This window comes from Desulfitibacter alkalitolerans DSM 16504 (assembly GCF_000620305.1).
Lineage (GTDB): Bacteria > Bacillota > DSM-16504 > Desulfitibacterales > Desulfitibacteraceae > Desulfitibacter > Desulfitibacter alkalitolerans.
Map to the genome: position 1 here is coordinate 1 of NZ_KK211101.1, position 57,671 is coordinate 57,671.

At 45.4% G+C, this 57,671-nt stretch carries 54 protein-coding genes and 3 pseudogenes; 53 read left to right on the forward strand and 4 right to left on the reverse strand.

Going from position 1 to position 57,671, the window contains the following annotated elements; genetic code table 11:
- The 38 genes and pseudogenes from K364_RS0111685 to mobP3 all read left to right on the forward strand — a co-directional run.
- Nucleotides 1-1,547 (forward strand): tyrosine-type recombinase/integrase (locus tag K364_RS0111685; protein ID WP_028308174.1); only part of this gene is annotated, 1,547 nt, incomplete at its 5' end.
- On the forward strand, nt 1,544-3,079 hold the full coding sequence (locus K364_RS23870; RefSeq protein ID WP_035267808.1) for a tyrosine-type recombinase/integrase: 1,536 nt from the start codon (nt 1,544-1,546) through the stop codon (nt 3,077-3,079). The genes K364_RS0111685 and K364_RS23870, both read left to right, overlap by 4 nt.
- Nucleotides 3,072-3,467, forward strand: a complete 396-nt coding sequence (locus K364_RS0111695; RefSeq protein WP_035267751.1) for a DUF6262 family protein — start codon at nt 3,072-3,074, stop codon at nt 3,465-3,467. The genes K364_RS23870 and K364_RS0111695 overlap by 8 nt, the downstream gene beginning before the upstream one ends.
- A 100-nt stretch (nt 3,468-3,567) precedes the next feature.
- On the forward strand, nt 3,568-3,705 hold the full coding sequence (locus tag K364_RS27925; protein WP_422857220.1) for a DUF6133 family protein: 138 nt from the start codon (nt 3,568-3,570) through the stop codon (nt 3,703-3,705).
- Nucleotides 3,695-4,138 carry a prepilin peptidase gene (locus K364_RS0111700; protein ID WP_028308175.1) on the forward strand — a complete coding sequence of 148 codons (444 nt, stop codon included), beginning with the start codon at nt 3,695-3,697 and terminating at the stop codon, nt 4,136-4,138. Before K364_RS27925 ends, K364_RS0111700 begins: the two co-directional genes overlap by 11 nt.
- Nucleotides 4,135-4,959, forward strand: coding sequence for a Flp pilus assembly protein CpaB (gene cpaB / locus K364_RS0111705; protein ID WP_028308176.1), 825 nt, complete (start codon nt 4,135-4,137; stop codon nt 4,957-4,959). Before K364_RS0111700 ends, cpaB begins: the two co-directional genes overlap by 4 nt.
- Complete coding sequence (locus tag K364_RS0111710) at nt 4,960-5,775, forward strand: AAA family ATPase (RefSeq protein WP_028308177.1); 816 nt, start codon at nt 4,960-4,962, stop codon at nt 5,773-5,775.
- Between the two features lie 92 nt (nt 5,776-5,867).
- Entirely contained in the window at nt 5,868-7,331 is a 1,464-nt protein-coding gene (locus tag K364_RS23875) for a type II/IV secretion system ATPase subunit (protein ID WP_242841707.1), read from the forward strand.
- Nucleotides 7,328-8,257 (forward strand): type II secretion system F family protein, encoded by a 930-nt coding sequence (locus K364_RS0111720; RefSeq protein WP_028308178.1) that lies wholly within the window; start codon nt 7,328-7,330, stop codon nt 8,255-8,257. Before K364_RS23875 ends, K364_RS0111720 begins: the two co-directional genes overlap by 4 nt.
- A gap of 92 nt (nt 8,258-8,349) precedes the next feature.
- Nucleotides 8,350-8,637, forward strand: a complete 288-nt coding sequence (locus tag K364_RS0111725) for a type II toxin-antitoxin system prevent-host-death family antitoxin (protein ID WP_035269190.1) — start codon at nt 8,350-8,352, stop codon at nt 8,635-8,637.
- The gene (locus tag K364_RS0111730; RefSeq protein ID WP_028308180.1) at nt 8,621-8,938 is read left to right on the forward strand and encodes a type II toxin-antitoxin system RelE/ParE family toxin; all 318 of its coding nucleotides are present in this window, start codon (nt 8,621-8,623) and stop codon (nt 8,936-8,938) included. The genes K364_RS0111725 and K364_RS0111730 overlap by 17 nt, the downstream gene beginning before the upstream one ends.
- 95 nt (nt 8,939-9,033) lie before the next feature.
- Entirely contained in the window at nt 9,034-9,906 is an 873-nt protein-coding gene (locus K364_RS0111735) for a hypothetical protein (RefSeq protein ID WP_028308181.1), read from the forward strand.
- A 59-nt stretch (nt 9,907-9,965) separates the two neighbouring features.
- The gene (locus K364_RS0111740) at nt 9,966-10,208 is read left to right on the forward strand and encodes a type II toxin-antitoxin system Phd/YefM family antitoxin (RefSeq protein WP_028308182.1); all 243 of its coding nucleotides are present in this window, start codon (nt 9,966-9,968) and stop codon (nt 10,206-10,208) included.
- Nucleotides 10,205-10,579 carry a type II toxin-antitoxin system death-on-curing family toxin gene (locus K364_RS0111745; RefSeq protein WP_028308183.1) on the forward strand — a complete coding sequence of 125 codons (375 nt, stop codon included), beginning with the start codon at nt 10,205-10,207 and terminating at the stop codon, nt 10,577-10,579. The genes K364_RS0111740 and K364_RS0111745 overlap by 4 nt, the downstream gene beginning before the upstream one ends.
- A 68-nt stretch (nt 10,580-10,647) precedes the next feature.
- Nucleotides 10,648-10,863 carry a hypothetical protein gene (locus tag K364_RS23880; protein WP_051534024.1) on the forward strand — a complete coding sequence of 72 codons (216 nt, stop codon included), beginning with the start codon at nt 10,648-10,650 and terminating at the stop codon, nt 10,861-10,863.
- Nucleotides 10,857-11,255, forward strand: coding sequence for a DUF4320 family protein (locus K364_RS0111755; RefSeq protein WP_028308184.1), 399 nt, complete (start codon nt 10,857-10,859; stop codon nt 11,253-11,255). The genes K364_RS23880 and K364_RS0111755 overlap by 7 nt, the downstream gene beginning before the upstream one ends.
- Nucleotides 11,252-11,797, forward strand: coding sequence for a hypothetical protein (locus tag K364_RS0111760; protein WP_028308185.1), 546 nt, complete (start codon nt 11,252-11,254; stop codon nt 11,795-11,797). The genes K364_RS0111755 and K364_RS0111760 overlap by 4 nt, the downstream gene beginning before the upstream one ends.
- 90 nt (nt 11,798-11,887) lie before the next feature.
- Nucleotides 11,888-12,445, forward strand: coding sequence for a DUF6550 family protein (locus tag K364_RS0111765; protein WP_028308186.1), 558 nt, complete (start codon nt 11,888-11,890; stop codon nt 12,443-12,445).
- A 75-nt stretch (nt 12,446-12,520) separates the two neighbouring features.
- Nucleotides 12,521-13,855, forward strand: a pseudogene (locus K364_RS23885) (DUF8193 domain-containing protein); the annotation flags it as partial.
- 540 nt (nt 13,856-14,395) lie between these two features.
- Entirely contained in the window at nt 14,396-16,177 is a 1,782-nt protein-coding gene (locus K364_RS0111775; protein ID WP_028308187.1) for a reverse transcriptase domain-containing protein, read from the forward strand.
- Nucleotides 16,178-16,274: 97 nt separating this feature from the next.
- A pseudogene (locus K364_RS27930) lies at nt 16,275-16,634 on the forward strand (DUF8195 domain-containing protein); the annotation flags it as partial.
- Nucleotides 16,635-16,727: 93 nt separating this feature from the next.
- Entirely contained in the window at nt 16,728-17,069 is a 342-nt protein-coding gene (locus tag K364_RS0111780; protein WP_028308188.1) for a DUF3852 domain-containing protein, read from the forward strand.
- A gap of 73 nt (nt 17,070-17,142) precedes the next feature.
- Complete coding sequence (locus tag K364_RS0111785; protein WP_028308189.1) at nt 17,143-18,003, forward strand: conjugal transfer protein TrbL family protein; 861 nt, start codon at nt 17,143-17,145, stop codon at nt 18,001-18,003.
- Nucleotides 18,000-18,569 carry a DUF7768 domain-containing protein gene (locus tag K364_RS0111790; RefSeq protein WP_028308190.1) on the forward strand — a complete coding sequence of 190 codons (570 nt, stop codon included), beginning with the start codon at nt 18,000-18,002 and terminating at the stop codon, nt 18,567-18,569. The genes K364_RS0111785 and K364_RS0111790 overlap by 4 nt, the downstream gene beginning before the upstream one ends.
- A gap of 13 nt (nt 18,570-18,582) precedes the next feature.
- Nucleotides 18,583-18,885, forward strand: a complete 303-nt coding sequence (locus tag K364_RS0111795) for a hypothetical protein (RefSeq protein ID WP_028308191.1) — start codon at nt 18,583-18,585, stop codon at nt 18,883-18,885.
- Nucleotides 18,882-19,472 carry a hypothetical protein gene (locus tag K364_RS0111800; protein ID WP_028308192.1) on the forward strand — a complete coding sequence of 197 codons (591 nt, stop codon included), beginning with the start codon at nt 18,882-18,884 and terminating at the stop codon, nt 19,470-19,472. Before K364_RS0111795 ends, K364_RS0111800 begins: the two co-directional genes overlap by 4 nt.
- Before the next feature lie 57 nt (nt 19,473-19,529).
- Nucleotides 19,530-20,300 carry a Fic family protein gene (locus K364_RS0111805; RefSeq protein ID WP_028308193.1) on the forward strand — a complete coding sequence of 257 codons (771 nt, stop codon included), beginning with the start codon at nt 19,530-19,532 and terminating at the stop codon, nt 20,298-20,300.
- Between the two features lie 81 nt (nt 20,301-20,381).
- Nucleotides 20,382-20,837, forward strand: coding sequence for a HEPN domain-containing protein (locus K364_RS0111810; protein WP_028308194.1), 456 nt, complete (start codon nt 20,382-20,384; stop codon nt 20,835-20,837).
- Between the two features lie 264 nt (nt 20,838-21,101).
- A complete protein-coding gene (locus K364_RS0111820; protein WP_028308195.1) occupies nt 21,102-22,934 on the forward strand; it encodes a VirB4 family type IV secretion system protein in 1,833 nt (610 codons plus the stop codon).
- Nucleotides 22,935-22,946: 12 nt separating this feature from the next.
- On the forward strand, nt 22,947-23,969 hold the full coding sequence (locus K364_RS0111825; RefSeq protein WP_028308196.1) for an amidoligase family protein: 1,023 nt from the start codon (nt 22,947-22,949) through the stop codon (nt 23,967-23,969).
- 15 nt (nt 23,970-23,984) lie between these two features.
- Nucleotides 23,985-24,479 carry a gamma-glutamylcyclotransferase family protein gene (locus K364_RS0111830; RefSeq protein WP_028308197.1) on the forward strand — a complete coding sequence of 165 codons (495 nt, stop codon included), beginning with the start codon at nt 23,985-23,987 and terminating at the stop codon, nt 24,477-24,479.
- A gap of 5 nt (nt 24,480-24,484) precedes the next feature.
- The gene (locus K364_RS0111835) at nt 24,485-25,576 is read left to right on the forward strand and encodes a M23 family metallopeptidase (RefSeq protein ID WP_028308198.1); all 1,092 of its coding nucleotides are present in this window, start codon (nt 24,485-24,487) and stop codon (nt 25,574-25,576) included.
- A gap of 154 nt (nt 25,577-25,730) precedes the next feature.
- A complete protein-coding gene (locus K364_RS0111840; RefSeq protein ID WP_028308199.1) occupies nt 25,731-26,528 on the forward strand; it encodes a Fic family protein in 798 nt (265 codons plus the stop codon).
- Between the two features lie 72 nt (nt 26,529-26,600).
- Nucleotides 26,601-26,978 carry a DUF6329 domain-containing protein gene (locus K364_RS23890; protein ID WP_035269195.1) on the forward strand — a complete coding sequence of 126 codons (378 nt, stop codon included), beginning with the start codon at nt 26,601-26,603 and terminating at the stop codon, nt 26,976-26,978.
- A gap of 13 nt (nt 26,979-26,991) precedes the next feature.
- Nucleotides 26,992-27,366, forward strand: a complete 375-nt coding sequence (locus tag K364_RS0111850) for a DUF6103 family protein (RefSeq protein WP_028308200.1) — start codon at nt 26,992-26,994, stop codon at nt 27,364-27,366.
- 21 nt (nt 27,367-27,387) lie between these two features.
- Nucleotides 27,388-27,639, forward strand: a complete 252-nt coding sequence (locus K364_RS0111855) for a DUF6103 family protein (protein WP_028308201.1) — start codon at nt 27,388-27,390, stop codon at nt 27,637-27,639.
- 411 nt (nt 27,640-28,050) lie between these two features.
- Entirely contained in the window at nt 28,051-28,458 is a 408-nt protein-coding gene (locus K364_RS0111865; RefSeq protein WP_028308203.1) for a hypothetical protein, read from the forward strand.
- Nucleotides 28,459-28,469: 11 nt separating this feature from the next.
- Nucleotides 28,470-30,245 (forward strand): MobP3 family relaxase, encoded by a 1,776-nt coding sequence (mobP3, locus tag K364_RS0111870; protein ID WP_028308204.1) that lies wholly within the window; start codon nt 28,470-28,472, stop codon nt 30,243-30,245.
- 171 nt (nt 30,246-30,416) lie between these two features.
- Here mobP3 and K364_RS0111875 read toward each other — a convergent pair whose 3' ends face one another.
- The gene (locus K364_RS0111875; RefSeq protein WP_028306738.1) at nt 30,417-31,664 is read right to left on the reverse strand and encodes an IS110 family RNA-guided transposase; all 1,248 of its coding nucleotides are present in this window, start codon (nt 31,662-31,664) and stop codon (nt 30,417-30,419) included.
- A 708-nt stretch (nt 31,665-32,372) separates the two neighbouring features.
- On the opposite strand from K364_RS0111875, the gene K364_RS0111885 reads away from it, so the two are divergent.
- The 15 genes and pseudogenes from K364_RS0111885 to K364_RS26265 all read left to right on the forward strand — a co-directional run bounded on the left by K364_RS0111885 (nt 32,373) and on the right by K364_RS26265 (nt 54,663).
- Entirely contained in the window at nt 32,373-33,854 is a 1,482-nt protein-coding gene (locus K364_RS0111885; RefSeq protein WP_028308205.1) for a toprim domain-containing protein, read from the forward strand.
- 92 nt (nt 33,855-33,946) lie between these two features.
- Nucleotides 33,947-35,785, forward strand: coding sequence for a VirD4-like conjugal transfer protein, CD1115 family (locus K364_RS0111890; protein WP_028308206.1), 1,839 nt, complete (start codon nt 33,947-33,949; stop codon nt 35,783-35,785).
- A gap of 10 nt (nt 35,786-35,795) precedes the next feature.
- A pseudogene (locus tag K364_RS0111895) lies at nt 35,796-35,975 on the forward strand (helix-turn-helix domain-containing protein); the annotation flags it as partial.
- Nucleotides 35,976-36,529: 554 nt separating this feature from the next.
- Nucleotides 36,530-36,757: a helix-turn-helix domain-containing protein gene (locus K364_RS0111905; protein WP_028308208.1), complete on the forward strand. Its 228-nt coding sequence runs from the start codon at nt 36,530-36,532 to the stop codon at nt 36,755-36,757.
- Nucleotides 36,758-36,794: 37 nt separating this feature from the next.
- Nucleotides 36,795-37,238 carry a BREX-3 system P-loop-containing protein BrxF gene (gene brxF, locus K364_RS0111910; protein ID WP_028308209.1) on the forward strand — a complete coding sequence of 148 codons (444 nt, stop codon included), beginning with the start codon at nt 36,795-36,797 and terminating at the stop codon, nt 37,236-37,238.
- A gap of 14 nt (nt 37,239-37,252) precedes the next feature.
- Nucleotides 37,253-40,942: a DUF6079 family protein gene (locus K364_RS0111915; protein ID WP_028308210.1), complete on the forward strand. Its 3,690-nt coding sequence runs from the start codon at nt 37,253-37,255 to the stop codon at nt 40,940-40,942.
- A 12-nt stretch (nt 40,943-40,954) separates the two neighbouring features.
- The gene (locus tag K364_RS0111920) at nt 40,955-43,489 is read left to right on the forward strand and encodes a DNA methyltransferase (protein WP_028308211.1); all 2,535 of its coding nucleotides are present in this window, start codon (nt 40,955-40,957) and stop codon (nt 43,487-43,489) included.
- Between the two features lie 3 nt (nt 43,490-43,492).
- On the forward strand, nt 43,493-46,285 hold the full coding sequence (locus K364_RS0111925) for a TrlF family AAA-like ATPase (RefSeq protein WP_028308212.1): 2,793 nt from the start codon (nt 43,493-43,495) through the stop codon (nt 46,283-46,285).
- A 50-nt stretch (nt 46,286-46,335) separates the two neighbouring features.
- A complete protein-coding gene (locus K364_RS0111930) occupies nt 46,336-49,002 on the forward strand; it encodes a DEAD/DEAH box helicase (protein WP_028308213.1) in 2,667 nt (888 codons plus the stop codon).
- Nucleotides 49,003-49,006: 4 nt separating this feature from the next.
- Complete coding sequence (locus K364_RS0111935; RefSeq protein ID WP_028308214.1) at nt 49,007-50,452, forward strand: PglZ domain-containing protein; 1,446 nt, start codon at nt 49,007-49,009, stop codon at nt 50,450-50,452.
- Nucleotides 50,453-51,157 carry a hypothetical protein gene (locus tag K364_RS27295; protein ID WP_242841698.1) on the forward strand — a complete coding sequence of 235 codons (705 nt, stop codon included), beginning with the start codon at nt 50,453-50,455 and terminating at the stop codon, nt 51,155-51,157.
- A gap of 216 nt (nt 51,158-51,373) precedes the next feature.
- Nucleotides 51,374-52,477, forward strand: coding sequence for a DUF4268 domain-containing protein (locus tag K364_RS0111950; protein WP_028308216.1), 1,104 nt, complete (start codon nt 51,374-51,376; stop codon nt 52,475-52,477).
- 32 nt (nt 52,478-52,509) lie between these two features.
- On the forward strand, nt 52,510-53,922 hold the full coding sequence (locus K364_RS23900; RefSeq protein ID WP_051534025.1) for a DUF6884 domain-containing protein: 1,413 nt from the start codon (nt 52,510-52,512) through the stop codon (nt 53,920-53,922).
- A gap of 34 nt (nt 53,923-53,956) precedes the next feature.
- Nucleotides 53,957-54,529, forward strand: a complete 573-nt coding sequence (locus K364_RS25665; RefSeq protein ID WP_051534026.1) for a hypothetical protein — start codon at nt 53,957-53,959, stop codon at nt 54,527-54,529.
- Nucleotides 54,530-54,534: 5 nt separating this feature from the next.
- Entirely contained in the window at nt 54,535-54,663 is a 129-nt protein-coding gene (locus tag K364_RS26265) for an IS1096 element passenger TnpR family protein (RefSeq protein WP_277995582.1), read from the forward strand.
- 86 nt (nt 54,664-54,749) lie between these two features.
- On the opposite strand, the gene K364_RS0111965 is transcribed toward K364_RS26265, so the two are convergent.
- The 3 genes from K364_RS0111965 to K364_RS27300 all read right to left on the reverse strand — a co-directional run bounded on the left by K364_RS0111965 (nt 54,750) and on the right by K364_RS27300 (nt 57,532).
- Complete coding sequence (locus K364_RS0111965) at nt 54,750-55,259, reverse strand: ImmA/IrrE family metallo-endopeptidase (protein WP_028308217.1); 510 nt, start codon at nt 55,257-55,259, stop codon at nt 54,750-54,752.
- A gap of 16 nt (nt 55,260-55,275) precedes the next feature.
- Nucleotides 55,276-55,725 (reverse strand): helix-turn-helix domain-containing protein, encoded by a 450-nt coding sequence (locus K364_RS0111970; RefSeq protein WP_028308218.1) that lies wholly within the window; start codon nt 55,723-55,725, stop codon nt 55,276-55,278.
- A gap of 313 nt (nt 55,726-56,038) precedes the next feature.
- Nucleotides 56,039-57,532: a hypothetical protein gene (locus K364_RS27300; protein ID WP_035269200.1), complete on the reverse strand. Its 1,494-nt coding sequence runs from the start codon at nt 57,530-57,532 to the stop codon at nt 56,039-56,041.
- Nucleotides 57,533-57,671 lie beyond the last annotated feature (139 nt).

Below are 57,671 nucleotides of genomic sequence, written 5' to 3' on the forward strand. Positions count from 1 at the left end.
TAACACTGGTCGCTGCCGAAGTTCGCCGCGAGTTTGAAATCCAGTGCCAAAAATTCATTGCTGAAAACCACCTGCAGCTTGATATGTCCAGTGACAAGTGGACGCTGTTCCACAGGCACGGGCCGTCCCTGCACCGGGAAACCATTGATTTTACAGGAATTCGTTCACCTTCCCTGCGGCTTGAAATCAAGTATTTCATGAAGCACAGATATTACAGCATCACCGCCGACAAAGACCGTGCCATTACTACCTTAGCGTACGCGACCAATCTGCTCACAGATAACAATCCAAGTATTCGTTTTTTCGCGGATGTGGATGATGTTGATGTCCGGTCGCTGTACATGAGCATGGAGCGCAGATATGGACAAACAGCCGGAGGAAAGTCGGTATCCAATATCATGAGGGTTTTCAGCATTTTGTCGGTACTCATGGAATATCTGATGAGCAATCATCGGGATGAAGCAATGCGCAGCCCCGTTCCACACGACAACCCCTTTTCCCGTTACCGGTTTCATAACGCAAAGGACTACAAGGTACGGACCGCCGCCATTCCGGAGGCTGTTGCGGAGCAGATCGATGCGCATCTGGATGAACTTGACCCGGTGCAGGCTCTGCTGTACCGGATTTTCTCTGCCACAGGCATGCGTATGAAGGAGGTGCTTTTTCTGGAGGCCGACTGTCTGGAACCGTCACAGTATGAGGGTGTTGTCCAACTTAAGTACAAGCAGTACAAAACCCTGACCGCCAGACGGAAGGCCGGTGTGCCGGATTATCACAGAGTGCTCATCCTGAAAGCATTGGCAGATGAAATCTCCGGACAGATTCACAAAACGAAAGAGTGGCGGAAGGAACTTGGCGTGCCGTATCTGTTTGTCAACAAGCGGCCGAATTTTCGGGCCAGCATGATCAGTATGAGCAATTATCTGCTGGTCATCAACAGGCTCATTGAAAAATATGACCTCCGTGATGAAAACGGCCGGCTATGGCATTTTACCAGCAAACAGCAGCGCAAAACACTGACGGTTACCCTGATTGAAAACGGAGCGTCCGTGGATGAGCTTGCTTACTGGCTCGGACATCTTAGCAGAAACACTGCCTCAAATTACTACGCCGAAGTCCGGAAAATGAAGCTGGCTGAGCTCAATACAAGCTTCTTCCGGGAAAAATTCGATCTTCTGCTATCGGATGAACAGCTTGCGGAGTACACAGAGGAAGAACGCAGGCTGTTGTATATGGATTTCCGACTGGAACAACGGCGGGTGGAGTTTGGATTCTGCCTGAAAAAGCTGGCCGATGGCGGCTGTACAAGCAGGAGCAGCCTGATCAACTGTGTAAACTGCAAAAATCTTTGTACAGGACCCAAGTATCTTCCGTACTGGCAGAGTCTCATGAACGGACAGCGCGAGGTTGTGAACAGCCTCCTCGCCGCTTATGCTGAGGCTGGTATTACGGACTATGAGGAATTCAGAGAATACAGACAGGCAACATTCCTTCTTAACTGCTATGAAAACATTGTAAACGCCATAGAAGGAGGTGCCTCGGTATGAATCTTCCGCAATACAAATACATCGAAAACTACGACGAGCAGCAAAAGAGCCGGTACTTTGCCCTTTTGCCGCAGCTTGGCAGCAATATTCACTTCGATGAGGACACATGGGTGTGTGACAAACGAATGCGAAGTGCGGCGGAGCCGAAGAATTACATGAACATCTACTTTTCTGCCGTTCCATCTGCTTACAAAGAAATGGTGAAATACTATTCACTCCTGCGGCTGCTGCATGGTGATACGGTCAGAACGATCCGGTCAAGGATAGCCCGTCTGGTTCCATTCTTGAAGTTCCTGGCCGCAGCCTGCTCGGCCCCCCTGCTTTCGGGCTGTGACATACGGACGGCTTCAAGGCTGAAAGAGCATCTGGATGCATCCAGCCTGGCGGACAGTACCATACGGGACATCTGGCGCGAGGCAGGTTCTCTGTTTCGCATGATGAACGGGTTTGACGGGGTACCCTGCAAAAATCCTTTTGCCTGCAATCCATATGCGCGAGCTGAAAAGCTGGACTCCAAATATATCCCGGATAAGGTGGCTGAAAAGCTGGACGGTATCTTCCGGCAAGAAGAAATAGATCTGCACATCCGGTGTATTTACTGGCTGCTGCGGCTCATTCCGTCCCGGATATCCGAAGTGCTGGCCATGGCAATCGACTGCGTAAAGCCGTACAACGGGAATTTCGTTCTCTTTATCCCAACATGGAAGCAGAACGGAGGCAACATGGAACCGATCCTGCGTTCTGTCCACATTGAGGATACGGGGATTGCCGGATATCTTCTGGATTTGCTTCGGGCACAACAGACAGTAGCCGAGAAATTGCAGGAGCATTTGCCTGAAAACAAACGCGGTTGTCTTTTTACCTATCGGAGGGTGCTTCATTACAAAAACGGCACGGCTTCTCAGCCGGGCAGGGTTCAAAGTGTCTGTCCTGCCGTTGTGGACTACCATTTCAAAAGAATTTGTGAGCAGTACGGCGTCCTGGATGAAAATGGGGAGGTCTACAACCTGACATCCCATCAATTCCGCCACAACGGAATTACCGACCGGCTGGAAGCAGGCTTCACGCTGGAACAGATTGCCGACATGACGGGCCACCACGGAAACGCCATGATATGGAACGCCTATTCCCATCTGGATTTAAAGCCTAAGACCATCCTGCAAAAGCAGCGGTATGTTTTGAATGAGCCAAAGCCGCCGGATAATCCATATATCCTGTTCGGCGGACGAATTCTCCATATGGAGGAAATGCTTGAAAAGCGGCTGCTTAAAAACCTCCGGGCCCATAAGGTTCCGGGAGGCATCTGCGGCGACGTTACCGGATGCAAAAGCGATATGTGGGATTGTCTTGAGTGCGGGCATTTTATCCCGGACAGAGATCAGCTTTCCTATTTCGAGGAACAAGCGTCCGCATGGCGCAGCAAAGCAGACCGTTTCTCGGATTTCCCGGCCATTCACGCCAATGCGTTGAGAAACGCGGATTTATTTGAGAGGATCGCAGCCAAACTGCTGGGAGGTGAGAAAGATGAATAGCAAAGTACCCAAGGAGCTTATTGCCCGGCAGGAGCACCAGCGCCAAACCACGGTCAATACTGTCCTGAGAGCAATTTCAGAGCTTCGGGCCGAAGGGCACAGGCTGACGATTAAGAATCTTATGGACTATACCGGATTGTCGCGGTCTGTTTTCGGCAAAAAGCATATCCGGGCTGTTTTGGTCAGTCAGGGAATTGTAGCCGCAGAAGCTTGCGGAGCAGAGCGCACGCCGCCTAAATCCACTGTTCAACAACGAATGAAGCAAAAGCTTGAGGAAAAGGAACAACAGATTCGTCGGCTAACCGAAGAAAATACCGCTTTGAAAAGTGAATGCGAACTGCTAAGGGGCAAGTTGTATCTCCTGATGCAGCGGCAGTCACTGGAGTAGAAAACCGATTCTATTTTCACTGAAATATTTAACACGATTAAACTATGAGGTTTGGTCGTGTTTTTTATTTAAAAATCAAAAATGAAAGAAGGAATTTATCTTGAAAAACAAGCATATTCAGTTTACCATTCTCGCACCACCGACAACCGCATACTTTAATCGTGTCAATCGACCGTGCAGAAAAGTTCTCCCGACCTTAAAGGAGCGCATCCAGGAGATGTTCAATTATGCAGGCTAATCTGCTGCTCTTTATGCAGGGCGGCATTTTTATTGCCCTGCTTTTGGCGGCATCTGTCATCGATATCAAAAAGAGGATTATCCCCGACACTATCTGCCTGTTTATTGCTTTCACCGGACTGATCTGCTTCGAGCCGGTGAAGCTGTTCGGCGTACTGGCAGCTCTGCCGCTCCTGCTTGCCGCGCTTGTTTGGGGTGGCCTTGGGGGCGGGGACATCAAGCTCATGGCGGCATCGGGTATTGTCCTCGGTTTCATAGGAAGCATTGCGGCCATGGTCATTGGACTTACCGCCATGCTTCTTTTTTATGTTTTCCATGCCATAGTCCAAAGACTGCGCGGGAGGGAATGCCTAAAAGCATACCCTCTTGCGCCTTTTCTATCTATCGGCTGTATCGCCATATATTTCATGAATACAGGAGGAATCACCCTATGAGCTTTCTAAAAAACAGAACCGTACTTGGTGTCATCTGCATTGTGCTGTCTCTTTTGATTTGCTTTGTGGTAGCGCCGCTTTTTAACTCCAGTATCTCCCAAAAAACGGACATTGTCCGTGTCATCAAAGATATCAAAGCCGGAGATCAGATCACCAGGGAGATGCTGAAGATTGTGGAGGTCGGCAGCTACAACCTGCCGAAAAACGTAGTCAAAGATGTGGATACGGCTATCGGGAAATATGCTGCGGCTGATATGGCTGCAGGCGACTACATCTTAAGCTCCAAGCTCACCGATGTGCCTGCGGCAGAAAATGCCTATCTTTACCACCTCGATGGTGAAAAGCAGGCCATCTCCGTGACGCTCAAAAGTTTCGCCACCGGTCTGTCCGGCAAGCTGGCTACTGGCGACATCGTATCAGTCATCGCTCCCGACTACAAAAAGCGAGGCACGACCGTCATCCCTGCAGAGCTTAAGTATGTGGAGGTTATCGCCGTTACGGCTAACACCGGCTACGATACTGACACCGGCGGACAGCGGGGGAATGAGGATGAAAAGCAGCTCCCAAGCACCGTCACCCTTCTGGCATCGCCGGAGCAATCAAAAATCCTTGCCGAGCTGGAGGCGGACGGCAAGCTGCACCTGTCCCTCGTGTACCGGGGCAGCAAGGAGAATGCCGCCAAGTTTATTGAGGCACAGGACAAGGTAATCGAGGAATTGTATCCCTCTGCCAAGGTGCAAACAGCAGAAGAAAAAACAGAGTCAACCGGGGCAGAGAATACCGGAAATATAAAACCCGACACGCCAAAGGAGGGAGAATAAATGCTTAATTTTATCAAAGGCAGCATTTTCTCCCGAAACACCGGTGTTAAGGCGCAGGCTGCGGAAGCGGAAAAGGATGTTCAGGTGCTGGCCGTATGGGGCAGCCCCTCCTCTGGCAAGACCACCGTCAGTGTCAAGCTGGCCAAGCATCTGGCAGACAAAAAGCGCAATGTAGTGCTGCTTTTATGTGACATGACCGCGCCCATGCTGCCCTGCATCTGTCCGCCCTCTGACCTTGAATGGGAACGGTCGCTGGGCAGTATTCTGGCTGCAACCCATGTGACGGATACCCTGATCAAACAGAACTGCATCACCCATAAGAAAATCAGCTATTTAACCCTAATCGGCATGCTCAAGGGAGAGAATGTGTTCACCTACCCGCCCTATAACGCGGAGCTTGCCACAGAATTGCTCGATCATCTGCGGGATATTGCGCCATACGTTATCATCGACTGCAGCAGCTATATCGCCAACGACATCCTCTCTGCTGTTGCCCTCATGGAAGCGGACTCGGTACTGCGTCTGGTCAATTGCGATCTCAAATCAATCAGCTACCTTTCATCCCAGCTCCCGCTCTTAAAAGACAACAAATGGGATGCGGATAAGCAGTACAAGGTTGCAAGCAATGTAAAGACCAATCAAGCCAGCGAACATATTGAACAGGTGCTGGGCAATGTGGTGTTCAAGATACCCCACTCCGATGAGCTGGAGAATCAAGCTCTTGCCGGGGATTTATTCCGGGACCTGGTGCTCAAGGACAGCCGGGGCTTCCGCAAGGAGATTGAAAAAATTGCAAAGGAGGTCTTTGGCATATGAAAAGCAAAAAACGTAAGCAAAGAACTCTAGAAAAGTTCCAGGTAAGAAGTGCAGAAGTGCTTGCGGTAGAATCGCCGCAAACTATCCGGCCTATGAATGCAGCCCATAACCATAGCCTGTTTTTTGCGCCAAATAACAACCCCAAGGATTTTGGCGCTGTTTTGCGCGAAGTGCAGGAGTATATCTCCAGCAAGTATTCTACTCTCATTCTCGATGGGGGAAAAGATGAGGTTAAAACACAGGTCAAGCGGTATATCAGCAAATATCTGATGGATTGCCGCATCGCCGTAAAGGGGATGACCGACCAGCAGCTCGTTGATGCCCTCTATACCGAAATGGCCGAGTTCTCATTTCTCACTAAATACATCTTCGGGGCAGGAATTGAGGAAATTGACATCAATGCCTGGAATGACATTGAGGTCCAGTACAGCAATGGCACTACAGTCAAGCTTGACGAACACTTTGACTCTCCCGAACACGCCATCAACGTAATCCGCCGTATGCTCCATGTGTCAGGCATGGTGCTGGACAATGCCAGTCCCGCTATTTTGGGACATTTGAGCAAAAATATCCGCATCGCCGTGCTGAAAACACCCCTCGTGGACGAGGATGTAGGTGTGGCGGCCTCCATCCGTATTGTGAATCCGCAAAACATGGAGAAAGCTGACTTTGTAAAGGGCGGCACAGCAACCGATGAGATGTTGGACTTCCTGGCGGAATGCCTTCGGTATGGCATTTCGGTGTGTGTGGCTGGCGCGACCAGCTCCGGCAAGACTACGGTGGCTGGCTGGCTGCTGACCACCATTCCGGACAACAAGCGTATCTTTACGATTGAAAACGGCTCCCGTGAGCTGGCACTGGTGCGAAAAAAGGACGGCAAGGTGGTCAACAGCGTTATCCATACCTTGACACGCTCCAGTGATAACGAGAAGCAGAACATTGATCAGGATATGCTCCTGGATATGGCGCTGCGCTTCAATCCGGAGGTCATCTGCGTGGGCGAGATGCGCTCTGCAGAAGCATACACCGCCCAGGAATCCGCCCGTACCGGCCACACGGTGCTGACCACCATCCACTCCAATTCCTGTGAAGCCACATGGCGCAGGATGGCCACGCTGTGCAAACGGAAATACGATATTGCGGACGATACCCTCATGTCCCTTGTGACCGAAGCGTTTCCGATTGTTGTGTTCACCAAGCAGCTGGAGAATAAGCAGCGCAAGATCATGGAAATCATGGAGTGTGAAATCCTGCCTGACGGCACACGCAACTTCCGCACCTTATACCGGTTCCACATCACGGAGAGCCGCATGGAAGGCGACCGTTTCATCATAAGCGGCAGCCATCGGATGGAGAATACCATCTCCAAGAGCCTGCAAAAGCGCTTCCTGGAAAACGGCATGCCGCAGGAGACACTGAAGAAAATTACGAAAGGGCAGGATGATCTGGCACAGAATCTTTCTGTTGCACCTGCTTCGTACACAGAGATATTGCACAACTGCAGCTCATCCTCCAGCGAATTAAATGAGAAAAAAGAGGAAGTGATTGGAAAATGACTTTTATTCAGCTCATCGCTTGCATCGGCATGATTGCCGGTGCTTTTATCTTGCTTGGAATCTCGCCTATAGCGTTCACGGACGGCCTGTTTGGCTTTTTGATCAAAAGACCCAAAAGCATCAAGGATGAAATCAACGAGGCCACCAAGCGCAAGCGCCCTTCCTTCCTCCGCAGGGAGATTATAGAAGCGCAGGAAATTCTCGCGCTGACCGGACGAAGCAGCCGCTTCTCCCTGATCTGTGCTTGTTCGCTCTTGTTGTTTGCTATAGGCGTAAGTATTGCCATTCTGCTGCAGAATGTGTTCCTCGTCCCTGTCCTTGCGCTGGGCCTGATGTTCCTGCCATTTTGGTATATCAAACTGACTGTCACCCACTACAAGAAGAATATTGCTGCAGAGTTGGAAACGGCGCTGTCCATCATCACCACGGCTTACCTGCGAAACGAGGACATTGTGACCGCCGTGGAGGAAAATATGCAATACTTAAACCCGCCGGTGCGCAATGTGTTTGCCGGGTTTCTAACACAGGTGAGGCTCATCAACCCCGATGTGGATGCGGCACTGAAAACTATGAAGACCAAGATTGACAACGAAGTGTTCCGCGAGTGGTGTGATGCCATTACCGCATGCCAGTATGACCGGAGTCTCAAGACAACGCTGACCCCCATTGTCAGCAAGCTCTCCGATATGCGGATCGTCAACGCGGAGTTGGAATATCTCGTGTTCGAGCCTCGCAAGGAATTCATCATCATGGCGCTCCTTGTTATCGGCAACATTCCCTTGATGTATTTCCTCAATAAGTCTTGGTATAACACGTTAATGCACACTTTTGTTGGGCAGTTTATCCTTGCCATCTGTGCGGCGGCAATTTTTATTTCCACCGCCTTTGTTATTAAGCTCACCAAGCCCATTGAGTACAGGAGGTAGCAAGGCATCATTAATTTACAAGGCCACTTTGATGTAGTATAATAAGAATACAATAAGGATAAAATAATGCTACGCAAAAAGGAGTGGTCAAGATGATTAATATAAAGCCATCAGCTGCAATTCGAAAAAACTACAACGAGATTTCCGAGCTGTGCAAGAAGTCCGGACAGCCTGTGTACCTGACCAAAAACGGTGAGGGTGATTTGGTGGTGATGGATATTGAAGCCTTTGCCAGACGCGAAAGCATGCTGCGCCTCAGAGAAAATCTGGTCGCAGCCGAGGAAAGCCGGTTAAGCGGCAAAAGCGGTTATTCCATTGACGAGGTATCTTCCATGATGAAAGCAGCCATCAAGGAGGTACTGGATGGACAGCGAGGGTAAAATATACAAAGTGATTATCTCCGATGAGGCGGCGCAGATGCTGGTATCTCACTCCCGCTTTCTGGCCCAGGTTAGTGAAAAAGCCGTACTAGATCTCGTAGCTGAGTTCAGCGCGAAAGCAAAATCTCTGGAGGAATTTCCGGAGCGAAACCCTTGGCTCTCCGATCCTTACATTCCTGCCGGTAAGTACAGAAAACTCCTTATGGGCAAACGGTATCTGCTCATTTACCAGATAAAGGGCGATACCGTTTATGTGGATTATGTGGTGGACTGCAGGCAGGATTACGGCTGGCTGTTGTAAGAAGCATATTAAAAACTATATCGGAAATTAGCGTAAGATCATATGCCGTCACAGAAATGTGGCGGCTTTTCTGCATTTTACGGAGGTGAAACCATTTGATATTCCTGTTATTTTTATTTGTAGTCCTGCTTGCGGTAGGGCTGTTTTTTATTCTCGCGGATGTGCTCAAGCTGCCGACCATGGGAGCAGCCAAGGCCATGCTCAGTGCCGGTAAGCAGGACAAAAAGGCTGCCAAAACCGTGGATGCGTATTTCATGTCCGGCGCTGTCAGGCTGTCAAGATTTATTCGCCTGGATGAGTACCGCAAAAGCCGCATGTCCAACGTCCTCAAAGCGGCGGGCATCAGTATGACACCGGAGGTTTACCTTGCGTATGCCTTCGTCAAAGCAGGAGCGATCCTCCTTGGCGTGATACCCTGCCTGTTCTTGTTCCCGCTGCTTTCCCCGGTGATGGTGCTGCTCGCCGTGCTGGTCTATTTCAAGGAAACCAGAAAAGCGGATGAGCAGCTGAAGGTCAAACGGGAGCAGATCGAAAGCGAGTTGCCAAGGTTCGTGGCGACCATCGAACAGTCGCTGAAAAGCAGCCGCGATGTGCTGTCCATTCTGGAGAATTTTAAGAAAAATGCAGGCGCTGCTTTTGCAAGTGAACTGGACATCGTAACTGCGGACATGCGATCATCCAGCTACGAGGCGGCGCTCACCCGATTCGAGGCAAGGCTCAATTCACCACAACTCTCTGATGTAGTGCGCGGACTCATTGGTGTATTGCGCGGCGATGACGGCGCAATCTATTTTCAGATGCTCGCCCACGATTTTAAGGTGCTGGAGCTGCAAAGACTCAAGGGTGAGGCGCAGAAGATACCGCCCAAAATCCGGATTTTCTCCTTCATTATGCTGATATGCTTCCTGTTTACCTATCTCGCCATCATCGGCTATGAGATCATCAAGTCCCTCGGCGGGATGTTTTGAAATGAAATAGGTTGAATTTATCCTATTTCTGTGTATAATAGAAGTAGGAGGTGTTATGAATGAATATCAACACAAACAGCCTTGTATCCATTACCGAGGCCAATCAGAATTTTTCCAAGGTGGCGCGCTTGGTTGATGAGAATGGTGTTGCGGTCATTTTGAAAAACAATGTGCCGCGTTATATTATCACAGAGTTCAGTGAATTTCAGGCTGAGGAAATGGCGGTTGACGAGGATGTGAAAAGTATAGCCCGCCGCCTGATCACAAAACACCGGGCGGCGTTTGAGGAACTGGCTAAATGAAAAGATTAAGCATCCCGCAAATCGTGATGATGCACAGTGCGTTGATCAAGGAAACCGGAGGATTGGACGGGATTCGTGACGAGAACCTGCTGGACTCGGCGGTCAACGCTCCATTTCAGACCTTTGGCGGTGAATATGTATATAAAACACTGGAGGCGAAGGCGGCGCGTTTGGGGTATTCTTTAGTAAAAAATCATCCCTTTGTTGATGGCAACAAGAGAATCGGAATGCTTGCCATGCTGGTTTTTCTGGAAATCAATGGCATCGAGCTAACATGTTCGGATCAGGATATTATCGAAACCGGCTTAAAGCTTGCCGCCGGCGAGATGGATGATAAGCAACTCTTGGAATGGATTCTACGGCATAATTAAAGAATGGGCATGGCGAAAAAGAGCGGATAACCTCCGTTCTTTTTTTTGCGCTGAAAGGAGGTCTTCTGATGAACGAACAGGATTTGAAACAAAAGCTGCTGCGCTTTCAAAACCCGCCGGAGGTGGTGAGGGACCAGTGGCTGAACGAGCAGGGCACTGCTTTGGACGAGGAAAGGGGGCATGTTCTCTGTACACTTGCCGACACAAGGGATGCCGAACAAGATTACGAGCTGGGCGAAGCCTTCCGGGAACCCGGACAGGACGAGGGGGTGCGGATGTGTTAGAAAAGCTGGGGAATAAACGCGGAGAAGGGTATATCGATGTAGCGGTACTGGTACTTTGCGCCATGCTTGTCATTGCTCTTGCCGTCAAGGTGTTTCCGGTCTACATCGCCAAGAGCCAACTTGACACCTTTGCCTCAGAACTTTGCAGAGAAGCAGAGATTGCAGGCAGGGTCGGCAGCGAAACCAGCATGCGGGCGCAGGTCCTGCGGGAAAAAACAGGACTTGATCCCGCCATTTCATGGTCAAAGACCGGCAAAATCCAGCTCAATGAAGAGTTCACGGTGACCGTTTCCATGCAGACCGACATCGGACTCTTTGGCGGTTTCGGCTCCTTTCCCATTACCTTGACCGCACAGGCGACAGGCAAAAGCGAGGTGTATTGGAAAAAATGACAAAATTATATGGTATACTAAAGGGAAAAAAAGGATCGTCATTCCCATTGGTTGTTGCCATCACCCTCGCGCTTGGCATCATCCTGTGCGGAATATCCGAATACCTGAGGCTCATGATCATCGCCTCCGGTGTTCGGGATGCGGTGCAGTCTGCCATCATTTCGACAGTTAACGACAACTATGATGATGTTTACCACGGCGTTCGGGAGGGCTATGCAGGAGGGTATAAGCCAAGCGGTTCCTCATGGGAGGGCAGCATTGACTACGGCGATATTTATGAGTATCTTGACAATACCCTTGGCTTGCAAAAAAACGGCGGCTATCATGTGAAATACGCAGGCGAAGCGGTGGAATTCAAGCTCTCCGGTTTATCCGTCGATATTACTAATGTGCCCCTTGCACCCTCCGACTCCGACAGTGCGCAGGGCCTTCTCGCCGATGCGGTGATCCGGCTGGAGGTTCCGGTGTCCTTTGGCGGCAAATCCCTACCGCCGATGCGGATGAACCTTAAGGTGCAGGCGAAATATATGCCTCTATTTTAACTGTTTCAGAGTTGTAATAGACTTTTGAAAACTCTTGTGGTAGGGTGGCTTGTAAGGAACTGTAAAAAATAGACAAGGAGGTAATCTCTTATGAAGAATATAACTGACAAGACAAAGAAATGGCTGACCATCGCCGGACTTGGCATTGTGTGCGTGGCGCTGGTTATTGCAATATCCTCTCAATTTAAGACGCAAACACCGGTGGATGATGTGATAGCTTCGCCGACTGCAGTTACAGATAATGAGAACAATCCAGCCATCGACACCGGTGATAAGGCAGAAGAAAAAGAAGTGGTCATCCAGGCCAACGAACCGGTTGCAGCGCCGACCGATGACACAGCGGCTAAGACCGATCAGCCGGTACAGAATCTTCAGCCGGAAGTGACCAAACCGGCAGCGCCGACAGAAAGCCAAAAGATCGACAAAACCCAAAAGCCCAACGGAGAAAAGGTTGACAATGTGAAAGCGGTAGACCATGACAGTGTAAAAAAACCAAATACCACGCAGTCCGGTGAGCCGCAGGGCGGTGAGAAAAAAGACGGCAAGGTTTATCTTCCCGGCTTCGGATGGGTAACTGAAACAGGAGGTTCGGGTACAACAGTAGACGGTGATGGTGATATCAATAAACAAGTTGGAAAAATGGATTAGCCCATCAAATTAGAATAAAGTACTCCAAGAAGCGCAGCAGAAATGTCGTGCTTCTTGCTGTTTAAGGAGGTCTTTATGAAACGAAACCTTAGTATTTTTTTTATGTTGGCCTTGCTGTTGACATTCCTGTCTCCTCTCGCCACCTATGCCGAGGGCGAAGGGAACATTGACCATGGAGGCGGCGGGATGGGCAGCGGTACCAGCGAAAACTATTGGAATCCTGGCGATGAGGGTGTGCGGGTTACGGTTGTGAGGGTAAGAGATCGTGCGGTGGTTACCACACCCATTGATTTTACCAACAAAAATCCCGATAACATCCAGGCACACTTTGGAAAAGTCAGCAAAATATCTTATACAAAAGGTGTTTCTCTGACACCTAATCCACAAACATACACCTATGTCAATCCGGCACAAGCGATTCCAAGAATTATCAGTTCTGGCAGCGGTAATGCAAACATTGAAGCCATAAAGAGATATTTCTGTTCGGAATATACACTGATGCGGATTGCCGATGTTACCGGCTTCAATTACGACACCCTCATCAGCGGTGACTACAAAATACTGTTAGAGCCAGTTGCGTATATGACCTTTCAAGGCGTAAGGATTGCTGTGACTGCAACAGAAGCTGCTCTTTATGACGAGCAGCTCGGCGGCGGCTTAAGAAGCAAAATGGCTTCTCTTTCACACCAAAATTTACCCCTTGCCATGTTTCTGGAAACGCCTGATCTTGGCTATCCTGCGTGGTCGGGAAGCACCACATCAAAAGCTTCCAATGCGGATATAAAGTCCTCCCTTGGCCTTGGCATTGTACGGTTCAGCGAGGCAGAGCCTCCCCAAGTGAGCAGCTACGATTACACTTATCGTGTTAATACCGAGGTCATCACCTCGGTCACGGTCAGCGGAGGCCAGGCTGATCCCGACAATCCTGTATCGGTACGCTTTACCATCGGCGGCAAAACCTACACGGTAAACAACGTATATTATCCGGATGGCGACAGCCAGCTTGTGTGGGTGCGCTGGACGACACCTTCCACACCGCAGACCATGACAATAACTGTGTCTGTAACCGGCAGAGGCAGAGCAAGCCAAGGAACCATCACCGCCAATATTGTGGATCTGTCGGGCAATGATCCGCCAAACCCCGTTGCGGATGATCGCAATGATTCCTACTCTAAGCCGAGCGTTCCGAGCAAACCACAGGTAACCTCCGCCTCATGGGGCGTGTGGCGTCCTTGGTGGCAGGAGTATTGGGTGTGGCACTCCACCGGCGAAGATTCAGGCTATTGGTGCGATCACGGCTGGTGGGAGTTTGATTATGACTCCTACAGGGCAGATCTCTCAGCTTCCATGAGCATCATTCCCGATGCTAAAGCACCAACCGCATCGGGGAAAACCATGAAAAGCGGATATGTGCGCCCAGATAGGGCTTTGTTTCAGTAGAAAGTGAGCAAAAATCACTGGTTGGAACTACTACACAAGATGACGTGTAAGTCAACCTACCTTACTGCAAGGGGAAACCCGATACAGGAACACCGCATGGTAGGAAAGCGACAAGTGGACTTAGGGTAAAGTCTCGACTTATGTTGCGATGACAAGCAGATACGAGGATAAGCCTGCGATTGGCGAATGTGAGGTCTAAGCTACCCTTGTTTTGGGTCTAAGGAAATTACCATGATACCTTAGTTGTAATTATCCATATATACCGTAACCGTATATGGAGTCATCAGCAAATTACAAAGCAGGCATGAGAGCATGTTTTAACAGACCGAAAGCATATCCGACAATCTGCACTTCCAAGGTCAAAGCTAAACTGGGGATTGCCTAAACAGATACATTTGTCTGCATGGCAACAGAGTTCCAATAGTAGCTTAGGCTGAGGAAATCTCAGAAAACAGCGAAGTGGAACAGTTAATAAATTCAAAATAGGAAAGATGAAAGGACGGAGAAACCGTGACAAAACCAACATCTGATATTTTGGAGCGTATTTACAAGAATTCAAGCGAGCACAAAGACGGTGTCTACACACGTCTGTACCGTTATCTCCTACGAGATGACATTTATTACCTTGCATATCAAAAGCTATATTCCAACAAGGGTGCATCAACCAAAGGCATTGATAATGATACTGCCGACGGTTTTGGAAAAAAGTACGTTGACAGCTTAATAAAAGAACTGTCAGACGGAACATATACACCTAAGCCGGTTCGCAGAGAATATATCAAGAAGAAAAACGGCAAAATGCGGCCTTTAGGAATACCGTCATTCAGAGATAAGCTGCTGCAAGAGGTAATACGTAACTTTTTGGAAGCAATCTATGAGCCTACATTCAGTGACTTTTCGCACGGGTTTAGACCTAAGAGGAGCTGTCACACAGCCCTTGAACAGGCAAAACTATATTTTAGGGGTGCAAAATGGTTCATTGAAGGCGACATCAAAGGATGCTTTGACGACATTGACCATGACAAGCTGATTGAGATTTTGCAAAGGAAAATCAAGGATAGCAGATTTATTAATGTTATCCGTAGTTTTTTGAAAGCAGGATACATGGAGGACTGGAAATACCATCAAACATATTCCGGCTGTCCGCAAGGCGGCATCCTTTCTCCAATTCTTGCCAACATCTATCTTAATGAGCTAGACAATGAAATCGCGAAAATAAAGCAAGCCTTTGATAAGCCTGCAACCAGAAAAATCACACCTGAACATAGCTCCTTAAGTGCGAAACTCTTTAAAAGAAGGAAAAAACTGAAAAGTGCCACAGGCGAACAAAGAACAGCCTTGTTATCTGAAATTCGCGACCTGGAAGAACAATACCGAAAAACACCCTCAAAAATGCAGGATGACAAAAAGGTATCGTACGTCAGGTATGCCGATGATTTTCTGATAGCGGTAAATGGCAGTAAAGAAGATTGCGTAAAGCTTAAAGAGCAGTTAGCAAAGTTTCTTTTTGACGAATACAAACTCACTCTAAGCAAAGACAAAACCCTGATTACACACAGCAGTGAGCGAGTAAGATTCTTAGGCTATGATATATCGGTTAGGCGAAATCAAGAATATATGACCGATAGCAGGGGACGTAAGGCAAGACATCTAAATAACACTGTTGCATTAAGCGTACCATTTGAGAAAATCGAAAAGCATATGTTTGAGAAAGGATTTGTCCGTCAAACTGAAGCGAAAAAGTTTAGACCGCTACACAAAAAAGGCTGGTTGTACCTACCTGACGCAGAAATTGTTGAACGATACAATGCGGAGATTCGTGGGATAGTGAATTACTATTACCTTGCCTCAAATCTATACAAGCTGCAATATTTCGCTTATCTGATGGAATACAGTTGTCTTGCTACGCTTGCAGGAAAACACAATTCCACAATTAAGAAAATAGTAGCCAAACATAAGCAAGGCAAGGATTGGGCCATCAAGTATAAAACGGAAAATGGCGCAACCAAAGAAAAGCGAATTGTAAAACTAAAGGACTGCAAGGGTAAGTGCGAGGACAAGATTGTACAACACAGATATTCTGTAAATACAAATGCGACAATTAGGGCGCGACTACAGGCAGGGATTTGTGAATTGTGCGGTAGTAAAGATAAAGCCAGCTATGAGGTTCATCATGTGCCGAGTGTAAAAGGGCTGGACGGAACATCGCTTTGGGAGCAGATAATGAAATCCAAACGTAGAAAAACCTTAGTGGTATGTGAAGATTGTCATAAGGCAATCCATGACGATTAGACTTGAATTTTTTATACGTTAAATATTAACGGAGAGCCGTATACATCGAGAGGTGTACGTACGGTTCGGTGGCGAGGGTCAGCAATGACCCTTAGCCTATGGCATCAACCAAATCGTGACTGCCAATGTCAGCACCAATCAGTCCTGGGCAGTGACCGGCGCACAGACTGCCATAACTTACTTTCCGGAGTTTCAGTACAAAACATACTGGCGCTTACTGGAGCCAACAAGCAGCGGCTACAGTGCCAAATTCGAGTTTGCTAAAAACAAGTACTCGACCTATAACCGGCGCACCCATTTCACCCCAATCTGGATGCCGGATGGAAGCTACACCCCGTATACGTACCTAATTGACTGCTGGACACCGCAGGGGATGCTCTCTATGAACCTAACAGACTCAGTGAACATAAGCGGAAGCTTATGGGATGACTGGCACATCGCGCCCGTAAAACCTTAAAAATATCATCAGAAAAAGAACAGGATCGCAAGGCGTGAAAAGCCCTGCGGTCTTTTCTTTTTCAGCAATAAAGGAAGAAAGGTGGAAAAATTGATGAAAAAAAAGAAAAAGCTCTTATACCTTTTTTGCGTCACCCTTGTCCTTATCAGCATTTTCTGCATGACCGCCTATGCCGCTCCTACCGGCGATGTTGCGGGAGCCATAGAAAGCACATGGAAGGACGCATCCGCACAGATTAAAACTGTGGTCAACAAGGTTGTTTTCCCTGCAATCGACCTGATTCTTGCTGTGTTTTTCTTCGCCAAACTGGGGATGGCGTACTTCGACTATAGAAAACACGGAATGTTTGAGTGGACGGCTCCTGCTATTCTCTTCGCCTGCTTGATATTTACCCTCACAGCGCCGCTTTATATTTGGCAGATTCTTGGCATGTAACAGCAGCAAAATTGTGCCAGGGAGTCTGTGTAAAAGCAGGCTCTAAATCTTTCCGAAAGGAGTGAACTTATAAATGTTCATATGGGATTTTGCTGCTGACACTGTCCTCGGACAGATTATGGACTGGATCTATGCTCAGATAATCGGCTTTCTTGGTGAATTCTTCGCTATGATGGGCAACATGGGAGCCGAGCTGTTCGAGATGAGCTGGGTGCAGGCTATTGTGCTGTTCTTTTCCTATCTTGCATGGGCGCTTTATGGGACAGGGCTAGTAGTTTCCGCCTTTGAATGCGGCATTGAATACCAAAGCGGCAGGGGCAGCATCAAGGACACAGCTTTAAATGCCATCAAAGGCTTTATGGCTGTCAGCCTGTTTACCATTGTGCCGGTGGAACTGTACAAGCTGGCGATTACCCTGCAGGGCGCCTTCACATCCGGCATCACAGGACTTGCGGCGGCAGACAGCAGCATCAGCACCATGGCTGCCGCTGCCCTTGCCAGCATAGGCGATGTCTTAGTCAGTCCCATTATGGGGATATTCTGTTTGATCCTCATGGGCTATGCGGTAATCAAAGTGTTTTTTGCCAACCTCAAGAGAGGGGGAATTCTGCTCATCCAGATTGCCGTGGGCAGCCTGTATATGTTCAGTGTCCCCAGAGGATATATAGACGGATTCGTATCATGGTGCAAGCAGGTGGTGGGTTTATGCCTGACCGCATTTTTACAGGCGACCATCCTCGTTGCAGGGCTCATGGTGTTTAACAGCAACATGCTTCTGGGACTTGGCCTTATGCTTGCAGCTTCAGAGATACCACGGATCGCCGGGCAGTTCGGACTTGACACCAGCACCAGGGGCAATCTCATGAGCACCATGTATGCGGCGCAGACTGCGATGAACATAACGCGCACAGTGGTAAGGGCGGTGGCAAAATGACGGATATGAAGCTGGTCTATATTTGTTCTCCCTATGCCGGAGATATTGAATATAACACCAAAATGGCAATAGCATACTGCCGCTACGCCGCAGACTGTGGCGTAATTCCCCTGGCTCCCCATTTGCTGATGCCGAGATTTCTCTGTGAATCGAATCCGGTAGAACGAGAGCTGGGAATCAAAATGGGGCTTAAGCTTCTTGCCTTATGCTCCGAGCTGTGGGTGTTCGGCGATAGGATATCCGAGGGTATGCGGCGTGAAATTGAGGAAGCCGAAAGGATCGGGATTAAAATTATTGATCAAGATTCAAATAAAATTCAGGGAGTGATGAACATGAAGCGATGGGGAATTTGGGCAAAGCGCAGTGCCGCCTCTATCTGCGGAGCTGCTGAAGCTTGGCTGAAATCAGAAGGCAAGATACAAATCTTTGATACTTATGAGGAAGCTGCCGAGAAAGCAAGCACACTTATGAAAAACATTGGCACAGCAAATGTCTCCTACTATCCCAAGGAAATAGAAATTGAACTAAATGAAGATCAATCCCCTGGCATAAACATGAAGCTATAAGGAGGGGCAGAGTATGTATATTTACCCGGACAATTTAAAATCCAAGGCGGTACTCTGGCTGTGGCAGCTTCGGGATATCGGCATCATCGGCATCGGATGTCTTGTTTCTGTGTTTGCGCTCGTACAGCTCGGCATCCTGCTTCCGATAGTGGCAACTGCTCTCTATGCCTTTTTAACCATCCGTTTTGAGGACACCTCTATCCTCGATTTTATCAAGTATGCCTGTGCCTTTTTTATAACCAAACAGCAGTTATATGAATGGAAGCTTCAACCCGCTGTCCATTCAGAACCGGATAGAAAGCAGGTGGACAAATGAGCAGAAAAGAAAAAAAGACAGCCAAACAAAAGCTCTCCACACGGCAGCTCATAAACACAAAGGCCATCACTGACTACAGCCTTTTGACTTACGGCCATGGCGAACTGGTATATTTTATCATCAAGCCGACCAACATCTCGGTTCTGTCGGAAGCCAGTATCGCCGCCCGAATCTATGCTCTTATGACTGTTCTGAAAGGCATGGCTGAGATTGAAATGCTGTGTCTTAACAGCCGTGAAAACTTTGAGGACAACAAGCGTTTTTTGCGAAACCGCATTGAACAGGAGGATAACCCTACTGTCCGAAAACTTTTGGAGGCAGACTTGACCTTTCTTGACCGCATACAGGTGCAGATGGCGACCGCCCGTGAATTCCTCATTGTTATCCGGTTGCAGGATGAAAAACCGAACGAAGTGTTCCCGTATTTAAACCGTATTGAAAAAACCCTGCGAGAGCAGGGCTTTTCCGTTAAAAGGGCCGAAAAAGAGGACATCAAAAGAATCCTCGCCGTGTACTTTGAGCAGAATTTGACTACCGAAAAATTTGAGGACTTTGATGGTGAGAGATGGGTGATTTTTGGTGACTAAATGGAAGTTTTTGTGGTATAATTAAATGATAAATACAATGAAAACAGGTGAATAAAGATGGATATATACAGATTACTTGACTTATATAAGGCTGCTATAGATGAGCGCAGACCCTTCGAGGGTGAGGTGCTGACACAACTTAAAGAATACTATCGTATCGGCCTTACTTGGTCATCCAATGCTCTTGAGGGAAATACCCTTACGGAAAGTGAAACCAAAGTGTTGCTTGAGGATGGATTGACTGTTGGCGGTAAACCCTTGCGCTATACCTTTGAGGCAATCGGTCACGCTAAAGCCTATGATTTCATGTTCACACTGCTTAAAAATAGAACCATTACGGAAAGAGATGTTCTGACAATGCATCAAATGTTTTATGAGAATATAGAGAAAGAATATGCCGGAAGATACCGTGACATGGATGTTTTCATCAGCGGCTCCAGATATCCTGTGGCAGAAACAAAACGCATACAGGAAGAAATGGATGGACTTTTTCAGTGGATTGCAACCGAAAGAGAGAAGTTTCATCCGGTAGTGTTTGCAGCACAGCTCCATAAAAGATTTGTCTTCATTCATCCGTTTAAAGACGGAAATGGCAGAATTGCCAGGCTCATTATGAACACCGCACTGATACAGGATGGATATCTTTTGGCTGTAATTCCTCCGGTGCTTAGACATGAATACATTGAACTTCTTGAAAAAGCCCATAGAGATGACAAACCCTTTGTACAGTTTATTGCAGAGCGGGTTATTGAATCCCAAAAGGAAATCATGCGGCTTTTGCACATACCAATTCCAAAGCTGGACAGCGGCATGGGTATGCAGCTATAGCATAGATATATCAAATTATGATAGCGGAACCTTATTGCTTTACTATTAAAAGCACGATTGCCAGAGATGTGGTGATGTTATATGGACAAAGTCAATATAGTCAAAGGATGGCTTGATTTTGCAAATAAAGATATCAGCTGCGCAAAGCATCTCCTGGGTATGCGTCCGGTTCCATTGGAAATCATCTGCTATCACAGCGAACAGGCAGCCGAAGAAGCGGTAAAAGGTTTTCTTATATACCATAATGTCGAACCGCCCCGTACTTACGACTTAGAAATGTTATGCCGTATGTGCATGGATATTGACAATACTTTTGATAAGTTGATTGAGCCTTGTGGAAGACTTGCTAGATATGGCGAGCAGATATATCCTTTAGAGATGCAAATTTCACACAACGATATGAGAACAGCCATTGCTGATGCTGATCATGTAATGGAATTTGTACTTCAAAGGCTTCAGCTTGCCGAGGAAATTTCACCGGATGACGATAGGCAAAAAGACCAGCAAGAAAAAACAGCAGGGCAGCAACTAACGTAATATATTCATTATAAATGCCAAGCGAAAATCGTTTGGTGTTTTATTTTTGCCTTTTTTAAGGCTGCAGCCATGTTCTCTATCTTTATTAATGAAGGGTGAGGCTGCTCTTTATCTATTTTCTCCTATGGACTTCCGCTGCTTCTTCGTTTATTGTGTGTGCTGAGGTGATTAGGATGGCAGTTGTACAGGATACTTGTGGGAGGCTTGCCATAAAAATTCAGGCAGGTCTTTTTTATTTGTTTTTCGAGGAGAGGAGATGATGCAATGCCAAAAGCAAATCGAATGAATACTGCCGTGGCGCAGGAGGACGTCCGCATACAGGAATTTCTTGATATGATCGCACCGTCGGTCATCAAATTCAACACCGACCACTTCATCTGCGGCAATACCTACCGCTGTGTGTGGGCGCTTCGCGAGTACCCCACAGCCACGGAGGAACAGGCAATCCTGCGCCACCTTGGGGAAAAGGACGGTGTCACTTTAAAGATTTATGCCCGTCACGTCACCCCTGTTGAGGAAAAGAAGATCATTAGCAATGCCGCCAACAAGAACCGCATGAAGCGGAGCAACACCAATGACCTCCAGCAGACCGTCACCGCTGAGAGCAATCTGCAGGATGTAGCCTCCATCGTAGCCAGCATGCACCGGAACAAAGAACCACTGCTCCATGCCGCCGTCTACATTGAGCTTTTAGCATACGACCTTGAGCAGTTAAAGCTGCTGCAGACCGAGGTGCTGACCGAACTGATTCGCTCTAAGCTCAACGTTGACCGCCTCATGCTCCGCCAGCAGCAGGGCTTTATATGCGTGATGCCTTCGGGTTGGAATGTGTTCGGAGATCAGTTTGAGCGGGTACTGCCGGCATCCTCCGTTGCCAACCTTTATCCTTTTAACTACTCCGGCAAAACCGATGCCAACGGCTTCTACCTGGGCAGGGACAAGTTCGGCAGCAACATTCTTGTGGATTTTAATAAACGTGCCGATGACAAGACCAATGCAAACATTCTCATTCTTGGCAACTCAGGACAAGGAAAGTCCTACCTCCTGAAGCTCATCCTATGCAACATGCGGCAGTCCGGCATGCATGTACTGGCGCTTGATCCGGAGATGGAGTACGAGGAACTAACCAACAACCTTGGCGGCTGCTTTATTGACTTAATGTCCGGCGAATATATCATCAATGTGCTGGAACCGAAAACATGGGATGAAAACGGCGATCCCAGGGATGCTGAAGCTCCCCAGGCGTTCCGGCAGACCTCCAAACTCAGCCAGCACATCAGCTTTCTCAAGGACTTTTTCAGAACATACAAGGATTTTGACGACCGGCAGATCGACACCATTGAAATCATGCTGGGGAAGCTGTATGAGCAATGGGGCATCACGGACCACAGCAACTTTGACCGGCTTAAATCCACCGATTATCCCATCCTGTCCAACCTATATGAGCTGATTGAAAACGAATACAAAACCTTTGATGAAAGCAAACGCCAGCTTTATACCGCAGAAATCCTGCAGCAGATCTGCCTTGGACTCCATTCCCTATGCAAGGGTGCGGAGTCTAAATTTTTTAACGGGCATACCAACATCACCAGCAGCCATTTCATCACCTTCGGTGTGAAAGGACTGCTGCAGGCAAGCAAAAATATCCGCAACGCCCTGCTGTTTAACGTGCTGTCCTTCATGTCCAACGAGCTTTTAACCAAGGGCAATACGGTAGCAAGCATCGATGAGTTTTATCTGTTTCTTACCAACCTCACAGCGGTTGAGTATATCCGCAACTTTATGAAGCGTGTCCGCAAGAAGGACAGCGCCGTGATCCTTGCCAGCCAGAACCTGGAGGATTTCAATATTGACGGCATCCGGGAGTATACCAAGCCTTTGTTTTCCATACCGACTCATGCCTTCCTCTTTAATGCCGGAAACATTGATGCCAAATTCTACATCGATACCCTGCAGCTGGAGCAGAGCGAATATAACCTGATCCGCTACCCGCAGCGCGGTGTGTGTCTCTACAAATGTGGCAATGAGCGGTATAACCTCATGGTGCAGGCTCCCGAGCACAAATCACGACTGTTCGGAAGTGCTGGCGGCCGGTAAGGAGGCTGGCCGATGAAAACCCAACGCTTTGGAATCGAAATCGAAATGACAGGACTCTCAAGGCAAAGGGCCGCACAGGTTCTGTCGGAGTATTTCGGCACACGGCTGTCCCATGACGGAGGTGCTTATGACACATATTCCGTGCTGGACAGCCAAAACCGCAGATGGAAAATCATGAGCGATGCCAGTATTTCTGCAGAATGCAAACGAGGTAGCGCCGATTCCACTTACCGTGTGGAACTGGTCAGTCCCATTTGCAAATATGAGGATATTGAAACCATACAGGAGATTGTGCGGAAACTCCGGGCTGCCGGAGCCATTGCCAATGCAAGCTGCGGCATCCATGTCCATGTGGATGCGTCACCTCACAATGCCAACACTTTGCGCAACATCACCAACATCATGGCCAGCAAGGAAGACTTGATCTATAAGGCGCTGCAGGTCAATGTGGCAAGAGAGCGGAGCTACTGCAAAAAGGTGGAGCAAAGTTTTTTAGAAGAACTCAACCGTAAAAAACCGAAAACCTTGGAGGATGTCAGCAGGATCTGGTACAACGGCAATGATGGGAGGAATCAGCATTACCACAACAGCCGGTACCACTGCCTCAATCTCCACAGTGTGTTTCAAAAAGGCACGATCGAGTTCAGGTTGTTTAACGGCACCACCCACGCCGGAAAGATCAAAGCATATATTCAGCTCTGCCTCGCCATCAGCCACCAGGCACTCACCCAGCGCTGCGCCAGCCGCATCAAAACCCAGAGCACCAATGAAAAATATACCTTCCGCACCTGGCTTCTCAGACTCGGCTTAATCGGCGATGAATTCAAGACCGCACGGCTTCATTTGCTGGAGCATCTGGACGGCTGCATCGCCTGGAAAGACCCCCAGCAGGCCGAGCGGCAAAAGGAACGATTAAGGCAGAAGAAAGAAAAAGAACGAGCGCAAGCGATTACAGAAGCTTCAGCAGAACAAAATCAAGAGGACATCGAACAGACCGAGGCCGAAGAATGCCCCGGTCTTTCTATGTCCATGTAGGAGGACTGAGCAAACATGAAAAGCAAAACCTTGTACATTGCTTACGGCAGCAATCTCAACCTGCAGCAGATGGCATTTAGATGCCCCACTGCCAAGGTAATCGGGGCAAGTAAAATCAAGGATTATGAGCTGCTGTTCCGTGGCGGTCGCAGAGGTTCGGTAGCAACGGTAGAACCGCTCAAGGGCAGCCATGTCCCTGTTCTTTTATGGGAACTGAAAGAAAAAGACCTGCAGGCCCTTGACCGTTATGAGGGGTATCCCCATTTTTACCGCAAGGAAATCCTTGATGTCGAGCTTAACGGCAAGACCATTTCTGCGATGGTTTATATCATGAATGACGGACATCCCTTCGGATCTCCGTCCGATTACTATCTTAATGCCATCATGGAGGGCTACAAAAGCGCAGGTTTCGATACCGAGTACCTGGAGCAGGCGGTGGAAAAATCCATCCGGCTTGCTAAGGAACAACAGCCGGAACAGGAAAATCTGTTTGACTTGAAATGGTGGTGATGGTTATGGCTGATCCGGCTACCATTACCCTCGCTGTTAAAGCGGCGGTCGAGGCGGCAGCCGACAGGCGGACATGGAAAGTCCTCAGCGTCCTCATCGCTGCCATTCTTACACCGTTGATTCTGGCCATCGTGATGATCGTGAGCCTGCTCTCCGCCGCAGCAGATCATAACAATGCAGCTATAGAGCTGTGCTTTAATGGCGGTGCGATCTCTCCCCAAATGCCGGAGGATTACGCCGCCTATATCCGGGATATGCAGGACAGCTTCGCCATGCTTGACACCGTCATCTCCGATATATCATCACTGGTGGAGGACGGCAGTATCGACAGCACAAGGGTTAAGGCAATTTTCTATTCTCTGTTCTTCGGCGCTGAAAATCTGCAGATGGATAGCTCGGACTACCGTGCCTTTGCTGACTGCTTTGTCCGTTATGAAACCCGCACCCGAACCGTGGACAATGGCGATGGCACAACCTCGGAGGAAGAATACACCGTAGCTGTACCGCTTAAATCACTGCCGGAAATTTACGGAAACCTTCAGAGCGCCCTCGGTAGGAAAATCACCTATGAGGAACAGGCCAACGCTTCGGAGATTTACTACCGCATTGACTACGGCGGCAGTGTCCCCACCTATGGAGAAGAATTCGATGCTTGGGTAAACGGACTGCCGCTGTCCGATGCACCCTTTACCGGCGTGGACGGCTTCTGTTCTCCCCTCGGGGAAAACTGGCGCAGCATGGTCACCTCGGAATTTGGTTACAGAACTGATCCCTTCACCGGCCAACGCAGGGGACACTCCGGATTGGACATGGGCGCGCCCAAAGGCACACCGATCCATGCAGCCCTTGATGGTACTGTGCTGTTTGTGCGCTATAAGAATACAGGCTACGGCTATCATTTGGCCATCGACCACGGCGGCGGTTTCGTCACCATATACGCCCATTGCTCCAAAATCCTTGTCACTGAGGGGCAGACCGTGAAGGCGGGCGACATCATCGCACAGGTCGGTTCCACTGGCCGGAGCACCGGAGAGCACTTGCACTTTGAGGTACGAGTAAACGGTGAAAAGCAAAACCCAAGAAACTATCTGCCGTAAGCAAGGTAAAAAACGATGCTGCGGATTAGAAAAAAGGGCAGCTTCCGATGGCGAGACTTCCTGTTAGAATAAACCTATAGCCTTCGTAATTCTGTCTAAGCTTATTAAAAGTGTGGTATAATGAAACAAATAATGTAAAAAAGGAGGGGTGTGTTTGGAGCTATACAATAAGGCTGTTGAACTGTGGCAGTCATACAAAATTGCCTCCGCCGCTGATTTAGATAAATATCTTGACAGTTTCCGCATCCTGTTTGCGTTTCATTCCGGGAAAATAGAGAACGAGGAAATCACCTATCATGATACAAGGGAAATCTTTGAAAACGGCAGGGTTGTAGACTATACCGGAAGTCCCCGCGCCCTGTTTGAGCAGCAAAATCAAAAGCTGTGCTATGAGTTTTTGAAAGAAAAAATCGTGAAAAAGGAGCCTCTCAGCATAGAGTTGGTTAAGGAAATTCACAGGGTTCTCACCGGCGGGACATACGATGAGCGCAGGTATATTGAAAATGAGGAACGGCCAGGCGAATTTAAAAAGCACGATTATGTAACCGGCGTCCATGAGGTGGGCTCTGCTGCGGAAGATGTGGAAAAGGATCTGAAAGAGCTGATTGCCGAAGTCAACGCGTATGAGGGAAAGGATGTCTTAAAAGCCGCCGCCTATTTTCATGCAAGGTTTGAGTATATCCATCCCTTCGCAGACGGAAACGGGCGTGTCGGCAGGACGCTCATGAATTACTATCTCATGACTCATAACCACCCGCCCCTTATCGTCTATAACGAGGATAAGCGGATGTATTACGAGTGCCTGCAAAAGTATGATGAAGCCGAGGACTTAAATCCCCTTTATGAGTTTCTCAAATATGAAACGGAAAAGACATGGGAAAAGGCACTGGCTCTTGCCGAAGGTATGAAGCCGGAACGCAAAGGCTTGTCGGATTTTACCCAGAGTATGTAAACAACAGAATAATTTAGAAGCGAAAGTCATCTCGAAAAGGGATGGCTTTTTTGCTTGCCAAGGAGGGAAAAAATGTTAAAGACCAAAGCTATCTTTGAAAGAAAAACCGCTGACTTTCAGCCCAGGGACTGTGTGATTGAAAAAATTATTGAGCTTAATTCTCGGGAGTACGATACGTTTTCCAAGAATATGCTGGCGGATTACGACTTTATCAAGGACAACATCGACCTCATGTATGTGGACCAAGAGGGGACATATCACTGCTTGCTGGTAGTTGGTGAGAACAGGTCCGATGGCATTCTCATCGAATCGGAAGGAAGCAGTTACACCCGTTACGCCGCTTTCCTGCCTAACGCCTGTGATTTTCTCGCTGCGCATCAGGAGCGAACTCAAGGGCTTCATGATGAAAAATTAGAGCCGGAATCTTTGGGTATGAAAATGAATTTATAGGAGGAAGAGAGCCATGAGAGAAACCGAACTGAAAATAATGTTCCCAACGGAGAAGCTGGATGCACTCCGTTTTTTTATGGGCAAAAAGGAGCTGACTGTTGAGCAGGAGCTAAAGGATTACCTTGATAAAACCTATGAAAAAGTTGTTCCGGCACACGTTCGAGAATATGTGGAAAGCAGGCTTGACCAAGCATCACCGCAGGAGGAAATGCCTGAACAGAGAGATCAGGAGCAGCAGCCGGAGCCACAAAGGGAACGCCAGTCAAGGCAGACCCGCCGCCAGCGTGAGCAGGCGGTGGCTGAATCAACGGCGTCATCTCCGCAGGCCAGACAGCCGGAGCTGCCGGAAGAACCGGAAGAATCCCAGGGCATGAGCATGAGTATGTAAATTCGAAAGGAGAGATTCACAATGAAACAAGCAACCCTGCAAATCAAATTTGATGAAGAAAAGCTGAACGCTATCAAGCAGTACATGGGTAAAAAGGATGCCGACCTTCAGACGGAGCTGGACGATGTGATGCAAAAGCTCTACGAAAAGCACGTCCCCGCCCCAGTTCGTGAGTACATTGAAAGCCGGGATTCCAGGGTGCAGGAAAAGCCGAAAAGACCGTCCCGGCCTTCCTCTACGGCTGCTGCCAATAATGCCAGCACCACCGTGTAAATAGCATACAAAAAGCCAAATATTTGGCGGCTGTGTGCCCTTGTGCGGCCTTTTCAGGGGGAGGATGGCATCTATATACCTTTGGGCAGTTTTCCGCCCCTTTTTGGGGCTTGTTGAGAGCATAAAGAAGACGGCAGCAGGCATGGCTTATCCTTGCAGGGGTGGACCATGGGGTCGAAAACGGTGCAGGTTAAAGAGGGGTGGTCGCAGGCGACCTCCCCTCGAATCACATCAGCCCGCAATGCGGACTGAAAGGCTTTAAGACAGGTGCACCTAAATAGGGCTGCGGTTACCTCGCGGGTGGTCGGAAATCCGGGTTTTTCCCGCATGCAAAGGCTTTTGCAGGTACACCTCACAGGTGGTTGCCGAATATATGAATGGAATCAAGACAAGGAACGGAGGTGGTTGAGAGTGGCAGAGGAGAATAAAAAGAGAATTCCCCTGTGGCTGTATCCTGAAACCATAAAAAAGACAGACGAGCTTTTCCCGAAGGATAACTGCAAAAGCCGGAGCGAGTTTATAGAAAAGGCCATTCACTTTTACAGCGGATATATCACATCCGGTGAAAACAACAAATATCTTCCCAGTGCAATTACTTCCACCCTTTCCGGTATTGTTGAAAGCTCTGAGAACCGTATTGCACGGCTGCTTTTCAAGCTGGCGGTGGAGATGTCCATGATGATGAATGTCCTTGCGTCTACCGCCGAGATCGATGAAACCCTGCTGCAAAAGCTCCGTGGGAAATGCATCAACGATGTAAAAAAGACCATCGGCTCCGTCACCTTTGAGGAGGCAGTGAAATATCAAAAGGGTAAGTAAGGTGATATGCTATGCCCAGGATCATATTCAAATGCCGGTACTTAAAAAATGCACCCAAAGCACATTTGGCCAATCTGGTAGAATATGTGGCCACCCGTGAGGGAGTCGAAAAAATTGATGACAGTTTCAGAACTCTTCCTGCAACAAAAAATCAGCAGCAGCTGATTTCTGAAATCCTGAAAATGCTGCCGGATACTGCTGACATATTCGAGTACGAGGACTATCTGAAAAAACCTACCAGGGAAAATGCATCGGAGTTTATTTCTATTGCTCTTGAAAACAATCTCGATCTGATCGGCAAAAAGAAAAACTTTGTAGACTACATCGCCAATCGTCCGAGAGTTGAAAAGTTCGGCAGCCACGGACTCTTTACGGATGAAGGTGTACCTGTTGTACTATCAAAAGTTGCTGATGAAGTATCAAACCATTCCGGAAATGTATGGACAAACATTATATCCCTCCGGCGTGAGGATGCGGAGAGGCTGGGATATGACAATGCAAAGTCGTGGCAGGATTTGATCCGGGCACAACGGAACGTCATCGCGGAAAACATGAAGATCGCTCCGGAAAATTTGCGATGGTATGCTGCTTTTCACAATGAGAGCCATCACCCGCACATCCACCTGATTGCTTACTCCATCAATCCCAAAGAAGCCTATGTCACAAAGCAAGGGATAGAAAACATGCGGGGAAGTCTCGCGCGGGAAATCTTCCGCCAGGACCTGATGCAGATTTATGAGAAGCAGACTGAACGACGCAATTCCCTGACCAAACAAAGCCGTGTGGCCATGCAGGACATCATCGCTCAAATTCGTTCAGGGATATGTGAAAATAAAAATATAGAGGAATTGATTGCCCGCCTTGCTGAAAAGCTTAAATATACTTCCGGCAAGAAGCAATACGGTTATTTAAAAGCTCCTCTCAAGGCACTCGTTAATCAGATCGTCGATGAGCTTGCAAAGGACGAAAGAGTGGCAAAACTATACGATAGTTGGTACGAGATGCGTAATGAAGTTTTAAGCACCTATGTTGACAAGCTGCCGCCGCCTCTTCCGCTTTCACAGCAGAAAGAATTCAAGAGCATTAAAAACATGGTGATTGCCGAAGCGTTAAATATCGGCAGTCACCATTTCACTTTTGAGCCGGACGAGGAACAGGATATATCAATAGAAGATGATGGTGATATTACTGCTGCCACCACATATTTTGAGAAATCTGCAAAGCTCGGAAATGTCAACGCACAGTATATGCTCGGCAGGATTTATCTTGAATCGGACAGCGAGCATGAAAATGTAGAAAAGGCATTGCAGTGGCTGGGGAAAGCTGCGGACAACGGAAATGCTCCCGCACAGTATGCAATGGGAAAGCTGTACCTTGCAGGAAACCATGTAGAGAAGGATATACAGAAAGCTGTGGAACTGTTCACCAAATATGCAGAACAGGGAAACCAGTATGCGCAATATGCCCTCGGCAAACTGTATCTTTTAGGGCATGATGTCAGGCAGGATAAGGAAACAGCGTTGCATTGGCTGTCGGCAGCTGCAGCACAGGGAAATATCTATGCAAAGTATTTGCTGGAACGCATGGATTCCTTCAAAGACCCATCCATACTCCTTGCAGCAACACGCTTGATGCATCACTTGGGCAATATCTTTAGAGAGGAGTATCAGAAAGCTTTTGGCAATCCTCTCATCCAGGTTGACCGCAAGCTTCGCAAAAAAATCATGGAGAAAAAACTGGCGCAAGGTCACGCATATAACGACCATGCGCCACATCAAAGCTATTAGAGCAGCGGTATGATGTCAAGTAGGTAATTGGAAATTTTTCAAAGAATTCGCTGCACAAAAGGGGGTGCTTGCCTAAAAAAGGCAACACTAAACAAGCCCACCCTATGACAAGTATATTTATTACAAATATAACAATAAATAGGTGGAAGGAATCCTGAGCTTTGGTCTATTCTAATTTAATTGTCGGTTTCCCCCTTTCGGTTGGTAGAGTTGGTTAGACTTCAGCAGAAAAAAGACTAACCGTACCAGTTTACGGGCAGTAAGAGCAAGGGCGCGTTTATGAGCATACTGCTTAGGCTCCGCTTTTTTCATGGCATAATACTCGGCAAAAACAGGGTCGTGCACCCGAACACTGCTTGCCGCCTCAATAAGGTAATACCTTAAAATGCGGTTGCCAGAGCGAATAAGCCTTGTACTACTAGCAGTAAAATCACCAGACTGATTTTGGGTCCAGGCAAGACCAGCTAACTTAGCTACCTGTTTATGGCTGTCAAACTGATGGATATCACCAATTTCAGCAATAATACCAGAAGCAAAAATAGGACCGATACCCGGAACAGAATCTAGAGTTTGAGGAATAGTCTTTAAATGGTCCTCAATAGCCTTTTTCAAAGACTGCAGCTGTTCCTGGATTGTTCTAATAACCCTAATACTAGAGGCCATGGCCAAGTTAACAGAATCAGACATGGCCTTGGGCAACCTGTAAGAAGAACGAGCAGCCTTTTGCAACTGTTTAGCAACAGCCTGAGGATCATCAAAGCGGTTTTTACCATGCTGAATTAAAAACTCCATCAGATCATCCAAAGAAGCATCTGCTAGAGCCTCAGCGGACTCAAACTCTTCCAAAACAGCCAGAGAAGTAGCAGATAACTTGTTAGAAAAGACTAAAGAGTAATCACTACACTTCAGGTACAGGTTAGACATAAGAAAATTAGCTTCACGTACTAGAGCCTGCATGAGGTGGTACCTGGCCCGAGTAAGCCTTTGAAGAGCCATCAAAGGTTCACTCCAAGTAAAAGGATGAGGCAGATAGCCACTTTTAAGCCTAGCAGCAATATACCAGGCATCGAACCTATCATTTTTAGGAGCATCCAAGAAATGAGCCTTTTTAAACTCCTTAATCAGACTAGGGTTAAACATGTAGACCTTAACATCAGGGCAGGCAAAGTCCAAATGGCGATGCAAGTAGATGGCAGCATGGGTAGAGTAGCAACCGGTGTGCTCTAAACCAAAAAGTATTCTATCAAAATCATGTTTACTAACCAACTGGTTGATACGATCCTTAAGCTCAAAAATACCAGGTCTATTATTAAAAACACTAAACCGGCTTATAGGACGCTTTTCATCATCATTAGACAAACAACAAACAACATTGTCCTTGCTGCTTATATCGATACCGACAAACAAAGGGTTAGACATCTTAATCACCTCCTTCACTTTAAAATATATAGATGTCTACAGTCTTGGGATGTCCCTGGGAAACCCATGAACGACAGCCTTGCGAGCTATAGGAATACACCGGATCCCCTCGGTGCACTGGCCTCCGTCTGCTAACAGAGGGAGAGGCAAACCGGGAAACAGTCAGCGTGTAGGTCTATAACATGGGGCCAGGGGAACACTCTAAAAATGGAAGACACCCTATAACGGGGCAACTGGAGGAAATGGAACATTCCCTTGGTAGACACCTTTGGCTATATTTTCCCAAAGACATCCCAGGACTGTAAACCCTTTTTAAAAAAGATAGCATATTAGTTATTGGCTTGTGGATATGCCGCTCATGTGGACTTGTGGACAGCTGCTGCGCACCTGCCCACAGGGTCCACAATCGCTTGGACAATGCTAAAGCATTGCCCACATACCCACAAGCCCTGCTACGATGAATAACTTGTTGTTGTAGTTGTTAAAGATCTACATTAAAAAATGAGCAATGTCCCAACTGGAAATTAACGTCCAAATCGGGGGCTGCTCATAGTATACAAGGAGGGAATTCCCATGAAGAAGAACTACCTACAGAAAAAAGAAAAGCTCCCCGTCTCTTATATATTCTCAAGACTGAAGCCACCTGTGAAAAGGGTGGCTTATTTTCGCAGGTCGGGCAAGCGGAAACGCTGACAAAGGAGGATCGCTATGGCAGAGTACGTATATTTTACAGATGAGCAGAAACAGCGTGCAAACTCCGTTGACCTTGTGGACTTTCTCAGACGGCAGGGGGAGCAGCTCATACGCTCCGGCAGGGAGTGGCGGTGGAAGCGTCATGATAGTGTGACAATCCGGGGTAACCGGTGGTTCCGCCACAGCGCCGGGCAAGGCGGTCTGGCAATTGATTTTGTGCAGGAATTTTATGGCCTCTCATTCCCTGACGCAGTGACACTGCTGCTGGGCGGCGAACAGGGTACGGCGTTTAGGCAAAGTGATAAAAAGGTGCCGGAAACAGAACGAAAAGAATTCATAATGCCGGAGGCTGCAGACAATATGCGCCGGGTATATGCCTACCTCTTGAAGCAGAGATATATTGACCGGGATGTCCTCACCCACTTTGTCAGAGAGAAAAAAATATATGAGGATAAGGAATATCACAATGTTGTTTTTGTAGGTTATGATGAAAACGACACAGCCCGGCATGCACATAAAAGGGGAACCTATTCCAACGCTGCTGGTTACCGTGGCAATGTGGAAGGCTCCGATCCAAAATACAGCTTCAATTACATCGGTACAAGTGATACCCTTTATGTGTTCGAAGCTCCCATCGACATGCTGTCATTTATCACCCTGCATAAGAAAGGCTGGCAGCAGCACAGCTATGTAACGCTGGATGGTGTGGCTGAACATGCCATGCTGCATGTGCTGTTAAAAAATATGCACATTAAAAATGTGGTACTGTGCCTCGACCATGATCCTGCCGGTATAGAAGCTGCTGGTCGCCTTACGGAAATATTGCGTGAGAAAGGATATGCCAGTGTTTCATGTTTGCAGCCCGAATGCAAGGATTGGAATGAGGACCTGAAAGCGCAGCATGGTATAACATCGGTTCCGGCAAAACCGCATCCGAAGCTGAAAGCCTGCAAAGAGCTATGCGGAGAGATTCATTACTTGTACAGCCATATCAAATCCGTGAAAAATCCTCATGCAATGCTGATAAAGCACTATGAAAAAGCAGTGCCCCTCATGCAGTCATCAAGGTCAATCGATAGACAAAAAGCTGTCCTGATGGAACAGCTGCTAAGCATGGCGGTATATGCGCTGTTTGCAGTGATGGCGCAATACTGGCAGCTTGAAAAACCGGTGAATTTTAAGCAACTGACCGATGAACTCTGTTGCAGCTATCATCCGCACCAGGACCGGGGAAAGCTAAAAACCAAAGCAGAGGATATCCAGCAGGATATCGATGCCATTAATGCTCAGCTCAACACATCTGGAATCCGTACCTTTGAGGACAAGCAAAAATTAATCGCATCGTATATGAGTTTTGCACTAAACTGTGTCAAGGCTCAAATTTTTATATGTCTTGAAGAGCAGGAACAGAGAATAGAAGCTCTGCAAAAGCAGAATGAAGAGAGAGTCGATTATATGCAGGCTGTTTGCGAAGAATTTTTGCAGCCTGGTATTTAGCAATATTATAACTGCATATTTGAAGAAAGCCATGTGCGAATGAAAAACCATTGGTGCATGGCTTTCTTAATTTTGCAAGAAGGAGGAAACCAATGCAAGCATCACAGGTGGTTACTTTAATCATAGCTGCTGCAACTATGTTCGGAGTCATCGGTTTTATCGTCCTCTTGGCTCATTACTATACCTTGAATGGCATCAAGGCCAGGACGGTGGGTGACGGCCAGCATGGCACGGCAAGGTTCGCAACGAAGAATGAAATCAAGAAGACCTATGCTCATGTACTCTATGAGCCGGAACGGTGGCGCAAGGGTATCAACCTGCCCAAGGTGCAGGGTCTGGTTGTGGGATGCAAAACGGCTCCAGGATCGGTCACCGCTCTTGTAGACCAGGGGGATGTGCATGCATTGATGATCGGTGCAGCGGGTGTCGGCAAGACCGCAAATTTCCTTTATCCCAATCTGGAATATGCCTGTGCTTCCGGGATGAGCTTTATTACCACCGATACCAAGGGCGACCTTTACAGGAATTACGGATGCATCGCCAAAGACTACTATGGCTACGATGTGTCCGTCATTGACCTGAGAAACCCTACCCGCAGCGATGGCAACAATATGCTGCACCTTGTGAACAAATATATGGATGAATACCTTGCCAATCCTGATAATCTCCCAGCAAAAGCCAGGGCGGAGAAATATGCAAAAATCATTGCAAAAACCATCGTCAACTCCGGAGGACTGGATGCAGGTTCCTACGGCCAGAATGCATTTTTCTACGATGCAGCCGAAGGCTTGCTGACAGCCGTCATTTTACTGGTAGCGGAATACTGTCCAAAAGAGAAACGCCATATCATATCGGTCTTTAAGCTCATACAGGACTTGCTGACTCCCTCCGGCGTAAAAGGCAAAAACCAGTTCCAGCTGCTTATTGAAAAGCTTCCGTCAGAGCATAAGGCAAGATGGTTTGCAGGAGCGGCATTAAACACTGCGGAGCAGGCCATGCAAAGCGTCCTGTCGACAGCCCTTTCCCGGTTGAATGCATTCCTGGACTCAGAACTGGAACAGATACTCTGTTTTGACACTGCCATCGATGCGGAGCGCTTCTGCAAAAGAAAGTCTGCCATCTTCCTTGTCATGCCGGAAGAAGACAATACAAAATATTTTCTAATCTCCCTCATTGTCCAGCAGCTCTACCGGGAGATACTGTCGGTGGCCGATGAGCAAGGAGGAAGGCTTCAAAACCGTGTCATGATGTACCTCGATGAGATCGGCACTATACCAAAAATTGAATGTGCGGAGATGATGTTTTCCGCTTCCCGTTCCCGCCGTGTTTCCATCGTGGCCATCATACAGAGCTTTGCGCAGCTTGAAAAGAACTACGGCAAGGAAGGAGCCGCCATCATCATCGACAACTGCCAGGACACCATTTTTGGAGGCTTTGCCCCAAACTCGGAATCAGCGGAGATACTCTCCAGAAGCCTCGGCAACAAGACGGTTTTATCAGGTTCGGTCACCCGGGGGAAGCATGATCCGTCCCAATCCCTGCAAATGATCCAGCGTCCCCTGATGACTCCCGACGAATTGAAGACCTTGCCAAAAGGCAGCTTCATTGTCGCAAAGACCGGCGCCTGCCCTATGAAAACCAGTTTAAAGCTGTTCATTGAATGGGGCATCCGGTTTGAAAAGGTGTATGAGCTGCAGGAAAAATCCGCCCGCAAGGTTGCCTATGCTGACAAAAAAGAACTTGAAGAAGAAATCGTCAAACGGCACATATCTTATGAGGATATAGAAGAACAGGAACCATACTCCACATCAGCTCATGGCGGCATGTCCCTTGCACCTGCTGAAGAGATTCAGGGGAAAGCATTGAAGTCCAGGCTGCAAACAAAGATAAAAGCACAGCAGCAACTGGAGCCGCCGCTGCGTACAGATTAGGAGGTGCCCGATGGGTTATTTTGAATCGCTTTATGCATCAGAGCTTCCCCATAGGGCTGTAGCTGTCTACATGTACCTTCGTGACAGGGCCGACAGGGACGGCAAATGTTATCCGGCGATCGGTACCATCGCCGCGGAGCTGAAGCTGTCACGGAGCACCGTAAAAAGAGCCATTGCAGACCTTGAAAAGAGCGGTTATCTTTGCAAGGAGCAGCGGTGGCGTGAAAACGGGGGCAAGAGCAGCAACATGTATTTTTTGAAATCAGGGATGGGGTAACTCTGAAAAACTTTACTTTTACACCAAGGGGGCAGCCTGTTCATTTGGTGAACTGTGGTACGGTTCACCGTGAGCTATGCAGTGAACTGCCCACTCTAAGAAATATTCAACGTCAGACAAAGAAACAAAATAGTTTTATAGATAAATAGCATGAAAGGTGGAAAATAGGATGAATTTAGAAAAATCAAGGAATGCGGAATACAAAAAGTGTGCAGCTTTATTGTCTCTGTTGGTTGGATTGTCTTGGAACACCCTCATATCATGGAACCAAATGAAAAACAGCTTGAAAAGATAGGACTGTTCAATGAATTCATTTCCTCTTATAACCTCCTGAAAATCTATGAATTATTTGGGGGACGCAATAAATAAGCATATTTTGTAAGTAATATTGCGATCACAATAAAAAATATTGAAATTGCATAATAGTAAGTGTATGCTATAAATATAGGACGATGGAGGTGAAATACGTGCCGGTAAGCTACAAAAAGCTGTGGAAACTGTTGATCGATAAAGACATGAAGAAAAAAGACCTTTGTAAAGCAGCAGGCATAAGTTCATCGTCTATAGTTAAGCTCAGCAAAAATGAGAATGTGACTACCGGAGTACTGGTCAAGATTTGCAAGGCGCTTAACTGTGATATCGGAGATATCATGGAAATTGTTGATGGGCCGGATGAACAGCGCGACTGCAGGTAAGATAGCGTGACTAGAATAGAAAGAGAGTGGGGTTTGCTTGGGTACGTTAATAAAGAGTTCTCAATTCAGTAAAAAAATGCTTGAGAAAACAAATACACCGATTATACTTTGCTCTTCTGCGCCAAGATTGAAAAAGATTATTGCCGAAGCTGGTTATCAAGAGCTCAGACTTAATGGATTATTGGCTGAAGCCCTTGTAAAAAAAGATGCAGCTATCAGGCCGCAGTTTGTTAGCGATGAAGCGATAAGAATTGTATCGTCCATACAAGGCCCGATTTTTCTGACAGACTACGAAATACTGTTTGACCCGAGGTACAGCATTGATGTTATCAGATTTTTTTATGAGCTGTCACGCAGAGCAAAAATTGTTATAAAGTGGTGCGGCACGTTGGACGATAACCACTTGGTATATGCAACACCGGCTTATAGGGATTTTCATTCATATAACATTCATGACTATGATATAACTTGTGTAATCTGAGGGGGTTTATTTTGATGAAATACGCAGATTTGATAAACTTCAATCCAATCGAAAGCATTATCCAGCTTACGGCGGCTAATGACAAGAAAGAAGCAATAAATCTGGTTAAAAGCTATGTCATGTCCGATGATATGGCGGACAAGCTAACCAATAATATGCTTTCACAGCTTCGGTTAGATGATGTGGTAGACAATAAAGGTGTTTTGCTGGTAGGTAACTACGGTACAGGTAAATCACACCTTATGTCGGTCATTTCTTCAATAGCATACGATGCCGAAAACCTTGACTATGTACAAAACAAAAAGTTTGCCGAGGCTGCCAGGATCATTGCGGGGAAGTTTGAAGTTCTGCGTATTGAGATAGGCGCATCAAAAATGTCCCTCAGGAACATCATCCTGACAAAAGTAAAGCAGGATTTTGCTGAACGTGGGCTCATCTTTGACTTCCCTGATGAAAAGGATATTATCTCAAATAAAGATGTGCTCCTGACCATGATGGATTTGTTTTCATCCAAATATCCCGACAAAGGATACCTGATTGTGGTGGATGAGTTCCTCGACTATCTTGGCGGCCGTAAAAGCCAGGAGATTAAGCTCGACTTGGGCTTCATGCGCGAGCTGGGAGAAATTATTAAAACTTCCCGTTTAAGAGCTATTTTCGGAGTACAGGAAAAACTTTTTGATAACCCCAGCTTTTCATTTGTATCCAATACTTTAAACCGGGTAAAGGATAGGTTTGAGCAAGTCATCATTCGTAAGGAAGATACGGCCTATGTTGTATCTGAAAGAATACTGAAGAAGACTCCTGAACAGAAGGCGCTGATCCGTGAGCACTTGCAAAAGTTCTGCAGTCTGTATACCAATATGTCGGAGCGCATGGAGGAGTACGTTGACCTGTTCCCTATTCATCCTTCATATATTGAAGTTTTTAACAAGATTTACATTATTGAGAACCGTCATATACTAAAAAACATTTCGGAGATCATCAGGCGGATACTTGACGATGAAATTACTGATGAATCTCCCGGCATTGTATCATTTGACAGCTACTGGTCCTTTATCAAGGAAAACCTTGCCCTTAAAACAGATGCCAATATTAAAGAAGTCGTTGAAAAGAGCGGCATGCTTGAGGATATCGTCAACCGTTCATTTCCTAAACGTCTTTATAAACCTTTGGCATTGCAGATAATATATGCTTTAAGCGTACATAGATTAACCACCGGTGACATCAGTATCCGTGCAGGACTTACCGCAGAAAACCTCAGGGATGATCTTTGCCTGTATTTAAAAGGAATGCCCGACCAAAGCTCAGATACATTACAGTCTATCATTCAAACGGTTCTGAAGGATATAATGACCACTGTCAGCGGGCAGTTTATTGAACATAATGCAGATAACGGACAATATTATCTGGACTTGAAAAAAGATATCGACTACGACGAAAAAATCACGCAAAGAGCGGCTATCATGGATGATGACAGTCTTAATAGCTATTTTTATGATGTAGTTTATTATTGCTTAGAGTGGGATCAGAAAGAATATGTTGATAATTTCAAAATCTATGAACACCGGTTAAACTGGGTGTCTCATGCTATTTTTCGCTCAGGCTACCTATTCTTTGGCACACCTGAATCGCGTCCGACTGCTCAGCCGCCAGAGGATTATTACATATACTTTATTCCTCCCTATGGCAATGAGAGCTATACGGATGACAAGAAGGACGATGAGGTCTTTTTCCTGTTTAAGCCCAACGAAGACTTCAAGAACACGCTGAAGTTATATGGTGCTGCTCAAATACTGAAAGATTTGGCCGAAGAAAAAAATAAGCCTGCCTATCAAAACAAAGCTGAAGTTTTCAAGAAAAAGCTGACGAAATACCTGAGTGAAAATAAGAATACTTGCTTTGAAGTAATCTATAAGGGCGAAAAGAAGCAGCTACTGGAAGTGATGAAGGGACAATATAAGAGCACCAACCCGTTCAAAGAAACCATTGATCTGGTTGCTTCCATCTGTTTGGACGAATACTTTACGAAAAAGTATCCTGAGATGCCGAAATTTAAAATTCAGATTACGCACCGCAATCGGGCAGATATTATCCGTGCAGGCATTGACAGGTTTGCAGGGCGAAAGAACCAACAGGCAAACGCCTTGCTTGAAAGTTTTGATTTACTTGACGGTGAAAAAATTACCGTTCAAAACTCCAAGTATGCACAATACTTTATCAAAGAGCTGGAAAAGATCCCTGCCAAGGCCGTTATCAATTTCAGTGACATTTATACTGAAGTTCAAAATAAAGATGAATATTACCTGGACAAGCGGTTCGGAATCAGCTATGCCCTGCTACCGATTGTCTTACTTGCATTGGTTCATACAGGCCATGCGGTCATTGCTTTAAGGAACGGCACTACCCTGACTGCATCTGATTTGGAAACGCTGCCCAAGATATCAGCCATTGACATTTATGAGTTTAAGTACATTTTCAAGCCAAAGGACATGCAGCTGGCAGAACTGGTCAGGCTGTATGAGCTGCTGGAGCTCCCTGTTGGCCTTATCAACAATCCTGCCCAGCGGGAGGCCGGGCTTGAACAGATGCTTGCCAGAGCACAGGAGATGGCCAATGTTGCGGTCAGGGCCAACAGCAAGCTGAACGGAGAATTTGAGCTTTGGGGCGAACCGCTGATTGCCGACCATCTTGCTTCGGATTATAAGGCTTCTGCTAAGAGGGTGCTGGACATATTCGGTAACTTCCAGAGCAGGTTCAATACCGTGGCCAAGCTCAATAACTTTAATTACACAATGGAACAGATTGAGCAGCTTGGCAAGGATATTGCTGCCTCAAAAATTGTTCTGGAATACGAAAAATTCAGGAACGACTGCCTTGCCAATGTCAATTACATGATGAATTTGGAACGCATGGAGCTTGGTGCTGCCTTAAGAGCAGAGATTGAAGCCGCCAAGGAAAACTTCCGCAAGATTAGAGATGACATACCTCAGGACATGAGCGGCGAGGGTGCTGCAGCGGATGTGAACAGTTTGCTGGTAAAAGTCAAAAACCAGTATATTGACATCTACTTTGCAGAGCATCAGAAAAAACGTCTCGGAGTTTCCGATGGCCAGCGTAAGGGTGAACTGGTCGGGTCGGCAAAACTAGCTAATTTAAAGCGCTTGAAAGCAATCAATAATATTTTTTCGGCATCTAAACTGGACAGTATCGAAAAGGACCTGGCCGGGCTCAAAGTCTGCTATGAGCTGACTCCTGATATGCTGAAAACGAACCATTTCTGCACGAAATGCAATTTCTTGATGGGTGAAGCCGATATTCCGGTAAAAGGCAGGCTTGAAGAGATTGAAGACCGGATTGACAGCCTGCTTGCCGAATGGACGAATACCCTGTTTAATACGGTTACAGACCCAACACTTGAAGAACAAAAGCAATATTTAAGTCCGGAACAACGCAAGGCAATTGATGCATTTATTGAAACTAAGACTTTGCCCGAAAAGATTGACCAGTTCTTTATTACTGCTATTGAGGATCTGTTACAAGGTTTTGAACCTGTCGCCATTGCGGCCGACGACATCATTGACAAGCTCGGCGCACTTGGGCCGTGCGATATTGAAACCTTCCAGCGCAAACTGAAAGATCTGCTGGATAGTTATACCAAAGGCAAGGATAAAGAGAAGCTGCGTATTATTGTAAAAAGATAAGGAGAGACCAGTATGAAGCTGACTAAAGAAGATATTGACAAAGTACGGCATATAGAGGGTTTTCCTATAGGCAAGGACGAGGACATTATTGCTCTATCCAATCCTCCCTACTATACGGCATGCCCTAATCCATTTATTGAAGATTTTATAAAAGAACATGGCAAGCCTTATGATGAAGCGACTGACGATTATCATAGGGAGCCGTTCGCTGCTGATGTGAGCGAGGGTAAGAATGACCCGATATATAATGCTCATAGCTATCATACGAAAGTGCCTCATAAAGCTATTATGCGCTACATTCTCCATTATACAGAGCCAGGTGACATTATCTTTGACGGCTTCTGTGGTACCGGTATGACAGGTGTTGCGGCACAGATGTGTGGGAATCCTGATCCAGAGTTTAAAGCCAAAATCGAAGCCGAAATGCCCTATGTCAAATGGGGAGCACGCAAAGCCATCTTGAACGACCTTTCTCCTGCGGCTACCTTTATTGCTTATAACTATAATACACCGGTGGATGTGGCGGAGTTTCAGCGGGAAGCCACTCGCATTCTAAAAGAATGCGAAAAGGAGCTGGGCTGGATGTATAAGACAAGGCATGTCATTGAAGGAAAGCTCCAAATAGGCATAGATGGGAATCCCCTTATCGGTTGCATCAACTATACGGTTTGGAGCGATGTGTTTATCTGCCCTACCTGCTCCAATGAAATCGTGTTTTGGGACGCGGCTGTTGACAAGAAAAACGGCAAGGTCAATGACACCTTTTTTTGTCCCCATTGCCGCAGCCAGCTGACCAAACGCAGTTGTGCACGGGCCCAGGAAACACATTTTGATACACGGCTGAATGTATTTGTCACCATGGCCAAGCAGGTACCGGTTTTAATCAATTACTCGGTGGGAAATAAGCGGTTTGAAAAAACACCGGACGAGTTTGATCTGGCGCTGATTGAAAAAATCAACAATATGGAAATACCATACTGGTATCCAACGGATGAATTGCCTAATGGATATAATACAGAGCAACCCAAACGCTCGCATGGGGTAACCCATGTGCATCAGTTTTATACGAGAAGGAATTTGGCTGTATTGGCAGCTATTTCACATAAAGCATTAACTTCAAGATTTAACATTGTTTTTCAATCTATTAATGCTACGCTTACATCAAAGATAGTTCGCTATAACATGGGACATCGAGGCAACGGGCCTGTTAGCGGAACGCTTTATGTTCCTTCATTGGTAGCTGAATCTAATGTATTGAATTTGCTTATCGGGAAACAAACAGATTTTTTATCTGTTTACAATAAAACAACAAATTTTTGTGGTGCGCAAATCAATATTGGATCAACAAGCGATTTAAAAAATATAGAGGAAAATTCAATAGACTATATCTTTACGGACCCTCCGTTTGGCGGTAACCTAAACTATTCTGAACTGAGCTTTATTTGGGAGGCCTGGTTGAAGGTTTTTACCAATCAGAAACTCGAAGCGATTATAAACGCCGTTCAGGGGAAAGGTTTGCTGGAGTATCAGTCGCTGATGACTCAATGCTTCAGTGAGTGTTGCCGCGTCCTAAAGCCAGGCCGCTGGATGACAGTAGTATTCCATAATTCGCAAAACTCTGTTTGGAACGCCATTCAGGAATCGCTTCAACGCTCCGGTTTTATTATCGCTGACGTTCGTACGCTGAATAAGCAGCAAGGCAGCTTCAAGCAGGTTACGACCACGTCGGCCGTTAAGCAAGACCTTGTAATTTCAGCTTATAAACCAAAAGACAGTTTTAAGCGTGAGTTTATTTCCCACGCTGGAAGCGAAGAAACGGCATGGAGCTTTGTTCGTCAGCATCTTGAAAATCTACCCGTTGTTGTCGTTAAGAACGGGAAAATAGAACTAATAGCAGAACGTCAGGCATTTCTCCTCTATGACCGTATGGTGGCGTATCATATTATGAACGGAATAGCTGTTCCGTTAGACGCAACAGACTTTTATAAAGGCTTGGACGAAAAATTCTTGAAGCGTGACGGGATGTACTTTCTGGCTGATCAGGTCAACGAATATGACACGGCCCGTATCGTTAACGATGTGGAGCCGGTTCAGTTTGAGCTTTTTGTCACCAATGAGAAGTCGGCAATTGCATGGCTTTACCAACAGCTTGAGACACCGCAGACATACGCCGAACTCCAGCCGAAGTTTATGCAGGAAATAAAAGCCTGGGACAAGTTTGAGATAAGACCTGAGTTGGCAGTATTGCTTGAAGAAAACTTCCTGCAGGACGATAAGGGCAGATGGTATATCCCTGATATTACAAAGGCTTCCGATGTGGCCAAGCTCCGTGAAAAGAAATTGCTCAAAGAATTCGAGGGTTACGTGGCTACTAAAGGTAAGCTCAAACTCTTCCGTACAGAAGCTATCAGGGTGGGCTTTGCAAAACTCTGGGCCGATAAGAATTATAAGCTGATTGTCGAAACAGCAGAGCGCTTGCCGGAAAGTGTTATCCAGGAAGATGACAAGCTGCTTATGTATTATGACATTAGCTTGGGGAGGGTGTAAACAATGTCTGAATACCAGAGGGGTTCCGAATGGAGGCGTTGGGACTTACATGTACATACGCCAGGAACAATAAAAAACGATAAATATACTGGTAGTTCCATAGAGGAAAAATGGAACACTTTTTATACGGACATAACTACATATATTGGGGATGGAACTGATATTGCTAGAAATGTCGTTGCTCTTGGTATTACAGACTATCTTTCGGTCGAGAACTACAAGAAAGTGTTAATTGATAATCGTCTTCCCGCCACAGTAAAACTAGTATTGCCAAATGTTGAAATGCGAATGTATCCTCTGTCAAAACAAAGTGGCATTAATATTCATTTTCTTTTTGACCCTGCAATAGTAAATGACCTTGATGACCGTTTTTTTTCACAAATGTCAATAACGTATGGCGGCAGGACGTATACAGCAACAAAGAGTCAGTTAATTCAGCTTGGCAGAGCCGTTTCTTCATCAGTGGTTGATGAAGATGATGCTTATAAAATAGGTGTCGGTCAGTTCATTCCATCATTTGACTCAATTAAATCTATTTTTGACAAAGACGCAGATCTCCGCGAAAAAGTAATAATTGTCGTGTCGAATGGTAGCAATGACGGCGTAACGGGTGCAGCAAATCATTCTTGCTATTTCGACTCATCATCTCATGTGTCAGATTTTGATGCGACTCGACAAGCAATCTATCAGTTCGCGGATGCGATATTTTCTGCTAACCAAAATGATATTGACTATTTTCTTGGAAAAAGAGCTGATTCTCCTGATAAGGTTATTCAAAAATGCGGTTCTTTAATGCCTTGTATACATGGCTGCGATGCACACGAGAATTCAAAGATCTTTGAGCCAGATCAAAAGCGATACTGCTGGATAAAAGCAGATCCTACATTTAATGGTTTAAAACAAGTATTATATGAACCAGAGCAGAGAGTGAGAATTTCTGAACTTATACCAGAACAAAAACCAGATTACTATGTAATTGATCGTATTGAGTTTAAGGATACGGACTTTCAAACACAACCAGTTGTTTTTAACGATAAGTTAACTTGCATTATTGGCGGGAAGTCGACGGGAAAGTCTATTCTGTTGCATAATCTTGCCTTGGCCATTGACAAAAAGCAGGTTGAAGAAAAAATATCCATTACTAATACCAATACTAAGGTAGTTGATAAGCTAAAAGTCTACTGGGCGGATGGCTCAATAAGTTCAGATGCAAGTAATGACACTATACATAAAATCGTTTATATTCCTCAAACATACTTGAATAGACTTACTGACGAAAAAGAGGAAAAAACTGAAATAGATTCCATTATTGAAAATATTGTCCTAAATAACCAAGTTGTTAAAAAGGTGTATGAAGAAACTAAGGAAGCAATAAAAGCATATAAACCTGAGTTAGATAAGGCGATCTATGATTTACTCGAAAAACATAGAGAGCTTGGTGAGATAGATTCAAAAAGGAAAGAATTGGGGAATAAGCCTGGTATAGAGGCAGAGATCAATAAGCTGCGAGCTCAAAAAGAGCAACTGTCCAAAGCATTGTCTCTTTCTGAGAATGATATAAAATCGTATGACGAGGCTGTTTCAAAAGTCAGCCAGCTAACCCGCCAAATTACCGATTTAACTAATGAAATTGATAATATTAATGCTATCTCTTCTCTTGTAGTAGCGAAAGATATCGACTATCCATTTTCAAAAAATACTATGACTGAGATTAATCAAGTCATCAGCAAAGCTATCGAGGCAGCGAATGAAGTATGGTTATCAGCTAAGAAAACAATAATCGAGAATATTAATGTAATCAAATTGCAGAAAGAAAAGGAACTTAGTGGATATATCCAGACACAAGAATCCTTGCATGATAGAGTGCAAGGGAATAAGGCTATTATTGAACTAACTGACAAAATTAAATTAGAATCAGAAAAGCTTGGTAAGTTAATTGAGATGGATAACCAGTTCAAAGAAATAAGTAAAAGGGCAAACGTATTATTAGAGCAGGTTGTTGACTCAATGGCTTTTTATGCTAAACAGCATAAGAAATATGCGGATGCTGTTAATGGAAACACTGATTTATCAACAGATGATCTGGTTTTCTCGGTTGGGTATCCTTTTAGAAAAGAAGCTTTTCTTGAAAAACTCAAGCATATTATAGATAATCGTACACTAAAGAAAATAATAAATCTTGATGATTTTAGTGCAGAAGATTATTCCAAACAAAATGTTTATTCGATTGTCACGAAAATTCTCAGCGGTGAGTTGCCATTAGTAAAAAACAATACAGTAGAATCTGCTCTACGGATTATTTTAGCGGATTGGTATAATACGACATATAGCGTCAAAATGGATGGTGATACTATTGATGTTATGTCGCCAGGAAAGAAAGCACTGGTTTTGCTTAAATTACTCATTAGCTTAGCAAATAGTAAATGCCCTATACTAATTGATCAGCCGGAAGATGATCTTGATAACCGCTCAATTTTTGATGACCTTATTCCATTTATAAAGAGCAAGAAAAAGGATAGACAGATTATTGTAGTCACCCACAATGCGAACATTGTTTTGGGGAGCGATGCGGAAGAAGTTATCATTGCTAATCAAAATGGAAAAAACTCTCCTAATAAAGAATATCGGTTTGAATACAGGTCGGGTTCTATTGAAGATGATAAGCCTGTAATGGGAGCAGACGGAAGTCCTGAATCCGGCATTCTGAATAGTCAAGGCGTCCAACAACATATTTGTGATATTCTTGAAGGTGGTAAAAAAGCGTTTGATTTGAGGAAGCAAAAGTACCGCATATAAGCTAAAGCGTCTACTTTTCATATATTAAGTTTTAAACAGGAGAAAATCGAATGATCATAGGAGATTACGTTTTTGATAAAACTAAAAATGAGCGTGTGCAGATATTGGAGATCAGCGAAGTATGGGGCTTTGTGTCTTACAAGGTGTTTAATGCTTCTACCGGGACAGTTTATAAGTTATCCGCTGCTGACATTTGCGCCGAAGTACCCGAAGAAAATTTTAATGAGAGCTATCTTCGGTATGTTGCCATGCATTCAAAAATCAAGAACGAAACCTCCGAAGGCATCCTGTCAAAGCTATCGAGCGGCATCATTCCTTTGCCGCACCAGCTGCATGTTCTTAACAGGGCTTTATCAAACAATAATGTGAGATACATATTGGCGGATGAAGTGGGTCTCGGAAAAACTATTGAAGCAGGACTCATTATTAAAGAGTTAAAGACCAGGGGACTTATCAAGCGGATACTGGTTGTCTGCCCTACCGGTCTTGTAACTCAATGGAGTCTGGAAATGCAGGACAAGTTCAACGAGAAGTTCCATGTTATCCTGCCGGAAGATTATGACACCATTCGTAAGATAACTGGAAATGAGGACGTTTACGGGCAGTTTGATCAGGTTATCTCACCCATGGATTCTATCAAGCCCTTGGAAAGACGGGTTGGCTGGACGGAAGAAAAGATCGCCCAATACAATGAGGAACGGATTTATTCCATCATCAACAGCGGCTGGGATTTGGTCGTGATTGACGAGGCCCATAGGGTTGCCGGGAGTTCAGGGGAAGTAGCCAGATACAAGCTTGGCAACCTCCTGGCTGCAGCCAGCCCTTACCTGCTGTTGCTGACTGCTACACCCCATAATGGCAAAACGGAGCCGTTTTTGCGGCTTATACGCCTGGTTGATGAAAAGGCCTTCCCCAATATCAATGCCATTGTTAAAGAGCAGGTAGCTCCTTATGTTATAAGGACTGAAAAGCGTGAAGCCATAGACAATAACGGCAATAAGCTTTTTAAGAATCGAACTACTAGGGCTATTGAATTGCACTGGGACGAACGGCATTCCATGCAGCGCAGGCTGTATGAAATGGTGTCGGATTACGTTGCCCAAAATTATAACAAGGCAATGCGCAACCGCGGCAAAAACATGTGGTTCGTATTCCTGCTCATTATGATGCAGCGTCTGGTCACCAGCAGCACAAGCGCCGTCCGGGAAAGTATGGAACGGCGTGTTAAAGTCCTGGAAGAGCAAGCATTCAAGTATCAATCCATGTCCGAAGAAGAATTTGCAGAGATGGAATTGGAAGAAAACATGGAGGATGCCATTGCTGCCATTTCTCTGGACATCAAAGAAGAAATTGCCCAGCTTAACGATATCATTGCAGTTGCCAAGCAGGCAGAGTTCCAATATCTTGATGTCAAAGTTGAGCCGTTACTTGAAATTATCGATGACTTATTTGCTGAGGACCGGCAAAGAAAGGTTATCATTTTTACGGAATTTGTGGCGACACAAAGCTACCTTGTAAAGCTGTTGAAAGACAGGGGGTATTCAACATCCATTCTCAACGGCAGCATGAGTATTGAGGAACGGAATGCCGTGCTGCAGGAGTTTAAAACGGAAACGGACATCCTTATTTCGACCGATGCCGGTGGTGAGGGCCTAAACCTGCAGTTTTCCAACTGCATTATTAACTATGACCTGCCCTGGAATCCGATGAAGATAGAGCAGCGTATCGGGCGCGTTGACCGTATCGGGCAGCAAAGAGATGTGATAGTTTATAATTTTATTCTGGCTGATACTGTTGAAAACCGTGTAAAAGCTGTGTTGGAAGAAAAGCTTTCCGTCATACTTAAAGAGATTGGCATCGACAAGTATTCTGATGTGCTTGACAGTGAAACCGCTGAGCTTAACTTTACGGATGCTTATATGAAATCAATCCGCAATCCTAAAAATATTGAGTTAAACATTCGTCCGGTTGAGGAGGATTTGAAAAAGCAGGTTCAAAATACCATGCGTATAAAAGACCTCATAAAGGAAGAAAAAGACCTTACCTCAATGATTGGGACAGGATCTGCTTTTGACTTTGAAGCTGCATTGCGGCAGATGGTCACATACTATGAAAACTATAAGGGCAATCCCTACTTGCCTATCGAGAATTTCAGCATTAATGACCCTGTGATTGTTGGCCACCTGAACAAGGAAATCGAGCAAGACTTGGGAGGTCAGCTTTTAAATGTTTCAATAAAAGATTTTCCGAATGAAAAGGGCTACTTTATGCTGTGGCGGATATCACTTACTCCTGACAGCCAGGGGCAGAAGATTATCCCAATTTTCATTAACCAGGATTTTATCCTGCGTCCTATGGCGGGTAAGAAAATATGGGAGGCTATTCTTGACAAAGACAGGGTTATTACTGTTTGCGAAGGGGAAAAGATCGATATAGAAACTCAGAATAAGCTCCGTACAGCGTCACAGGAATTTGCCTACGACACTTTCTTAACGCTGAAAGCAGAACTGGAAAAAAGAAATGAAGAAACATACAGAAAGTATTTGTATGCTTTGAACCTGCGCATCGAGGCTGCGCAGCGGATAGGGATCGAAAATATCAGGAAGCACAAACTTATGGCTTTAAGCCGGGAAAAGGCAGAGATAGAAGCAAATTACCAGGCGGGCAAGAAATTCTGTCCTGACTTTAAGCCAGTATTGATAGTACATATGGAGTGAAATTATGATAGAGAAACGGATAGCAGAGCTTTTTTCAATTCAATATGAAAAGCGGTTGCTGATTTTTGATACCAGCGGATTTTGTGCTGCCTTTGATTATACCAGGCTGCTTATTTCTCAGAATTTTGAGGTTATCCGGTATGAGGATATTGAAGCATTCCGGCTAAGGTATGAGCAAGAAATAAGGAATTCTGATCATAAATATGCGGTTATTGTTTATTCTGACATATATGTGCCATACGATATAAGGAAACAGTTTTTTGAGATTGAAATTTCTCTCAGAAGCATCTTTCCGAAACTGCATGAAGATACGGTGCGCCGGTATATTAAAGACATTGACTTGATTAGCTTTGCCTATGGGGAGCTTTATTCGTCCTGTGACACCAGGGAAAAGACTGAAAAATTTATTTCAGATACGGTCTTTTCAAAGGGAAATATAAAAAACTATTGTGAGCTAATGATAAAAAACCTCTTGCCTTCCGGTGACAAATCTGGTATTACTGCAAATGGCTGGATTGAGATTGCCCGTAAAAAGGCCTTGATTGATTATTACGCTGCAAAAGCAAATATATGGATCGATACGAGTTTTGTTGACGCGGAATTTGAAAAGTTCATATTTGATGGCTATCAAAAGCTTTCCGGTGAGACCAACAAACATGCTCCTGCGATTTTGCCTAAAGTGATTGATTTCATATCGCATGGTAAAACTGCTCTTATAGTCGTGGATGGGATGTCTTTGTTTGATTTTGAAGTCATCTCACGGTATTTGGAAGGCATTGACTATGAATACCATTGTACCTATGCCCTTATACCGACGACGACGGCAATTTCCAGGCAAGGCCTGCTGAGCGGAAAGTATCCGCGTGAGTTAGAAAATCCTTTTACTTTAAGTCAAGAAGAAAAAGGTTTTATGGAGGCTGCTAAAAACGCAGGATATTCCAAACGGCAAAGCTTATATGCCAAGGGCTTCAATCCGCCCATCAGCCATTTTACCAAGTTTGCGGCTATTATCATCAATGACATAGATGATTTGGTTCACGGTCAAAAGCAAGGCCGTATAGGAATGTATAATGATGTTTCCTTTTGGGCAAAAAGCGGTAAGGTGCAAACCCTAATTAAAGATTTGTATGAGCAGGGATTTGATATTTATATAACATCCGACCACGGTAACACCCCATGCATCGGTGCAGGAGCTATCCGTAATGTTGGTGTTGAGGTTGAAACAAGATCTAAGAGAATGCTTGTGCTTAAAGATTTTGCTGAAGGAAATGATTCTTTTGGAGACAAAGTCGTGACTTATCCGGGATATTACTTGGATAAAGATTATAGTTATTATGTTTGTGAAGCAGGTGTTTCTTTTGATAATAAGAATGAAGAAGTGATGACACATGGGGGCATTTCCATTGACGAGGTAATTGTCCCATTCATTAAAGTAAAGGCGGTAATTTAGATGGCAAAAATGATTGGACTATCCCGTTCCATTAAGTTGGAATGGCTCAATAAAACTGTAGAACTTGTACTGGAGGGAAAGAACGAAACGCAAATTAAAGACGAATTGAACGAATACTTGTCCTTTGAAATAAAGAGCCCGACTGTTCTGAGAAAAACACGGGAAATCCTCATGAATATATGGGTGAGGACTCCTGAGGAACTTTCAACTTTAAAACAGCAAGCTTTAGAAGCTTATAAGGATGAGAAGTCGAATAAACTGGCATTGCATTGGAGCATGATGCTGGTTGCATATCCTGTATTCTCTGATGTGTGTGCTTTAATAGGCAAGCTCACTAACATCCAGGATACATTTGCGGCATCCTGGCTTAAGGAAAAGCTGTTTGAAATGTGGGGAGAACGGACTACGCTGTTTCATTCCAGTGATAAGATATTGCAAACCTTGAAGCAAATTGGAGCTATTGAAAATGAGAAAGTTGGGGTATATCGCATAAAAAAGTACCCGGTTACCGATGTGAAAACCATACAGGTGTTGTTATTGGCCATCCTTCACTTAAGGGAAAGAGCCTACTATGAAATTGCAGAGCTTTCTTCGGTACCCCAGGCTTTTCCGTTTGAATACACTGTTTCACTCGAATGGCTGCATGACTCGGATTTATTTACGTTAAGTAACTTTGGCGGCAAAATTGTGTTAACAGTGGATTAGGGTCTGTCAAGAATTTTGCTTAAACCCCGAATCTTAGCCTAAATACGGGGTTAACCTTTCTTTGAAATCACAATTCAGGCCGGTTCCGTCGCCGGGAGTTGAGGTAAGGGATATATTTATAATAACTCTAATTGTATGAAAATTATGGTATAATTTAGGTGTACCTGTTAAATAAAGGTGCACTTTATTTTGTTTTCAGGGGGTATTAAAGCGATAATGTACCTTATCGATAAGAAAAATAACCGGCTTTCAAAGATAGAAGAGAAAACCTTTTCAGAACTCGGGTTTAAGGAAAGGGAACATCTGCAGGAGTGGCTGGCAAATGAACCTGCAGTATTTGGAGAAGATTTGCTTATTATCCAAAAAGAATTTGACGGCTTTGCCGATACCAGGGAACGGCTGGACCTATTAGCTCTGGATAAAGACGGCAACCTGGTGATTATTGAAAACAAGCTGGACGATTCCGGTCGGGATGTAACCTGGCAGGCCTTGAAATATGCATCTTACTGTTCCAGCTTATCCAAGGAAGAAATCAGAGTTATATTTCAGGACTATCTTACCAGGTGTGGAAGCGGAGAAACAGCGGAAGAAAAGCTTTGTGAATTTTATGGAAAGGAATACGATGAAATATCGCTGAACAAAGGCACCGGGCAACGAATTATCCTGGTTGCTGCGAAATTCAGGAAAGAAGTTACTTCCACTGTTTTATGGCTTATGAACTATAATATCCGCATTCAGTGTTTTCGGGTAACCCCTTATAAAAAAGACGACGAGTTATTCCTTGATATCGAACAGATTATACCAATGAAGGATGCCGAGGATTATGTGATTAAAATGGCTGAAAAAGCCCAGGATGATATCATGATTGAGAATAGATTAAAAAGTTCCGATGCGTTACGCTTGGAATTCTGGACAGCTTTGCTTAAAGAGATGGCCAAGAAAAGCGAGTTGTTTAAGAATATCAGTCCGAAAAAAGATAACTGGATAAATGCAGGTTCGGGCATAGCGGGAGTACCTTTTACATTCGCTATTTCAAAGGCATATGCAAGAGTGGAGCTTTACATAGATACGGTGGATAAAGCTGAGAATAAAAAGCTGTTCGACTATTTGCACCAAAGCAAGGAAGCAATAGAGACAGCTTTTGGAGAAGCAATGACCTGGGAACGTTTGGATGATAAAAGGGCAAGCCGGATAAGCTCCAGTATTGACAAAAACTCTTATGACAGGGAGAATTGGGATTTCATCATTACCGAACTAACTGAACGGATGGAGCGTTTTGAAAAGGCTCTGAGGGATTATCTGAAGAAATATAAGAAGTAAATGTATTAAGTGATATCAGGAGTGAAGAAAAATTGAGAATTGCTTTGATTTCATGCACCAGCAGAAAAAAAGCATATAAATGCCCAGCAAGAGACTTATATTCAGAAAGCCCGCGGTTTCGGTTGGCATATGCTTTGGCAAAGCTTGTTGCAGATAAAATATTTATTCTTTCCGCAAAATATGGCTTAGTGCCGGAGGATATGATTATTGAACCTTATAACGAAACCTTAAAAGATAAAAGTGCCCAGGAACGGCGAGCATGGGGAGACATGGTGCTAAACGAATTACGAAAAGTTTCCGACTTAGAACGCGATGAGTTTATTGTTTTGGCCGGCGAAGTTTATCAAGAAAATCTGCTGCCCCATTTGGTTCATTTTTGGCTTCCTCTCAAAGGCAAGAGGCAAGGAGAATGGATTCCGGAGTTAGAGAGACTGATTACGCTTGAAAGAGAATCAGATAAAGTGATAGTTCTTCATATGCTTTTTAATGGTCTGCCGCGATTGGATTGGACAATGATAGACCGACTTCCCTATCAAAATGGCATATACATCATGTTTGAAAAGGGCGAAAGCTACCATGGCATGGATAGAATAGTTCGCATAGGTACCCACCGGGGTCAAGACCGTTTGTTGAAAAGGTTGAGAGACCATTTTGTGAAAGAGGATGCTGATGGCAGTATTTTCCGTAAAAACATCGGTCGTGCTTTTTTGAAAATGACTTCGGATCCATATTTACAAGTGTGGGAAATTGATATGCATAATTCTGAAAATGAAAGAAACTATGGACACTTAATAAATGAAGAGCTTGAAACTGAACTTGAGGCAAAAATTAGCCGATATTTAAGGGACAACATCACCTTTGTCTGTTTTCCGGTTGATGAAGAAGCTGAGCGGTTGAGGTTAGAAGAAGGTATTATTGCATCACTTAACAGGCATCCATCATTTGGCCCGAGCAGCAATTGGCTTGGTTTGAATAGCCCTATGTCGGAGATTGCAAGCAGCGGCCTTTGGAATAGACAGGGTTTGCAGGGACAACCTTTATCTGATGAAGAATTAGAGCTGGTTAAGTGGCTTGCTAGATTTGGAAACGATAGTTACAGAAACAATACGGGGCGTAGAACACGTGTACAAAAAGCAGAGGATAGTGTCAGGGTGGCTGTTGAAGCTACGGGTTCACAAGGGAAAACAGCTGATGATGTAAGGCAGTACATAGAAAAATTGTTGCAGGAAGCAAAGATGATAGGCGAAGACTATATTGATTTGGTTTCAGGGGATATTCATAAGCAGATGGGCATGAAAAACAGGATGCCGCAGATATGCAGGATTATGTACGAGAAAATGATGCCTGGCGATGAAGTTTTACATACTACTCCCAGCGGTAAAAGTTCGACTATAAAAATCAGGTATGACCTCAGAAATAGGCAAGGCAAAGAAATAGTGAAATAATAATGCCTGCTATATATCAAAGAGGTGCGGAAAAGTGGCTGTTAATTATAAAAAATGCCCTAAATGCGGGTCTAAGAATTCGGTTAAAATTGTATATGGCATGCCAAGTTTTAAGCTTTTTCAGGAAGCCCAGGCCGGAAAAGTAAAATTGGGCGGCTGTTGCATTATAGAGGGCAGTCCTGAATACTACTGCAAGGATTGTAACAATGAGTGGAACCGGGAGCAGGCGCTTGACATCGCATACGGCCAGATCAAAGGGCTTAAAGCATCAGTGGGTGGTTACTTCGGTGGTTATTATCGTGTAACTATTGATTTGACAAATCTTAAAACTACATGGCTGTTCAACGAGGGCGGTTCTGAAGAAACCAGTACAAGATCCATTCGAACAAAAACAGCAGAAGAATTCATTAAATGTTTAAAAGAGATTGATTTGTTAAACTGGAAAGCAAAATACGTAGAACCCGGAGTCTGTGACGGGACCCAATGGGGCATTGAAATAATTACTGACGGGAGAACCATCAGAAAATATGGTAACAATAAGTTTCCGGAAGAATGGAAGCAATTCTGCAAGATGATTAAAAGAATAACGGGAAAGGAATTTAGGTAAAACGGATGAAAGCCTATCAAATAAAAATGGAATTGATTGATTCCGAACCGCTAATATGGAGAAGGGTAGTTATCCCGGCGGATGTTACCTTCAAACGACTGCATGATGATGAAATGATTTTTTACTGTGCTTAAAATTTAGAAATAAGGGATTTAAACTGAATATTAAAAACAAAGCAAAAACACCCCGCACATCTTTAAAACATATGATGTCCGGGGTGCTACTTTTTCAGGAAATCTCCGGTAGCATTTAATGGAGCTTCAAGCCTGTAGCCCCTGTTTTTCAATATCTGAAATTTGAAATCCATTAATTCTGGTGGTACATATAGTTCCCTTGCTGCCCTGAAAAAATTCATTTCCGCGTCATTTATCAGTTTAATAACCTCATCATCAGGCAAGAGGATTTCAGCAGCGAAAACATTTGCTTCCCTTTCCGGCTTTGATGACATATCATAGCTGATAAGCTCCTGGGCCTGGGGATTCATTTTGGCCAAGTGTCTGTGGAAGCGGTCATGGCCAATTTCGTGAGCGCATACCAATCGTCTGGCAGGACTGTCCAAATCATTGTTAATGCAAATATATCGGCTCCGCCTTGTGTATATGTAAATCCCTTTAAGCTTGCCGAGCGGCCTGTAGAGAACATTAATATTAAGACAATCGGCAATCTCAAAGGGGTTTCGAGTTTTATGCTTTTGGATCAACCTCTCGGCTTCTCTCAAAATAAATTCCATACTTTTCACCCCGCAGCTAATCAGTTGGTGTATTTTTGCTGCCTTTATTTTTACGTACACCATACTTTTTGGCTTTTTTCTTTGAGTCGAAGTATATTTCGGTTAATACCTCAAAAAGCGCATCTTTATCTTCTTCTGATAATTCTCCTCCGGCAAATAAACATTTTGTAGTTTCAATGAATTTTTTTGCTTCGCTTTTTCCTCTCAACTTATCTTCTGCTTTAGCTTCCTCAAGAAATATTTCTTCCTTGGTCATTGCAATGCTTTCGCTATCATCTGTCAGGAAATCTGAAGATACGTTAAAGAAACCGGCGATTTTATCAATAAGTCCTGCCTCCCGTGGAAAACGCTGTCCGTTTTCATAATAAACCAAAGCCCGCCTTGTAATCCCGAGCTGCTCTGCAAAATCCTTCTGGGAAATGCCTGCCCTTTTGCGTAATAATCTAATTTTTTCGCCAAACTGCATTTGATAAAACACCTCCGGTAATATTTTGACCATATTGTTCACTAATTATTCATAAAGAGAACAAAATCATTGACAAAAATATTGTTCACATATTATAATACAAGAGAACAAAAAATATGTCAATAATTGAAGATATTCGAAAAGTAGCTGGTAAATTTGGCAAGAGGCAAATGTGAGCCAAAAAGAGGCATTAAAGCAATAATTAGACAGTTGCTCCTTGAAAACCGCATATAGTTACGAGAAGATAACCGGAAAAAAGGCATGGCAAACAAGCCTCGATGAAGGCTATTTCAAAAAGTGCTGTTGAAGAAATCTATACTGCTTGTTGTTCCAGCGATCCAACAAAGCTGAAGCCGATATGTTTAACCCAAGCATCCAGGTGAATATTAACAACAGCAAAGGCAGCAAGCGCAGTCCTCATCATAGCGCTTCTGGAGTCATATTCTTCAATGGCATAATCCTCAAACATACGCTTGTAGGAACGCTCGACGGAGGTTCTGGTCTTGAACTTTACTTTAAAGGCCTCGGAATCCCGCGGCACAGGAGTAAACAATCTCGGATCGAAGTCCGGTTTAATGTAAACCGTATTTCCGTATTTGCTATCCGAGCATTTACACTCTTTGGGTGGCTCCAGTCCTTGGACTGCAAACCAGCAGCGGTATTTGAGCCTGTAGGGTTCACAGAGTCCCCAGTATACCAAGGGGATGCCGCCATGACATATGGGACGCCCATGGTCATCGAAGCAAAGGATATCCGGATGAGGGTAATGAAACTTTGCCTTCGTCCTGGAATCAAGGGAAATGAAAGGGATCATGCCATAATGCTTGAGGAGTTCATAGATGGGATAATTGTCCATGGCACCATCGGCAATGAAGTTTTTAAAACGCATATTGGGGTAAAGCCTTCGGATATCATCCAAGGCGAAAACTGCGGAAATACTGTCATGGCGGCTTGCCTGAACCATCTTGATGTATATGGGCAGGTCGTAAGGACTGTCGGAAGCAGTGACATTAAAGAGGGTGTTCCCAAAGAACCACTGTTCCCTGTAACTGTCCCAGCCCCATTTAGCGTCCGGGTCAGAGAAGCGTCTTGGGCACTGGCAGTTGTAGATACCCTTTGAGCGGCAATCGCACACTTTTACCCCATAGTGATTTGCGCCGGAATAGAAGGGAGAGCCGTCAAAAGCAACGGAGAAATCATCTTTATTGCCCAAAATGCCCATCTGGTGTGAAGTATCCACGACGCAACGGGCAATTAGTTTTTGGAGGATGGCTTCCGGGCAGAAATTTCTGAGTTTGCTGCGGATAGCTTTATCAACCAATTTCTTGACAGTACCGGAGCGCTTGGGAGGGAGCTTTTCGCCGGCCTTCAATCTTGACTTTGGCTTGCTAGTAAAGCGTTTGACTTTCAGCTTTCGTTTCAGGTGCAGCTTACGGTCGGCCATCCAAAGACGTACAAGGAAGTCGTAATAGGAGGCCGGTGCAGGGGCAGAACCCTCAAACCCGCAAATATCAAAAAGCAGAGGGTCGGATGCTACCTTATGAGCCCATTTTGTGATAGAATATTCCTGTTGGTCAAGCATCAATACGAGTGATCGTATAATAGCCTGCTGATTTTTGGCGGGACGGCCTAAATCAGGGTACAAAGGCTTGATCACAGGAAGCAGGTTATCCAGGTTGAGTAGATAGAGCTTTGAAATGCTCTTATCCAGTGCAACCAGCCTGCTTCTTTGCGTTTCGCAATGCAGAAGCATTTTCAAACGAAGCCTTTTCTGGTAATCGGAATGAAGTGTCCAATCTCGTAACATAAATAAAACCTCCATAACAGAAGATATGGCAATAATTACCATCCACTTCCATTTTGGGGGCGATGCGGAAAAGTCAAGGTAGAATGATACCATAAATGTATTGATATGTAAATTTTAACTGGAAAATTTTATACCAGTT

What these genes read in the sequence shown, in the direction of transcription:
- K364_RS0111730 (WP_028308180.1), top strand. Translation starts at nt 8,621, where the DNA reads ATGGACAGCGAGGGTAAAATATACAAAGTGATTATCTCCGATGAGGCG.
- K364_RS26265 (WP_277995582.1), top strand. Translation starts at nt 54,535, where the DNA reads ATGAAAGCCTATCAAATAAAAATGGAATTGATTGATTCCGAACCGCTA.
- K364_RS0111820 (WP_028308195.1), top strand. Translation starts at nt 21,102, where the DNA reads ATGCCAAAAGCAAATCGAATGAATACTGCCGTGGCGCAGGAGGACGTC.
- K364_RS0111795 (WP_028308191.1), top strand. Translation starts at nt 18,583, where the DNA reads ATGTATATTTACCCGGACAATTTAAAATCCAAGGCGGTACTCTGGCTG.
- K364_RS0111725 (WP_035269190.1), top strand. Translation starts at nt 8,350, where the DNA reads ATGATTAATATAAAGCCATCAGCTGCAATTCGAAAAAACTACAACGAG.
- K364_RS0111800 (WP_028308192.1), top strand. Translation starts at nt 18,882, where the DNA reads ATGAGCAGAAAAGAAAAAAAGACAGCCAAACAAAAGCTCTCCACACGG.
- K364_RS0111810 (WP_028308194.1), top strand. Translation starts at nt 20,382, where the DNA reads ATGGACAAAGTCAATATAGTCAAAGGATGGCTTGATTTTGCAAATAAA.
- K364_RS23890 (WP_035269195.1), top strand. Translation starts at nt 26,601, where the DNA reads ATGTTAAAGACCAAAGCTATCTTTGAAAGAAAAACCGCTGACTTTCAG.
- K364_RS0111720 (WP_028308178.1), top strand. Translation starts at nt 7,328, where the DNA reads ATGACTTTTATTCAGCTCATCGCTTGCATCGGCATGATTGCCGGTGCT.
- K364_RS0111970 (WP_028308218.1), bottom strand. Translation starts at nt 55,725, where the DNA reads ATGCAGTTTGGCGAAAAAATTAGATTATTACGCAAAAGGGCAGGCATT.
- K364_RS0111885 (WP_028308205.1), top strand. Translation starts at nt 32,373, where the DNA reads ATGGCAGAGTACGTATATTTTACAGATGAGCAGAAACAGCGTGCAAAC.
- K364_RS0111780 (WP_028308188.1), top strand. Translation starts at nt 16,728, where the DNA reads ATGAAAAAAAAGAAAAAGCTCTTATACCTTTTTTGCGTCACCCTTGTC.
- K364_RS23875 (WP_242841707.1), top strand. Translation starts at nt 5,868, where the DNA reads ATGAATGCAGCCCATAACCATAGCCTGTTTTTTGCGCCAAATAACAAC.
- K364_RS23880 (WP_051534024.1), top strand. Translation starts at nt 10,648, where the DNA reads ATGAACGAACAGGATTTGAAACAAAAGCTGCTGCGCTTTCAAAACCCG.
- mobP3 (WP_028308204.1), top strand. Translation starts at nt 28,470, where the DNA reads ATGCCCAGGATCATATTCAAATGCCGGTACTTAAAAAATGCACCCAAA.
- K364_RS0111760 (WP_028308185.1), top strand. Translation starts at nt 11,252, where the DNA reads ATGACAAAATTATATGGTATACTAAAGGGAAAAAAAGGATCGTCATTC.
- K364_RS0111835 (WP_028308198.1), top strand. Translation starts at nt 24,485, where the DNA reads ATGGCTGATCCGGCTACCATTACCCTCGCTGTTAAAGCGGCGGTCGAG.
- K364_RS0111700 (WP_028308175.1), top strand. Translation starts at nt 3,695, where the DNA reads ATGCAGGCTAATCTGCTGCTCTTTATGCAGGGCGGCATTTTTATTGCC.
- K364_RS0111855 (WP_028308201.1), top strand. Translation starts at nt 27,388, where the DNA reads ATGAAACAAGCAACCCTGCAAATCAAATTTGATGAAGAAAAGCTGAAC.
- K364_RS0111950 (WP_028308216.1), top strand. Translation starts at nt 51,374, where the DNA reads ATGTACCTTATCGATAAGAAAAATAACCGGCTTTCAAAGATAGAAGAG.
- K364_RS0111925 (WP_028308212.1), top strand. Translation starts at nt 43,493, where the DNA reads ATGTCTGAATACCAGAGGGGTTCCGAATGGAGGCGTTGGGACTTACAT.
- K364_RS0111825 (WP_028308196.1), top strand. Translation starts at nt 22,947, where the DNA reads ATGAAAACCCAACGCTTTGGAATCGAAATCGAAATGACAGGACTCTCA.
- K364_RS0111740 (WP_028308182.1), top strand. Translation starts at nt 9,966, where the DNA reads ATGAATATCAACACAAACAGCCTTGTATCCATTACCGAGGCCAATCAG.
- K364_RS0111765 (WP_028308186.1), top strand. Translation starts at nt 11,888, where the DNA reads ATGAAGAATATAACTGACAAGACAAAGAAATGGCTGACCATCGCCGGA.
- K364_RS0111745 (WP_028308183.1), top strand. Translation starts at nt 10,205, where the DNA reads ATGAAAAGATTAAGCATCCCGCAAATCGTGATGATGCACAGTGCGTTG.
- K364_RS0111930 (WP_028308213.1), top strand. Translation starts at nt 46,336, where the DNA reads ATGATCATAGGAGATTACGTTTTTGATAAAACTAAAAATGAGCGTGTG.
- K364_RS0111785 (WP_028308189.1), top strand. Translation starts at nt 17,143, where the DNA reads ATGTTCATATGGGATTTTGCTGCTGACACTGTCCTCGGACAGATTATG.
- cpaB (WP_028308176.1), top strand. Translation starts at nt 4,135, where the DNA reads ATGAGCTTTCTAAAAAACAGAACCGTACTTGGTGTCATCTGCATTGTG.
- K364_RS27295 (WP_242841698.1), top strand. Translation starts at nt 50,453, where the DNA reads ATGGCAAAAATGATTGGACTATCCCGTTCCATTAAGTTGGAATGGCTC.
- K364_RS0111710 (WP_028308177.1), top strand. Translation starts at nt 4,960, where the DNA reads ATGCTTAATTTTATCAAAGGCAGCATTTTCTCCCGAAACACCGGTGTT.
- K364_RS27300 (WP_035269200.1), bottom strand. Translation starts at nt 57,532, where the DNA reads ATGTTACGAGATTGGACACTTCATTCCGATTACCAGAAAAGGCTTCGT.
- K364_RS0111850 (WP_028308200.1), top strand. Translation starts at nt 26,992, where the DNA reads ATGAGAGAAACCGAACTGAAAATAATGTTCCCAACGGAGAAGCTGGAT.
- K364_RS0111935 (WP_028308214.1), top strand. Translation starts at nt 49,007, where the DNA reads ATGATAGAGAAACGGATAGCAGAGCTTTTTTCAATTCAATATGAAAAG.
- K364_RS23870 (WP_035267808.1), top strand. Translation starts at nt 1,544, where the DNA reads ATGAATCTTCCGCAATACAAATACATCGAAAACTACGACGAGCAGCAA.
- K364_RS0111915 (WP_028308210.1), top strand. Translation starts at nt 37,253, where the DNA reads ATGAAATACGCAGATTTGATAAACTTCAATCCAATCGAAAGCATTATC.
- K364_RS0111695 (WP_035267751.1), top strand. Translation starts at nt 3,072, where the DNA reads ATGAATAGCAAAGTACCCAAGGAGCTTATTGCCCGGCAGGAGCACCAG.
- K364_RS0111890 (WP_028308206.1), top strand. Translation starts at nt 33,947, where the DNA reads ATGCAAGCATCACAGGTGGTTACTTTAATCATAGCTGCTGCAACTATG.
- K364_RS0111965 (WP_028308217.1), bottom strand. Translation starts at nt 55,259, where the DNA reads ATGGAATTTATTTTGAGAGAAGCCGAGAGGTTGATCCAAAAGCATAAA.
- K364_RS0111875 (WP_028306738.1), bottom strand. Translation starts at nt 31,664, where the DNA reads ATGTCTAACCCTTTGTTTGTCGGTATCGATATAAGCAGCAAGGACAAT.
- K364_RS0111830 (WP_028308197.1), top strand. Translation starts at nt 23,985, where the DNA reads ATGAAAAGCAAAACCTTGTACATTGCTTACGGCAGCAATCTCAACCTG.
- K364_RS0111790 (WP_028308190.1), top strand. Translation starts at nt 18,000, where the DNA reads ATGACGGATATGAAGCTGGTCTATATTTGTTCTCCCTATGCCGGAGAT.
- K364_RS0111805 (WP_028308193.1), top strand. Translation starts at nt 19,530, where the DNA reads ATGGATATATACAGATTACTTGACTTATATAAGGCTGCTATAGATGAG.
- K364_RS0111920 (WP_028308211.1), top strand. Translation starts at nt 40,955, where the DNA reads ATGAAGCTGACTAAAGAAGATATTGACAAAGTACGGCATATAGAGGGT.